General features: G+C 67.3%; 54 protein-coding genes and 2 tRNA genes (1 of these 56 running past the window's edge). 12 read left to right on the forward strand and 44 right to left on the reverse strand.

All coding sequences use genetic code 11. The annotated features are described in order from the left end of the window. Positions 1 to 178: 178 nt before the first annotated feature. The 22 genes from murA to rpmE form a co-directional block, all read right to left on the reverse strand. Entirely contained in the window at positions 179 to 1,441 is a 1,263-nt protein-coding gene (gene murA, locus K7711_RS45030; RefSeq protein ID WP_040819763.1) for a UDP-N-acetylglucosamine 1-carboxyvinyltransferase, read from the reverse strand. 74 nt (positions 1,442 to 1,515) lie between these two features. Beyond that, positions 1,516 to 2,133 (reverse strand): cob(I)yrinic acid a,c-diamide adenosyltransferase, encoded by a 618-nt coding sequence (locus K7711_RS45035; RefSeq protein WP_222978974.1) that lies wholly within the window; start codon positions 2,131 to 2,133, stop codon positions 1,516 to 1,518. Between the two features lie 81 nt (positions 2,134 to 2,214). Then, positions 2,215 to 2,634, reverse strand: a complete 420-nt coding sequence (locus K7711_RS45040; protein ID WP_222978976.1) for a DUF2550 domain-containing protein — start codon at positions 2,632 to 2,634, stop codon at positions 2,215 to 2,217. Between the two features lie 303 nt (positions 2,635 to 2,937). Continuing rightward, positions 2,938 to 3,594 carry an MspA family porin gene (locus K7711_RS45045; RefSeq protein ID WP_308015227.1) on the reverse strand — a complete coding sequence of 219 codons (657 nt, stop codon included), beginning with the start codon at positions 3,592 to 3,594 and terminating at the stop codon, positions 2,938 to 2,940. A gap of 62 nt (positions 3,595 to 3,656) precedes the next feature. Further along, positions 3,657 to 4,202: an MspA family porin gene (locus K7711_RS45050; protein ID WP_308015228.1), complete on the reverse strand. Its 546-nt coding sequence runs from the start codon at positions 4,200 to 4,202 to the stop codon at positions 3,657 to 3,659. Positions 4,203 to 4,587: 385 nt separating this feature from the next. Further along, complete coding sequence (locus tag K7711_RS45055) at positions 4,588 to 4,965, reverse strand: F0F1 ATP synthase subunit epsilon (protein ID WP_040819758.1); 378 nt, start codon at positions 4,963 to 4,965, stop codon at positions 4,588 to 4,590. 6 nt (positions 4,966 to 4,971) lie between these two features. Continuing rightward, entirely contained in the window at positions 4,972 to 6,420 is a 1,449-nt protein-coding gene (gene atpD / locus K7711_RS45060; protein WP_040819757.1) for a F0F1 ATP synthase subunit beta, read from the reverse strand. Between the two features lie 28 nt (positions 6,421 to 6,448). Then, positions 6,449 to 7,420, reverse strand: coding sequence for a F0F1 ATP synthase subunit gamma (locus tag K7711_RS45065; RefSeq protein WP_222978980.1), 972 nt, complete (start codon positions 7,418 to 7,420; stop codon positions 6,449 to 6,451). A 108-nt stretch (positions 7,421 to 7,528) separates the two neighbouring features. After that, positions 7,529 to 9,166 (reverse strand): F0F1 ATP synthase subunit alpha, encoded by a 1,638-nt coding sequence (gene atpA / locus K7711_RS45070; RefSeq protein WP_222978981.1) that lies wholly within the window; start codon positions 9,164 to 9,166, stop codon positions 7,529 to 7,531. 66 nt (positions 9,167 to 9,232) lie between these two features. Beyond that, positions 9,233 to 10,042 carry a F0F1 ATP synthase subunit delta gene (locus K7711_RS45075; RefSeq protein WP_222978984.1) on the reverse strand — a complete coding sequence of 270 codons (810 nt, stop codon included), beginning with the start codon at positions 10,040 to 10,042 and terminating at the stop codon, positions 9,233 to 9,235. A 177-nt stretch (positions 10,043 to 10,219) separates the two neighbouring features. Then, positions 10,220 to 10,777 carry a F0F1 ATP synthase subunit B gene (locus K7711_RS45080; RefSeq protein ID WP_222978987.1) on the reverse strand — a complete coding sequence of 186 codons (558 nt, stop codon included), beginning with the start codon at positions 10,775 to 10,777 and terminating at the stop codon, positions 10,220 to 10,222. A gap of 5 nt (positions 10,778 to 10,782) precedes the next feature. Then, the gene (locus K7711_RS45085) at positions 10,783 to 11,031 is read right to left on the reverse strand and encodes an ATP synthase F0 subunit C (RefSeq protein ID WP_067679075.1); all 249 of its coding nucleotides are present in this window, start codon (positions 11,029 to 11,031) and stop codon (positions 10,783 to 10,785) included. A gap of 85 nt (positions 11,032 to 11,116) precedes the next feature. Then, positions 11,117 to 11,893, reverse strand: a complete 777-nt coding sequence (gene atpB / locus K7711_RS45090) for a F0F1 ATP synthase subunit A (protein WP_222979063.1) — start codon at positions 11,891 to 11,893, stop codon at positions 11,117 to 11,119. Positions 11,894 to 12,210: 317 nt separating this feature from the next. After that, entirely contained in the window at positions 12,211 to 12,663 is a 453-nt protein-coding gene (locus tag K7711_RS45095) for a Cg1360 family ATP-synthase-associated protein (RefSeq protein WP_222978989.1), read from the reverse strand. An 11-nt stretch (positions 12,664 to 12,674) separates the two neighbouring features. Next, positions 12,675 to 13,886, reverse strand: coding sequence for an MraY family glycosyltransferase (locus K7711_RS45100; RefSeq protein ID WP_222978991.1), 1,212 nt, complete (start codon positions 13,884 to 13,886; stop codon positions 12,675 to 12,677). Between the two features lie 11 nt (positions 13,887 to 13,897). After that, positions 13,898 to 14,563 (reverse strand): L-threonylcarbamoyladenylate synthase, encoded by a 666-nt coding sequence (locus K7711_RS45105; RefSeq protein ID WP_222978996.1) that lies wholly within the window; start codon positions 14,561 to 14,563, stop codon positions 13,898 to 13,900. Positions 14,564 to 14,656: 93 nt separating this feature from the next. After that, entirely contained in the window at positions 14,657 to 15,448 is a 792-nt protein-coding gene (locus tag K7711_RS45110; protein WP_235748807.1) for an ABC transporter permease, read from the reverse strand. A gap of 10 nt (positions 15,449 to 15,458) precedes the next feature. Further along, on the reverse strand, positions 15,459 to 16,298 hold the full coding sequence (locus K7711_RS45115) for an ATP-binding cassette domain-containing protein (RefSeq protein ID WP_222978998.1): 840 nt from the start codon (positions 16,296 to 16,298) through the stop codon (positions 15,459 to 15,461). A 73-nt stretch (positions 16,299 to 16,371) separates the two neighbouring features. Beyond that, positions 16,372 to 16,863: a MarR family winged helix-turn-helix transcriptional regulator gene (locus tag K7711_RS45120; RefSeq protein ID WP_308015230.1), complete on the reverse strand. Its 492-nt coding sequence runs from the start codon at positions 16,861 to 16,863 to the stop codon at positions 16,372 to 16,374. 88 nt (positions 16,864 to 16,951) lie between these two features. Next, positions 16,952 to 17,830 (reverse strand): peptide chain release factor N(5)-glutamine methyltransferase, encoded by an 879-nt coding sequence (gene prmC / locus K7711_RS45125; RefSeq protein WP_222978999.1) that lies wholly within the window; start codon positions 17,828 to 17,830, stop codon positions 16,952 to 16,954. 205 nt (positions 17,831 to 18,035) lie between these two features. After that, on the reverse strand, positions 18,036 to 19,115 hold the full coding sequence (gene prfA / locus K7711_RS45130) for a peptide chain release factor 1 (protein WP_222979001.1): 1,080 nt from the start codon (positions 19,113 to 19,115) through the stop codon (positions 18,036 to 18,038). A gap of 117 nt (positions 19,116 to 19,232) precedes the next feature. Further along, a complete protein-coding gene (gene rpmE / locus K7711_RS45135; RefSeq protein WP_222979003.1) occupies positions 19,233 to 19,463 on the reverse strand; it encodes a 50S ribosomal protein L31 in 231 nt (76 codons plus the stop codon). Positions 19,464 to 19,916: 453 nt separating this feature from the next. On the opposite strand from rpmE, the gene K7711_RS45140 reads away from it, so the two are divergent. Next, positions 19,917 to 20,147, forward strand: a complete 231-nt coding sequence (locus K7711_RS45140; RefSeq protein ID WP_222979004.1) for a hypothetical protein — start codon at positions 19,917 to 19,919, stop codon at positions 20,145 to 20,147. 122 nt (positions 20,148 to 20,269) lie between these two features. Here K7711_RS45140 and rho read toward each other — a convergent pair whose 3' ends face one another. The 6 genes from rho to argS all read right to left on the reverse strand — a co-directional run bounded on the left by rho (position 20,270) and on the right by argS (position 29,340). Further along, positions 20,270 to 22,387 carry a transcription termination factor Rho gene (rho, locus tag K7711_RS45145; RefSeq protein WP_308015231.1) on the reverse strand — a complete coding sequence of 706 codons (2,118 nt, stop codon included), beginning with the start codon at positions 22,385 to 22,387 and terminating at the stop codon, positions 20,270 to 20,272. A 320-nt stretch (positions 22,388 to 22,707) separates the two neighbouring features. Beyond that, positions 22,708 to 23,649, reverse strand: coding sequence for a homoserine kinase (gene thrB, locus K7711_RS45150; RefSeq protein ID WP_222979067.1), 942 nt, complete (start codon positions 23,647 to 23,649; stop codon positions 22,708 to 22,710). 85 nt (positions 23,650 to 23,734) lie between these two features. Further along, positions 23,735 to 24,829 (reverse strand): threonine synthase, encoded by a 1,095-nt coding sequence (gene thrC / locus K7711_RS45155; RefSeq protein WP_222979008.1) that lies wholly within the window; start codon positions 24,827 to 24,829, stop codon positions 23,735 to 23,737. Further along, complete coding sequence (locus K7711_RS45160) at positions 24,826 to 26,202, reverse strand: homoserine dehydrogenase (RefSeq protein WP_222979069.1); 1,377 nt, start codon at positions 26,200 to 26,202, stop codon at positions 24,826 to 24,828. The genes thrC and K7711_RS45160 overlap by 4 nt, the downstream gene beginning before the upstream one ends. A 23-nt stretch (positions 26,203 to 26,225) precedes the next feature. Beyond that, positions 26,226 to 27,644 carry a diaminopimelate decarboxylase gene (gene lysA / locus K7711_RS45165; protein WP_222979010.1) on the reverse strand — a complete coding sequence of 473 codons (1,419 nt, stop codon included), beginning with the start codon at positions 27,642 to 27,644 and terminating at the stop codon, positions 26,226 to 26,228. A 37-nt stretch (positions 27,645 to 27,681) separates the two neighbouring features. Then, positions 27,682 to 29,340, reverse strand: a complete 1,659-nt coding sequence (argS, locus tag K7711_RS45170) for an arginine--tRNA ligase (protein ID WP_222979012.1) — start codon at positions 29,338 to 29,340, stop codon at positions 27,682 to 27,684. Positions 29,341 to 29,431: 91 nt separating this feature from the next. Between argS and K7711_RS45175 the strand changes: the two genes are divergently transcribed. The 3 genes from K7711_RS45175 to K7711_RS45185 all read left to right on the forward strand — a co-directional run bounded on the left by K7711_RS45175 (position 29,432) and on the right by K7711_RS45185 (position 31,382). Continuing rightward, complete coding sequence (locus K7711_RS45175) at positions 29,432 to 30,298, forward strand: thioredoxin-like domain-containing protein (RefSeq protein WP_222979014.1); 867 nt, start codon at positions 29,432 to 29,434, stop codon at positions 30,296 to 30,298. Between the two features lie 195 nt (positions 30,299 to 30,493). Continuing rightward, positions 30,494 to 31,219: a DUF305 domain-containing protein gene (locus tag K7711_RS45180; RefSeq protein ID WP_372460268.1), complete on the forward strand. Its 726-nt coding sequence runs from the start codon at positions 30,494 to 30,496 to the stop codon at positions 31,217 to 31,219. Between the two features lie 90 nt (positions 31,220 to 31,309). Continuing rightward, positions 31,310 to 31,382: transfer RNA gene (locus tag K7711_RS45185), tRNA-Arg, on the forward strand. A gap of 36 nt (positions 31,383 to 31,418) precedes the next feature. Here K7711_RS45185 and K7711_RS45190 read toward each other — a convergent pair. Beyond that, positions 31,419 to 32,825 carry an FAD-binding oxidoreductase gene (locus K7711_RS45190; protein WP_222979071.1) on the reverse strand — a complete coding sequence of 469 codons (1,407 nt, stop codon included), beginning with the start codon at positions 32,823 to 32,825 and terminating at the stop codon, positions 31,419 to 31,421. A gap of 70 nt (positions 32,826 to 32,895) precedes the next feature. Continuing rightward, positions 32,896 to 33,477 carry a TetR/AcrR family transcriptional regulator gene (locus K7711_RS45195; RefSeq protein ID WP_222979017.1) on the reverse strand — a complete coding sequence of 194 codons (582 nt, stop codon included), beginning with the start codon at positions 33,475 to 33,477 and terminating at the stop codon, positions 32,896 to 32,898. Positions 33,478 to 33,582: 105 nt separating this feature from the next. On the opposite strand from K7711_RS45195, the gene K7711_RS45200 reads away from it, so the two are divergent. From K7711_RS45200 to K7711_RS45210, 3 genes are all read left to right on the forward strand, one after another. Continuing rightward, complete coding sequence (locus tag K7711_RS45200; protein WP_222979019.1) at positions 33,583 to 34,749, forward strand: FAD-dependent oxidoreductase; 1,167 nt, start codon at positions 33,583 to 33,585, stop codon at positions 34,747 to 34,749. Positions 34,750 to 34,852: 103 nt separating this feature from the next. Beyond that, positions 34,853 to 35,521: an EthD domain-containing protein gene (locus K7711_RS45205; RefSeq protein ID WP_222979021.1), complete on the forward strand. Its 669-nt coding sequence runs from the start codon at positions 34,853 to 34,855 to the stop codon at positions 35,519 to 35,521. 90 nt (positions 35,522 to 35,611) lie between these two features. After that, complete coding sequence (locus K7711_RS45210) at positions 35,612 to 37,015, forward strand: metallophosphoesterase (RefSeq protein WP_222979025.1); 1,404 nt, start codon at positions 35,612 to 35,614, stop codon at positions 37,013 to 37,015. A gap of 276 nt (positions 37,016 to 37,291) precedes the next feature. On the opposite strand, the gene K7711_RS45215 is transcribed toward K7711_RS45210, so the two are convergent. Continuing rightward, positions 37,292 to 37,363 (reverse strand) — tRNA-Cys (locus tag K7711_RS45215). Positions 37,364 to 37,637: 274 nt separating this feature from the next. Here K7711_RS45215 and K7711_RS45220 point away from each other — a divergent pair. Together K7711_RS45220 and K7711_RS45225 are read left to right on the forward strand one after the other, a co-directional pair. Further along, positions 37,638 to 38,174, forward strand: a complete 537-nt coding sequence (locus K7711_RS45220) for a MarR family winged helix-turn-helix transcriptional regulator (RefSeq protein ID WP_222979027.1) — start codon at positions 37,638 to 37,640, stop codon at positions 38,172 to 38,174. Positions 38,175 to 38,275: 101 nt separating this feature from the next. Then, entirely contained in the window at positions 38,276 to 39,385 is a 1,110-nt protein-coding gene (locus tag K7711_RS45225) for an Hsp70 family protein (RefSeq protein ID WP_235748800.1), read from the forward strand. A gap of 8 nt (positions 39,386 to 39,393) precedes the next feature. On the opposite strand, the gene K7711_RS45230 is transcribed toward K7711_RS45225, so the two are convergent. From K7711_RS45230 to K7711_RS45245, 4 genes are all read right to left on the reverse strand, one after another. Next, positions 39,394 to 39,903, reverse strand: coding sequence for a DUF3558 family protein (locus K7711_RS45230; RefSeq protein WP_222979029.1), 510 nt, complete (start codon positions 39,901 to 39,903; stop codon positions 39,394 to 39,396). Between the two features lie 2 nt (positions 39,904 to 39,905). Continuing rightward, positions 39,906 to 40,424: a DUF3558 domain-containing protein gene (locus K7711_RS45235; RefSeq protein ID WP_222979031.1), complete on the reverse strand. Its 519-nt coding sequence runs from the start codon at positions 40,422 to 40,424 to the stop codon at positions 39,906 to 39,908. Between the two features lie 55 nt (positions 40,425 to 40,479). Continuing rightward, positions 40,480 to 41,289 carry an enoyl-CoA hydratase gene (locus K7711_RS45240; RefSeq protein ID WP_222979033.1) on the reverse strand — a complete coding sequence of 270 codons (810 nt, stop codon included), beginning with the start codon at positions 41,287 to 41,289 and terminating at the stop codon, positions 40,480 to 40,482. Positions 41,290 to 41,378: 89 nt separating this feature from the next. Further along, entirely contained in the window at positions 41,379 to 42,461 is a 1,083-nt protein-coding gene (locus tag K7711_RS45245; RefSeq protein ID WP_222979035.1) for an enoyl-CoA hydratase/isomerase family protein, read from the reverse strand. A 222-nt stretch (positions 42,462 to 42,683) separates the two neighbouring features. Between K7711_RS45245 and icmF the strand changes: the two genes are divergently transcribed. Beyond that, complete coding sequence (icmF, locus tag K7711_RS45250; RefSeq protein WP_222979037.1) at positions 42,684 to 45,923, forward strand: fused isobutyryl-CoA mutase/GTPase IcmF; 3,240 nt, start codon at positions 42,684 to 42,686, stop codon at positions 45,921 to 45,923. Between the two features lie 38 nt (positions 45,924 to 45,961). Here the strand turns inward: icmF and K7711_RS45255 are convergent, their stop codons facing one another. From K7711_RS45255 to K7711_RS45275, 5 genes are all read right to left on the reverse strand, one after another. Beyond that, entirely contained in the window at positions 45,962 to 46,729 is a 768-nt protein-coding gene (locus tag K7711_RS45255) for a helical backbone metal receptor (RefSeq protein ID WP_222979039.1), read from the reverse strand. 65 nt (positions 46,730 to 46,794) lie between these two features. Then, positions 46,795 to 47,562, reverse strand: a complete 768-nt coding sequence (locus tag K7711_RS45260) for an SWIM zinc finger family protein (RefSeq protein WP_222979041.1) — start codon at positions 47,560 to 47,562, stop codon at positions 46,795 to 46,797. A 28-nt stretch (positions 47,563 to 47,590) separates the two neighbouring features. Further along, the gene (locus K7711_RS45265) at positions 47,591 to 50,437 is read right to left on the reverse strand and encodes a DEAD/DEAH box helicase (protein ID WP_222979043.1); all 2,847 of its coding nucleotides are present in this window, start codon (positions 50,435 to 50,437) and stop codon (positions 47,591 to 47,593) included. Between the two features lie 75 nt (positions 50,438 to 50,512). Beyond that, positions 50,513 to 50,875 (reverse strand): antibiotic biosynthesis monooxygenase family protein, encoded by a 363-nt coding sequence (locus K7711_RS45270; protein ID WP_222979045.1) that lies wholly within the window; start codon positions 50,873 to 50,875, stop codon positions 50,513 to 50,515. Between the two features lie 136 nt (positions 50,876 to 51,011). Next, a complete protein-coding gene (locus K7711_RS45275; protein ID WP_308015234.1) occupies positions 51,012 to 51,968 on the reverse strand; it encodes a hypothetical protein in 957 nt (318 codons plus the stop codon). A 531-nt stretch (positions 51,969 to 52,499) separates the two neighbouring features. Here K7711_RS45275 and K7711_RS45280 point away from each other — a divergent pair. Next, positions 52,500 to 53,204, forward strand: a complete 705-nt coding sequence (locus K7711_RS45280; protein ID WP_308015235.1) for an HNH endonuclease family protein — start codon at positions 52,500 to 52,502, stop codon at positions 53,202 to 53,204. A gap of 41 nt (positions 53,205 to 53,245) precedes the next feature. Here the strand turns inward: K7711_RS45280 and K7711_RS45285 are convergent, their stop codons facing one another. The 4 genes from K7711_RS45285 to K7711_RS45300 form a co-directional block, all read right to left on the reverse strand. Next, positions 53,246 to 54,052: a sulfurtransferase gene (locus K7711_RS45285; RefSeq protein ID WP_308015237.1), complete on the reverse strand. Its 807-nt coding sequence runs from the start codon at positions 54,050 to 54,052 to the stop codon at positions 53,246 to 53,248. Between the two features lie 60 nt (positions 54,053 to 54,112). Then, positions 54,113 to 55,630, reverse strand: coding sequence for a benzoate/H(+) symporter BenE family transporter (locus tag K7711_RS45290; RefSeq protein ID WP_235748801.1), 1,518 nt, complete (start codon positions 55,628 to 55,630; stop codon positions 54,113 to 54,115). 84 nt (positions 55,631 to 55,714) lie between these two features. Beyond that, a complete protein-coding gene (locus tag K7711_RS45295; protein WP_222979051.1) occupies positions 55,715 to 56,518 on the reverse strand; it encodes an SDR family oxidoreductase in 804 nt (267 codons plus the stop codon). Positions 56,519 to 56,581: 63 nt separating this feature from the next. Then, positions 56,582 to 57,124, reverse strand: a complete 543-nt coding sequence (locus K7711_RS45300) for an Lrp/AsnC family transcriptional regulator (protein WP_222979053.1) — start codon at positions 57,122 to 57,124, stop codon at positions 56,582 to 56,584. A gap of 222 nt (positions 57,125 to 57,346) precedes the next feature. On the opposite strand from K7711_RS45300, the gene pdhA reads away from it, so the two are divergent. Beyond that, on the forward strand, positions 57,347 to 57,671 hold the 5' end (the start) of the coding sequence (pdhA, locus tag K7711_RS45305) for a pyruvate dehydrogenase (acetyl-transferring) E1 component subunit alpha (protein ID WP_222979088.1). 803 nt of this gene lie beyond the right edge of the window; 325 of the gene's 1,128 nt are visible here — the first part of the coding sequence; it begins with the start codon at positions 57,347 to 57,349; the stop codon falls past the right edge of the window.

A 57,671-nucleotide genomic window follows, 5' to 3' on the forward strand; every position in this document is an offset into this window, starting at 1 on the left:
ACAGCTTAGCTCAATCCGAGCGGCGAAACCAAATCCGCACTCTCGGTTGATCCAGTGTGATCGCCAGGCGCTCTGCGTCCAACCTCGTGTCCCGGGCCCTTCGGCTCCGGGTCGGTGTCCGTGTCGCTCTGACCTGGAATAAGTTACGTGCTGCCGTTCACCATGTCAAATCGCCTGGTCAGGAACGGTTTCCGACGCGCTCCACATCGGCGCCGAGCGAACGCAGGTTCTCCACGAACTTCGGATAGCCCCGATCGATGTGGAAGACGTCGTGCACCTCGGTGACGCCGTCGGCGACCAGACCCGCGAGCACCAGACCCGCGCCGGCCCGGATGTCCGAGGACCACACCGGTGCACTCGACAACCGCGGAATCCCGCGGACGACAGCATGGTGACCATCGGTTCGGGCGTCGGCGCCGAGCCGGATCATCTCCTCGACGAAACGGAACCTCGCCTCGAAGACGTTCTCGGTGATCATCGAGGTGCCATCGGCGATCGCGGCCAGGCCGATGGCCATCGGCTGCAGGTCGGTCGGGAAACCCGGAAAGGGCAGGGTCGCGAAGTTCACCGCTCGCGGCCGCTCGGGCTGTACCACGCGAAAACCGTCAGGTTCGAACGAGATTCGCGCACCCGCCGAGCGCAGCTTGTCCAGCACCAGGGACAGGTGCTTGGGATTGATCCCCTGGACACGCACATCACCCAGCGTCATCGCCGCGGCGATTCCCCAGGTCGCGGCCACGATTCGGTCACCGATCACCTGATGGGTCGTCGGCGAGAGCTTGCGCACTCCCTCGATGGTGAGCACCGAGGTGCCCGCACCCCCGATCCGCGCACCCATCCTGGTCAGCATCGTGCACAGGTCGACGATGTCCGGCTCGCGGGCGGCGTTGTCGATGACGGTCTCGCCCTCGGCGAGCACCGCGGCCATCAGGATGTTCTCGGTCGCACCGACCGAGGGGAAGTCCAGCCGGATCCGGGCGCCCTGCAACTCGTCGGCGCGGGCGACCACGCAGCCGTGCTCGATCTCGCTGGTCGCGCCGAGCAGACGCAGACCCGTCTGATGCATGTCCAGCGGTCGCGAACCGATCGCATCACCGCCGGGCAGTGCGACGACGGCCCGGCGGCATCGCGCCATCAGCGGTCCCAACACGCAAACCGAGGCGCGGAACTGGGTGACCGCGGGGAAATCGGCGTGGTACTTCGGCTCGGCAGGAGTGTCGATGGTGACGACGGATCCGTCGACGGTCACATCGCAGCCCAGGCCACGCAACACCTCGGCCATCAACGGCACATCGAGGATGTCGGGGCAGTTCGTGATCGTCGTCGTGCCCTCGGCGAGCAGCGCGGCGGCCATCAGCTTCAGGACGCTGTTCTTGGCGCCGCCGACCTCGACCTCACCGACGAGCCGACTGCCTCCCGTCACCAGAAACCGTTCACTCACAGCGCCCCCTCGACGGGGCCGGCCTGCGCATGCGTGCCGCACGCTGTGTCGGTGGTTGACTCACGGGGGCCAGCCTAACGGGCAGGACCATCGATCGTGGCCTCTCCGTCGGTCTCCGATTGCCCGGCGGCGCCAGGACGCCACAGGATGTCGCCCTCCGGGTTGGCCACCCTGCCGAGGATGAACAACAGATCCGACAACCGATTCAGGTATTTCGCCGGCAGCACACTGATGTCGTCGGGGTGCGCCTGCACCGCCGACCATGCCGCGCGCTCGGCTCGGCGCACCACCGTCCGAGCGGTGTGCAGCAGCGCCGCCAACGGCGTGCCACCAGGCAGGATGAACGAATTCAACGGCGCCAGTTCGGAATTGAACTCGTCGCAGTAGCGCTCGAGTCGATCGATGTAGGACTGGGTGATGCGCAGCGGCGGATATTTCGGATCTGGCACCACGGGGGTGGACAGGTCCGCGCCCGCGTCGAACAGGTCGTTCTGCACCTGACGCAGCACCTCGGTAATCACCGGTTCGGGCTGTCCCAGCGCAATTGCGACACCGATCGCGGCATTGGCCTCATCACAGTCGGCGTAGGCGACCAGCCGGGGATCGGTCTTGTCGACCCGCGAGAAATCGCTCAATCCGGTGGTGCCGTCGTCGCCGGTACGCGTATAGATTCGCGTCAAGTGCACACTCATGCTCCCCCGCCTCTCCGGGTGTTCTGGCCGACCATTGGTTGTCCGGGCTCGGTACCGACCGGGCAGCCGGTACATCTTCCACTATCCCGGACGACGTCGAATTCGTTCGGACGGACGGGACTCCACCCAGGACAGGAACGCCGCGAGCGCGCCGCGATCCAGCGCGAGCTCGTAGCTGCCGTCACCGTCGGAGACCGCGATCACGATGATGTCGTCGGTCATGATGTCGTACTCGTCGCCGAGCGGACCACGTCGATCGACCACCTCGATACCGAGGCGCCGGATCGTGGAGTCCGCACCGAATCTCAGGCTGGTCAGCTTGTAGAAGACCAGCTGATCCTCGCCGTACCGGATCAGGCCGTGTCGCCAACCCTGACCGCCTTTGGCCGGGAGCACTCGCAGGATCGCCGCAGTTCCGCCGCGACGCAGCATCAGCAGCCGATAGAGCGAGGCCAGCCCCAGACCGACAAGCACCAACACCAGAATGATCAGTAACGCCATTCCGGTCCGCAATCCAGGTCCGTCCCTTCGCTCTGCCCCTGATGCCGGTGCGAGTGGCGTGCCATCCCGTACAACGTCACTGTGTGGGCGAGTCTACAAACAACCTCGCACCGGAAATCGGCCGGTACACCCCAGTTGTGGGCCCCCTCCCGCAGGTCCCGGAACGAATCCGCCACACTCGCGAAAGACTCACGCGCGCAAGGTGATCCGATACCCATCCGAGGAAGACGGCGACCGGGTCGCCGGCGCACACGCACCGGAACCCGGTCGCCCGCCGATATCCACGGGACCCGCCCGAACGACTCAGCCCATGCTGAACGGCGCTCCCCACACCGAGATGATGCTCTCCCCCGCCTTGGTCGAGACGTCGGCGAAGGTGAACGCGCGAGCCTGCGCATAGCCACCACAACCGTCGACCGCGAAGGTCTCGTCGGTCCAGCTGACGCTGGCGTGCGGGCCGTTCACCGTGGGGTGCGCCTTGTGGATCTCGTTGCCGTAATCGTCCGGCTGCTCGATGTCGAGCAGATATTTCGTCACGGCCTGACCGGGTGCGACGGTCAACGTCTCGGTGGTGCCAACGGACGGCAACGCGGGAGCGATCCCGGTGTTGCTGACCGTCGGGCTCTCGGAATCGGACTCGTCGGTGCCCAGCGATCCGATGTTCACCTGACATCCGACGACATATCCCGGGTTGAGCTGAATGGACGCCGAGGACGCACCGGGTCCGGACACGTCGACGACCACCCGCGCGGAGGCCCACACGTTGCGATGCAACGGCGTCGCCCCCATCGAACCGTTGATCTTGGCCGACTGGTTCAACAGGGACATGCGCACGACGGTGCCGTCACCGAGGGTGCGGGTGATCACGGTGTTCGGCTGTTTCATGAACGCGTCGGCATTCGCCGCACCCGACGAGGACAGCCCCAGACCGACGGTCACCGCCGCCAGCAGACCGATCACGCGGCCACGTCGCACAGATTTACCGCACATCATGTGTTTCCCTTCCGATCGTGACGGTGTGATCAGCCGATGCTGAACGGCTGGCCGTAGAGGGTGACCTTGTGATAGTCGGGACCGATGACCTCGACGACCGCGAACTGGCGGGCCTGCGCGTATCCGGCGCACCCCTGCACATCCATCGGAACATCCTGGTAATTCAGGAAATACCGACCGGATCTGGTCATGTCCTTGTTATCGATCTGCACCCACTTCACCTCGCCGGGACTGATCGGGAAGGACAGACCGGCGGCGATCGTCGGCGACGTGGACAGCGTCGCTCCCAGGGACGGACCGAACGATCCCAGTGCCACCTGACATCCGACGAGGTAGCCGACTGTGAGTCCGGATGCGCCGTGCGTCGAGGAGTCGTTGGTGCCCGCGTTGTTCTGTGCACCGTTGTTCGGGCCGACCACGCCGTCGGGAGTCTGGATGTCGACCGTCACATCACCGCTGACCCACGTGGTGCGCCCGGCGCCGTTGGCTGCCAGGGACGGTGAAACCACCGCGTGCTCACCGGTACTGGTGATTTTCACTCCGGGGCCTTCGATATGGCCCTTGGGCAACGGCACGAACGTGTCCGCTCGCGCGGCGCCCGGAGACCAGAGACCGATTGCCGTAATAACCGCTCCCATTCCCACCGCGATACGCGTTAGCCAGGAACGATTACTTGCCGAATACTTGCTCATTCACTCCTCGCATCCTCATCGCGAGGCCGCAATAGTCCAGAACCTCGCGGCCACGCTGCGCCAATCAGTTGGGTGATCAGGTGAAGCTGAAGTATTGCTGGGAGTTAAATTACACGAGTGTCAGTAGGGCTACAATTCGGGTACCGGCACACTGGCAAGCGCCGGAACAAACCTGGAAAAGGTTGTCCCGAATAAAAACCGAGCGGCGGTCCGGAAATGTCCGGACCGCCGCTCGGTTTGTCGAATTCTATTGTCGCTGAGGAACTTTTCAGGGGCGAGCGCTGAGCTCCGCCGCTCGCAGACGACCTTCCGCAGCGTTCTTGTCCCGTTCGGAGGCATTCGGGTCGGCGATGACCGCACGCGCGGCCTCGACGTCCACATCGTCCGCGAAATCCGCCGTCTCGGCCAGGATTCGCACGGTCGCCCCCGTCACGGAGAAGAACCCGCCGTTCACCGCGGCGACGATGCGCTCACCCTCGGTACCGACGATGGTCACGATGCCGCCCTCGACCAACTGGCCCAGAACCGGCTCGTGGCCGTGCAGAATACCGATCTGCCCTTCGGTGGTCTGGGCGCTGACGAAACTCGCCTGTCCCGACCACAGCCGTCGCTCGATGGATACCAGATCCACTGACATATCCGCCATGATGGGCTACTTCCCGGCGATCTTCTTCGCAGCCGCCTCGACGTCGTCCAGGCCACCGCAGGAGTTGAACGCCTGCTCGGGGAAGTGGTCGAACTCGCCCTTGCAGACGCGTTCGAAGTCGTCGATGGTCTGCTCCAGCGGCACGACCGAACCCACCTGACCGGTGAACTTCTCGGCCACGATGAAGTTCTGACCCAGGAACTTCTCCAGGCGACGGGCGCGGCCGACGAGGACCTTGTCCTCCTCGGACAGCTCGTCCATACCCAGGATGGCGATGATGTCCTGAAGTTCCTTGTACTTCTGCAGGATCCGCTTGACCTCGTTGGCCACCGCGAAGTGCCGGTCACCCAGGATCGAGGCCTCCAGAATGCGGGAGGTCGAGGTCAGCGGGTCGACGGCCGGGTAGATACCCTTCTGCGAAATCGGGCGGGAAAGCTCGGTGGTCGCATCCAGGTGGGCGAAGGTGGTCGCCGGCGCCGGGTCGGTGTAGTCGTCGGCGGGAACGTAGATCGCCTGCATCGAGGTGATCGAACGACCACGCGTCGAGGTGATGCGCTCCTGCAGCTGACCCATCTCGTCGGCCAGGGTCGGCTGGTAACCGACGGCCGAAGGCATGCGGCCCAGCAGGGTCGAGACCTCGGAACCGGCCTGGGTGAAGCGGAAGATGTTGTCGATGAACAGCAGCACGTCCTGGTTCTGCACATCGCGGAAGTACTCCGCCATGGTCAGCGCCGAGAGGGCCACGCGCATACGGGTGCCGGGCGGCTCGTCCATCTGACCGAACACCAGGGCGGTGTCGGGCAGCACGCCCATCTCTTCCATTTCCAGGTGCAGGTCGGTGCCCTCACGGGTGCGCTCGCCGACGCCGGCGAACACGGAGGTACCGGAGAACTCCCGCGCGATACGGGTGATCATCTCCTGGATCAGAACGGTCTTGCCGACACCGGCACCACCGAACAGGCCGATCTTGCCGCCCTTCACGTACGGGGTCAGCAGGTCGATGACCTTGATGCCGGTCTCCAGGATCTCGGTCTTACCCTCGAGCTGGTCGAACGGCGGCGGCTCGCGGTGGATGCCCCACTGCTCGCCGTCGCGGCCCAGGCCGGGGGTGTCCAGGCAGTCGCCGAGGGCGTTGAAGACGTGGCCCTTGACCACGTCGCCGACCGGCACCGAGATCGGCTTGCCGGTGTCCTCGACGGGCACGCCGCGGACCAGGCCGTCGGTGGGCTGCATCGAAATGGTGCGAACGATGTTGTCGCCCAAGTGCTGCGCGACCTCGAGGGTCAGCGTCTTGGCCACCGAAGGCAGGGTGACCTGCGCGTGCAGGGCGTTGTAGAGCTCGGGGATCGAACCCCGCGGGAACTCGACGTCGACGACGGGGCCGATGACGCGGGCGACGCGGCCTGTACCAGCGCCTGCCCGGCTCGTGTTCTCTTGAGTGACAGCTGCGGTCATTGTTCTCTTTCTGGGGTGGGCAGGTGGGCTAGTCGCGATCCGACGCCGCCGCCAGCGCGTTCGCGCCACCGACGATTTCGCTGATTTCCTGCGTGATGTTGGCCTGCCGGATCGAGTTCGCCTGCCGGGTCAGGTTGTTGACCAGGTCGTTGGCGTTATCGGTGGCAGCCTTCATCGCGGTGCGGCGCGCGGCCGACTCCGAGGCCGCGGCTTCGAGCAACGACGAGTAGATGCGGGTGTTGATGTACTTCGGCAGCAGTGCGCCGAGCAACTTGTCCGCATCGGGCTCGAACTCGTACAGCGAGGAAATCTGCGCGGTCGGCGAATCGGACATCATGTCCTCGCCGAGGTCGTAGCTCTCCTCGATGATGTCCACGTGGATCGGCGCGAGCCGACGCACTTCGGGCGTCTGCGACAGCATCGACACGAACCGGGTGTACACGATGTGCAACTCGTCCACACCGGCGATGGTGCCCTGGCCGTTCGGCGCGGGCACCTCCCCCTCGCCGCCCGCCATGAACGCGTCCACCAGGTGGTTGCACGCGGAGGAGGCGTCGGTGTAGTGCGGCTGCTGGGAGAACCCGGTCCACGAACCGATCGGGCGGCGGTTGCGGAAGGTGTAGTAGGACAAACCCTTCGCACCCATCACGTAGATCACCGGCTCCTTGCCCTCGGAGCGCAGCGTCGTCATGAGTTCCTCGGCGCGCTTGAGCACGTTCGAGTTGTACCCACCGCACATACCGCGGTCACTGGTGATCACCAGGATGGCGGCCCGAGTGGGCTCGGCCCGCTCGGTCAGCAGCGGATGCGAGAGATTCTGCGAGGCGCCGGCGAGTTCGCCGAGCACCTTGGTGATCTCCTCCGCGTACGGCTTGGCCGCGGCGACCCGGGCCTGCGCCCGGCTGATCCGCGAGGTGGCGATCAGCTCCTGGGCCTTGGTGATCTTCTTGATCGAACTCACACTACGAATGCGGGAGCGCAATTCGCGAATATTGGCCATCAGCTATTCACTCCCTTCATTCGGTGTCCGGAGGCGGTACGAGCGGCTGCGGGAGTACGCAGGTCGCTCGCACCGCGGTTGTCCGACAATCGCATGGGCTGCTCGCGTTTACTTCTCGACGTGCTTGCGGTGGACGGCCACGGACTCGACCTCTTCGTGGTCCAGCTGACCGGCCTCGGCCTCGTTCACCACGCGGCTGCCGTCGGCGGCGATGAAGCCCTGCTTGAACTTGTCGGTCTCGGCCTTGAACAGATCGGCGGCCTCGCCCTCGATCTTCTTGCCGCCCTCGATCGCCTTGAATCCTGCGGCCGCGCTGCGGTGCAGGCTCTCGAGCAGCTCGGAGTTGAACCGACGGACGTCGCCGACCGGAACCGTGTCGTAGTAGCCGGCGTCGACCAGGAAGATCGAGACGATCTGGTCCTCGACCTTGACCGGGGTGTACTGGTCCTGCTTGAGCAGCTCGACCCAGCGCGCACCGCGCTCGAGCTGCGCCAGCGAGGCGGCGTCCAGATCGGAGGCGAAGGCGGAGAACGCCTCCAGCTCGCGGTACTGGGCCAGCTCCAGACGCAGCGAACCGGCGACCTGCTTCATACCCTTGGTCTGCGCGGCGCCACCGACACGGGAGACGGAGGTACCGACGTTGATCGCCGGGCGAACACCCTTGTTGAACAGGTCCGACTCCAGGAAGACCTGGCCGTCGGTGATGGAGATGACGTTGGTCGGGATGAACGCCGAGACGTCACCGGCCTTGGTCTCGATGATCGGCAGACCCGTCATCGAGCCCGAGCCCATCTCGTCCGACAGCTTCGCGCAACGCTCCAGCAGACGCGAGTGCAGGTAGAACACGTCACCCGGGTACGCCTCGCGGCCCGGCGGGCGACGCAGCAGCAGCGAGATCGCGCGGTACGCCTCGGCCTGCTTGGACAGGTCGTCGAACACGATCAGCACGTGCTTGCCCTGATACATCCAGTGCTGGCCGATGGCCGAACCGGTGTACGGCGCAAGCCATTTGAAGCCGGCGGAGTCCGATGCGGGCGCCGCGACGATGGTGGTGTACTCCATCGCGCCGTGCGCCTCCAGCGCGGCCTTCACGCCCGCGATGGTGGAACCCTTCTGACCGATGGCGACGTAGATGCAACGCATCTGCTTGGCCGGGTCGCCCGACTCCCAGTTCGCCTTCTGGTTCAGGATGGCGTCGATGCAGACCGCGGTCTTGCCGGTCTTGCGGTCGCCGATGACCAGCTGACGCTGGCCGCGGCCGATGGCGGTCAGCGCGTCGATGGCGGTGATGCCGGTCGCCATCGGCTCGCCGACGGGCTGACGCTCGAGCACCGAGGCGGCCTGCAGTTCGAGCACGCGACGGTCGTCGGCCTCGATGTCGCCCAGGCCGTCGATCGGCGCGCCGAGCGGGTCGACCACGCGGCCGAGGAATTTGTCGCCGACCGGCACCGACAGCACGTCGCCGGTGCGCCGGACGGTCTGGCCTTCCTCGATGGAGTCGAACTCACCCAGGATGACCGCACCGATCTCGGTGTCCTCCAGGTTCAGCGCGACGCCCTGCACACCACCCGGGAATTCGAGCAGCTCGTTGGCCATCGCCGAAGGCAGGCCACTGACGTGGGCGATACCGTCGCTCGTGTCGGTGACCGTGCCGACCTCCTCGATGGAGGTCTCGGGGGTGTATGCCTGGGTGTAGCTCTGGATCGCGCTACGGATCTCATCGGGGGAGATCGTCAGCTCCGCCATGTTCTTCCTGCTCTCGCTGTCTGGTCTCGAATGTCGGGGTGGGGTGGCCGCCGGTCGGCCGTTCGCCTAGGTGAGCGACTGGCGCAGCCGCTGGAGCCGGCCCACGGCACTGCCGTCGATCACATCGTCGCCGACGTGCACGACGACACCGGCCAGAAGGCTCGGATCGACCTGCACATGCACCGTGATCGGCTTGTCGTAGATGCGCTGCAGCGAGGCCGCCAATTGCTCGCGCTGCTGCGGCGTCAGTTCCGTCGCCGCACGCACATGGGCCACGATCTGCTTGCGCAGCGACGCGGCCAGATCGGACAACTCGTCGAAGACCACACCCACGTCACCGTGCGTGCGGCTGACCGCCTGCTCGGCCAGCTGCAGGGTGATGTCCTCGACCTTGCCGGTGAGCAGGCGCGCGACCAGCTCACGCTTGGCCTGCGCCGACTTACCGCGGTCGGCCAGTGCCTGCTCGAGATCCGGATTGTCCTCGACGACCCGGCCGAGCCGGAACAGCTCGTCCTCGACCGCGTCGATGCGCCCGCGATCGGCGGCCGCACGCAGCAGCGCCTCCCGGCCGAGCAGCACCAGCGTGTCGACCAGGTCCCGGCTACGGGACCAGTCCTGGGCAACGGCAGTGGTCAGCACGGCCTGCGTGGCCACGCTGATCTTGCCGCCGAACAGACGTTCGGCCAGTTCGGCGCGCGCCGAACTCGACACCGACTTGTCCGCGAGCGCAACACGCAGCGAGCGCTGGCCGTCGAGTACGTCGACCACGGCGAACAGTTCGGATCCCGTCGTGGCGGCGACGGTGTCACTCCCGGTGAGAGCGGCCGAAAGAGCTTCCCGTGCACGGGAATTCGCCTCGCGGCTCGCTGCGTACATGCTTCCCACTTTCACTGTGTTGGCTCCTGCCTGTGCGTGGCGACCCATGTGGTCGCACATCGCTGCCGCTTGTGGCTACCGACACGTTCAGGCTGTGTTGGATTATGCCTGTACGCGACAGCGAGCGAAATCACACCTCGCCATTGCCGCCGACCGCCGACCCACCCGGGCATTTCGCTACCGTCCAACCCCGATACCGGCCTGCAGATCCAATTCTGCAAGAAACCGGTCGATGGAGGCGGCCTGTTTGGCCTCATCGGCGACAGACTGTCCGATGATCTTCTCGGCGAGATCGACCGCGGTGTGGCCGAGTTCGGCACGAAGTTCGGTCACGATCTGCTGACGCTGGGCCTCGAGCTGCGTGTGGCCGGTGGCCACGATGCGGTCCGCCTCGGCCTGGGCCTCCGCACGCAACTGCGCGAGAATCTGCTGGCCCTGGGTGCGCGCCTCTTCACGAATGCGCGCGGCCTCGAGCCGGGCGTCGGCCAGTTGCTGCTGGTACTGCGCCAGCGTTTCCTGTGCCTGCGCCTGTGCGGTCTCGGCTTTCTCGAGCCCGCCCTCGATCTTCTCCGAACGCTCGTCCAGCACCTTGCTCAAGCGCGGGACGACGTACTTGTAGAAGACGACCGCGACGACGATGAAGACCACCGCCGACCAGAAGATGTCGTACGGCTCCGGCAGCAGCGGGTTCGGATCCGAACCGCTCTCGGCCGCGAGCAAAACCATCCCGTTCATGGCAATCAGAAGATGAAGCCGGCGACGAGACCGATGAGCGCCAGGGCCTCGGTGAACGCGATACCCAGGAACATGTTGGTCCGGATGGTGCCCTGCAGCTCGGGCTGGCGGGCGATGCCCTCGATCGCCTTACCGACGACGATGCCGACGCCGATACCCGGGCCGATGGCGGCCAGGCCGTAACCCACGGCGCCGTAGCCCTTCACCGTCTGGGTGTTCTCGGCGAGGGTGGTGGCCACGTTGGAGAGGCTCATGAGATTTCTTTCCCTTTCTGTTGCCCACACCGCAGGGTGTGTGGGTCAGTCGGTGTGCGGTTGTCTGTGGGCGCGTATGCGCGGGTCAGTGCGAATCGGCGTGCTGCGCCAGGCCGATGTACACGGCTGTCAGCAGCGCGAAAACGTAGGCCTGCAGGAAAATCACCAGCATCTCGAACAGCGTGAACGCGAATCCGCCGGCCAGCGAGAACGGGGACAGGCCCTTCATCCAGGCGGCGCCGTCGAACAGGAAGAACTGCGTGGCGCTGAAGAACAACACCAGCATGATGTGTCCGGCCAGCATGTTCGCCATGAGTCGCACGGTGAGCGTGAACGGGCGCAGGACGAAGGTCGAGATGAACTCGATCGGAATCAGCAGCACGTGCATCGCGGGCGGCACATTGGGCACCACGATGGACGAGCGCATGTACTTCCAGAAGCCGTACTTCTTGATGCCGATGTAGTTGAACGCGACGTACGCGACAATCGCCAGCACCAGCGGCATACCGATCCGCGCGTTCGAGGAGATGTTCAGGAACGGAATGATGCTGGAGAAGTTCAGGAACAGGATGGCGAAGAAGATCGACGCGATCAGCGGGAAGAACTTCTTGCCGGTTTCCTTGCCCAGTACCTCGAAGCAGATCTGCTCGCGCACGAATACGAGACCGTATTCGGCGACGTTCTGCAGGCCGCGCGGTACGAGTTTGGGGCTGCGGAACGCCAGCGCCATGAAGGCGATCAGCACCGCGGCCATGACGATGCGGATCAGCATCAAACGGTTGAGCTCGAAAGGGGTCCCGCCGAACAGCACCGCCGAAGGGAAAAAGTCGGACAGCGAGGGCGCATGGAACTCGCCCGCCAGAATGGTGACGCTCAGCGTTCTCTCCCGTGTTCGGGCCGCAGGATGTAAGGGTCTCCCGCGGTTCGATCGGACATTGACGATCAGGTGGGTCGACAAGGGTCGGCTCGAAGTTCGTCAGCAGCTGAGGCGGGAAGGAACCCGCTCGAGGCGTCTGTACGTCGGCGACATCGTCGACGGTGCAGAGCCGAACCCCCTCAGGTCCGGCACGGCTGCAAGCATACCGTCAGTGACCGGATCGCAATGATCGCCCCCACTGATCGGATGCTTACGGTAAAGAGTTTACCAAGCCATCTACGACAACGTGTAGGGGGTCTCGCTCACAGTTTTGAATGATCTTGGTCGGATCCGTCGCCCGGCGGGGTGATGACCGGAACCCGTTGGCGCAGTACACCGTACGTCTCCGAGCCCAGCACGATGAGCAGCGCGCCCACGACGGTCAGGAACAACGCCATCCGACTGTAGAAGTCGAAATGCTTCAGCACCGCGACGACGACCAGGACAACCAGAAGTTTGCCGACCCAGCTGCCCAGCATCACCATGCCCTGGATGCCGGACTCCAATTTCGCACTGAACAGCACCAGAGCGGCGGTGGTCAGGATGAAGAACCCGCCGATTGCCGAGCCGATCACCGCACCCCACAGTCCGGGCAGACCTGCGATGATCGTGGCCAGCACGCACGAAATCACCACCAGCGCGATCAATCCGGCGATGCCGTAGCGCAGCGCCGCCCGCAGCGGGGCGTCGGGATGGGAATGCGAAGCCGTGGTCACGGTGCGTGAGTTTACTCGCCGCTTACTTCCGGCCCGTTCGGCGTCGGATTGCCCGACTCCGAGCTCGAACCGGACCGACCGCGCTTGCGTATCCCCACCGCCTCGCGCAGCGACGGCACCGCGGTGAGCACCAGCGCGCACACCAGACCGGCCGCGAACAGCAACACCACCAGCCGTCGATCGATCAGCGAGGAGCCGACCGCGCCGAAGGCCAGCACGCCGACCCACAGGTAGATCGTCAGCACGACGCGACGCTGGGAATGCCCGATCTGCAGCAGCCGGTGATGCAGGTGCATCTTGTCCGGTGTGGAGAAGCTCACTCCCGCGCGCACCCGGCGCACGATCGCCATCACCAGATCCAGCACCGGAATGAACATCACCGCACCCACCAGCAGCAGCGGTGACAGCAGACCGACGATGTCGCGGGCGCCGTATCCGGTCAGCGGAATCCGGCCCGAGGCGCCGGTGGAGACCGCCGCCAACATGAGCCCGATCAGCATCGATCCCGAATCGCCCATGAATATCCGGGCGGGCTGGAAATTGTGCGGCAGGAATCCCAGGCAGCCACCCGCGATCGCGGCGGCCAGCATCGCCGGCGGATACCCGTCCGTGGCGCCGCCCTGCTGATACAGCAGCCCGGCCGCGAAGACGAAGACCGCGAGCGCGGCGATCACGCCCAGACCACCGGCCAGACCGTCGAGGCCGTCGACGAAGTTCCACGCGTTGATCATGGTGACGGTGATGATCACCGTCACCGCGCCGCCGTACAGCTGATCCAGCACCACCGTGGTGTTGGTGAACGGGTTGTAGATCGCCACCCAGCTCAGACCCATCACCGCCATCACACAGGCGGCGGTGATCTGGCCGACGAATTTGGTCAGCGCATCCAGACCCCAGCGGTCATCGATGATGCCGACCAGCACGATGAGGGTGCCCGCGACCATCACCGCGGGGACGTCGTGCGGATAGTCGAAGCCCCGCCGCAGCGCGGGCAGCTGATGGGCGAACAGCACCGCGGCCACCACGCCCAGATAGATCCCGACCCCGCCCATCCGCGGGATCGGCTTGACGTGCACGTCACGTTCGCGCGGAATCGCCACCGCGCCGAACTTGATCGCCAGCACCCGAATACCACCGGTGGACAGCAGGGTCACCACCGTTGACACGAGCAGGACCAGCAGAAGCTCGCGCAGCGGAACGACCGCGCCCTGGCTGAATATCATCTACCAGGCCGTCACCGTGGCGCTCGGACCGTCAGGTCCCCCGGCGCTATGCCGAGCACCTCGCCCACCTGGTCGGCGCTCACCGCACCCTCGCGCAGAATGCGCGGACTGTCCGAGGTGAGGTCCACGATCGTCGAGGGAACGCCGTGATCGGCCGGTCCGCCATCCAGGTACACGCCTACCAGCTCGCCGAGCTGATCGCGCGCCTCCTGCACGGTCGAGGCCGCGGCCTGCCCGGAGACGTTGGCGCTGGACACCGCCAGCGGACCGACCTCCCGGAGCAGTTCCAGCGCCACCGGATGCAGCGGCATCCGCAGCATCACCGTGCCGCGGGCGTCGCCCAGGTCCCATGCCAGCGAAGGGGCTTGCTGCACAACCAGACTCAGCCCGCCCGGCCAGAACGCCCGGATCAGATCGCGGGCGTGCTGCGACACCGAGAACACCAGTCCGTCGATGGTGTTCCACGACCCCACCAGCACCGGCACCGGCATATCCCGGCCGCGGCGCTTGGCGGCCAGCAGGTCGGCGACGGCCCCGGAATCGAAGGCGTCTGCCGCCAGGCCGTACACGGTGTCGGTGGGGATGACCGCGAGCCGTCCGGATTTCAGCGTCGTCCGCGCGGCGGTCAGCCCGGCGGCACGTGAGTCGGGATCGGAGCAGTCGTAGACGATACTCACTCGGGAGAGTGTATTTGCTGGCGTGAAAGAAGGCGCGCCCGGCGCTGTCTTTTTGGCCTCCGCTCCGCTCCGGCGTGTTTCGGGTACCGCGAATCACCGCACCAGACGACCGAGAAGCGCAGAGGCGCAGACAATTCCGACGATTGCGGCGACGACGAGAACGCCCATGTCGAGCCATAGATGATCGGCTGCGCCGATGAGCAGGCCGCGCAGTGCGTCCACCTCGTAACTGAGCGGATTGACGTGACTGATCACACGCAACCAGCCCGGCATGAGATCGATCGGATACAGCGCGTTGGAGGCGAAGAACAGCGGCATGGTGATCGCCTGGCCGATACCCATCAGCCGGTCGCGTTTGGTCACCAGACCCGCGATGGACATCGACAGGCAGGCGAAGAAGGACGCACCCAGCACGACCGCGAGCACCGCGCCGAGCAGCTTCAGCGGATTCATCGTCAGGTGCACGCCCATCAGCAGCGACAGCACCACGATGATCAGCACCTGTGCCACCGAACGCACGCCGACCGCGAAGCATTTGCCGGTGATCAGCGCCGCACGCGGGGTCGGGGTGACCAGGAGTTTGTTCAGGATTCCGGCGTCGCGGTCCCAGATCAGCTGAATTCCGTACAGGATCGCGATGAACAGCGCCGACTGCGCGATGACGCCCGGGGCGAGGAAGTCCAGGTAGGGCAGCGAGCCGGTGGGGATGCTGTGCAGCCGGGAGAACGTGGTGCCGAAGATCAGCATCCACAGCGCGGGCTGCACCGCGCGCGTGAACAGTTCGGTGCGATCGTGGCGCAGTTTCTGCAACTCCACCAGCGCGAACGTCCCGATTCGCGAACTCAGTGCGACCGCGCGGCCGAAGCCGCGCGGAGCGTGGCGCAGCGGCGGGAATTCAGCCGGCACGTTGAGCGGTTCGGCGTGTGTTTCGGACACCGCGCAGCCCTCCCTCGGTATTCGAATCTTCATCCAGTCCGGCGCCGGCGTGATGCCGGAAGACGTCCTCGAGCGTGGCCTGCGGGCCGAGTGCGGCCTTCAGATCCGCCGGTGAACCGACCGCGCGCAGAATCCCCTTGTGCAGCAGGGCGATTCGATCGCACAGCACATCGGCCTCGGACATGTAGTGGGTGGTGAGCAGCACGGTCGTGCCGAAGTTGTGCCGCAGTTCGCGCACTCGCTCCCAGACGCTGTCCCGGGCGATCGGATCCAGGCCGACGGTCGGCTCGTCCAGGATCAGCAGGGCGGGCCGGTTGACCAGCGCCTGCGCCAGCTCCAGGCGACGCACCATACCGCCGGAGTAGCCCGCCGCCAGCCGATCGGCGACGTCGAGCAGATCCATCGCGGCCAGCACCTGTTCGACGCGTTCGGCGCGTTCGCGGCGCGGAACGTCGAACAGCCGCGCGAACCACGCGACGTTCTGCCGCCCGGTCAGCGCGGCCTCGATGGACAGCTGCTGCGGGACGTAGCCGAGGTTGTAGCGGATCGTGGTGTTGTCCCGGCCGACCTGCCGGCCGAACATGGCGACCCGGCCGTGCTGGATCGGCATGAGGGTGGTCAGCAATCGGATCGTGGTGGTCTTTCCCGCACCGTTGGGGCCGAGTAGACCGAAGACCTCGCCGCGTTCGATACGCAGATCCAGATCGTTCACAACGGTGTGTTCGCCGTAGCGATGCGTCAGGCCGACGCATTCCACGGCGGGGATATCACCGGGTGGCTCAACGGATTTCGCCGTCATCGCACTCCCCCGTTCTCGCTCGTGCCGAATACCCGTCCGCTGCACGCGGATTCGGACATTGCGGCGTGGTGTTTCAGCTGCGGTGTTCACGCTCGTGCAGCAGGTCGGTCAGCTTGTCGACCACGGCCAGGCCGCGAACCAGGTCCTCGCGTTCGCGTGCGGTGAGCTCGTCGAGTGCGGTACCGACGAGTTCGTGTCTGCGCCTCCGGGTTTCGTCCACCGAGCGCTGCACCTCCGGCGTCAGGCTCAACCGCAGCGCCCGGCGATCGTCCGGATCCTGTTCGCGCACCAGCAGATTCGCCTTGGCCAGTGCGCTGACGAAGGTCGAGACGCTGTTGGGCGCCAGGCCCAACTCCGCGGCGGCGGCCTTCACCGAGATCCCCGGATGCCGCGAGACGAGCCGGAGGAACTCCGCCTGCGCATCGCTGATCCCCGGCTGATCGAACGCCCGCCCGGCAAGCCTGCGCACCTGCCGCCGGAACCGCCCGAACACCCGCAACATGCCACCGACCAGCTCCGGAGAGTTCTCCGAAACCGTGGGGATACCTTCCCGAACCGTCTGCACCGGCTCAGATTACCTCTAAAGCAGAGCTATTTGCATCTGATTCAGAGCTATTTACCGGAAGTTCGGCTTTCGGTCGATCCCCTCGCGGTCAGTCCGCGGTGCGGCGGGCGGCGACGAAGCGGGGTCTGCCCACGAGATCGGGGTGTTCGACGATGGCGGTGAATCGGCCGGTGTCCGCGAACAGGGCGGCGACCTGGGAGCCGTTGGTGTCGTCGTGCTCGACCGCGGCCACGCCGTCCGCGCGCAGCAGTCGGGTGATGGTGCCGATCATGGGCGCGATGACGGACAGGCCGTCCGGGCCGCCGAACAGGGCCCGGTGGGGATCGTGGTCGGCGACCTCGGGGTCCAGGGTCGCGTCCTCGGGAATGTAGGGCGGATTGGCGACCAGGACGTCGACGCGATCGTTCAAGGGGGACAACACATTCGGATCGGTGACGTCACCGGCGTGCAGATGGATCGGAGTATCGCCGTCGGCGGCCTGCCGGTCGGCGTTGCGGCGCGCCCATTCGCGGGCCGCCGGATCGATCTCGACCGCGTACACCTGCGCGTCGGGGCGCGCATGCGCGATCGCCAGCGCCAGCGCGCCCGATCCCGTGCACAGATCCACCACGATCGGCGGATGCTCGTGTCCGGCCGCCTCGAGTTGAGCCAGCGCCCACGCGAACAGCAACTCGGTCTCCGGACGAGGGACGAACACTCCCGGGCCCACCGCCAGATCGATCTCGCCCATCGCGGCGACGCCCGTGAGATGTTGCAGCGGAACACGTTCCGCGCGCCGATCCACCAGCTTGCGGAATTCGACGAGCTGTTCGGCAGTCAGCATCGGCACCAGCGCCAGGCGCGAACGCTGCACGCCCAGCACATGCGCGGCGAGAAATTCGGCATCGGTGTGCGGACTGTGCACACCCGCCGCCTCCAACTGTCCGACCGCCTCGAGGACAGCCGGACGCAAACTGACCCGACTCACTGTGTCTTTGGCCTCCGCTTCGCTCCGGCGGGTTTTCGGCGACATAAGGCTCGTCGTTGCACGCTCGAGACTCGGGCTTCGCCCATGCGCTTCGAGCGTGCAACGACGAGCCGCGCCGAAAACCTTTGGGGTTGGCGTTTCCGGCCTGACAGTTCCGGCGTACAGAGACGCTTCGCCACGGGTACGTTCACCGGACGCTTCGGGCCTACTCTGCGGCCAGGCGGGCGGCGCGATCGGCCTCGCCTAGCGCGTCGAGCACTGCGTCGAGATCTCCGTCCAGCACCGCGTCCAGATTGTGTGCCTTGAAACCGATGCGGTGATCGGTGATCCGGTTCTCCGGGAAGTTGTAGGTGCGGATCCGCTCGGAGCGGTCCACGGTGCGAATCTGGCTGGCGCGGCCCGCGGCGGCCTCGGCGTCGGCCTGTTCCTCGGCCAGCAGTTGCAGCCGGGCCGCGAGCACCTGCATCGCGCGGATCTTGTTCTGCAGCTGGGAACGCTCGTTCTGGCAGGTCACCACGATGCCGGTGGGCAGGTGGGTGATGCGCACGGCCGAGTCGGTGGTGTTGACGCCCTGGCCGCCCTTACCGGAGGAACGGTAGACGTCGATGCGCAGGTCGCCCTCGTCGATCTGTACCTGTTCGACCTCGTCGGGTTCGGGATAGATCAGAATTCCGGCGGCCGAGGTGTGAATGCGGCCCTGTGATTCGGTCACCGGCACCCGCTGCACGCGGTGCACGCCGCCCTCGAACTTGAGCCGGGACCACACACCGTCGCGACTGGGCTCGCGACTCTTGATGGTGATCGTCGCTTCCTTGTAGCCGCCCAGATCGGACAGCGTGGCGTCGAGCACCTCGACCTTCCAGCCCCGGCGTTCCGCGTAGCGGATGTACATCCGGGCCAGATCCGAGGCGAACAGCGCCGATTCCTCGCCGCCCTCGCCGGATTTCACCTCGAGCACCACGTCGTCGGCGTCGTGCGGATCGCGCGGGGCGAGCAGGTCGGTGAGCGTCTTCTCCAGCTCCTGCACCTGATCTTCCAGATCCGGCACCTCGGCCGCGAAGGACGCGTCATCGGCCGCCAGCTCCCGCGCGGCGGTGAGATCCTCGCGCGCGGTCTGCAGTTTGGTGTGGGCGGACATGATCGGAGCCAGCTCGGCGAACCGCTTGCCCACGCGCCGGGCCTCGCCCGGGTTGTTGTGCAGCGCCGGATCGGACAGCTGCATCTCCAGCCCGGCATGTTCGGCCAGGATGTCGTCGATCGCGGACGGGGCCGTCACATCGGCCATCGCGGGAGCTCCTCTGTGCGATTCTCGTTCGGGCCGCGAACCCGCCGTAGCGGAGCGGAGGCCAAAAGCACCGACGCCCGACCTACGGGTTACGTAGGACGGGCGTCGGCTGGACAGCTACTCGGCGTCGGACTTCTTCGCAGCGCGCTTGCCGTAGCGGGCCTCGAAGCGAGCGACGCGGCCGCCGGTGTCGAGGATCTTCTGCTTGCCCGTGTAGAACGGGTGGCACTGCGAGCAGACCTCGACGTTGATCCGGCCCGAGTCCTTGGTGCTGCGGGTCTGGAAAGTGTTCCCACAACCGCAGACGACGGTCGTCTCCACGTACGTGGGGTGGATTCCTGCCTTCATGGATGTCCTTTCGATGGTCGCCGGGTCGCCCACAGAGATGAGGACGTGAACCGGAACCGACTAGGCATTGTTGCCAACGAATCAGTCTAAACGCCGATCCGCCCCGGTTTTGTTCCGGGCCGGGTCTGCCGGGCCGACTTCCCAAAACAGGGGGCAGGTATGTTTGTTCCCCTAGCGCTCCCCATGGTAAGCCCCAAGAAAGTACGGGCGCGCATATTCGCTGCTCTCGAGCCACGCTGAAGTCGGGTAGTCGGCTACTCGCGAATGCGAACAGCATTGTTCATAGAGTATCGCCAGGGGGCCGAGAACCGGCTAGGGACAGGAGGGAACGTAGTGAATCAGCACACCGCCCGGGGGGCTCGGGGGTCGCGGTCCCCCGGATCGGCGATCGGCCGTAGGGTTCGCGTCCTGCCGGGGGGTTGGCGCGCGGAACTCGTCGCCGGAGCCGTGTTGATGGTTTTGTTCGTGATGATCGCCGTCGGCTGGTGGGCCGCGCCCACGGATCGGGCCACCGCACTCCCCGCGCCCGGCACAACCGGAGATACCGAGCCCTACCAGTTCACTGCGACCGCGCTGCCGACCGGCGGCCTGGCCGCCGCCACCGCACTGATCATCGCCGGACTGATCATCGGTGCCGTGGTGGTCGGGCGAATCTTCTACTCCCCCAGCCGAAAACGCCGCTGAGGCCCTGCCACAGCAGGACCTCAGCGGGGTTGGCCTCCGGCGAGACACGGCTTCTCGCCGGAAACACTCGTACTCCGCGCGGGCCCGTCGCGACACCGGCGAGCCCGCATGAACGCGGAGTACTACTCGTCCAGAGCGCCCGGCGCGGTCTTGGAGACCTGCACCAGGAATTCCATATTGTTCTTGGACTTGCGCAACCGGTCGATCAGCAGATCGATCGCCTGATGCGAATCCAGGCCGGACAGCACGCGCCGCAGCTTGTGGATGACCGCGGCCTCGTCCGGCGACATGATCAGCTCGTCGCGGCGGGTACCGGACGGGTTGACGTCCACCGCCGGGAACACCCGACGCTCGGCGATCTTGCGATCGAGCTTGAGCTCGGCGTTGCCGGTGCCCTTGAACTCCTCGAAGATGACCGTGTCACCGGTGGATCCGGTCTCCACCATCGCGGTCGCGATGATGGTGAGCGAGCCGCCGTTCTCGATGTTGCGCGCCGCGCCCAGGAACCGCTTGGGCGGGTACAGCGCGGTCGAGTCGACACCACCGGACAGGATGCGCCCCGAGGCCGGCGAGGAGTTGTTGTACGCGCGGCCCAGACGGGTGATCGAGTCCAGCAGCACACAGACGTCCTGGCCCATCTCCACCAGACGCTTGGCCCGCTCGATGGCGAGCTCGGCGACCGAGGTGTGATCGCTCGGCGGCCGGTCGAACGTCGAGGCGATCACCTCGCCACGCACCGAGCGCTGCATGTCGGTGACCTCTTCAGGACGCTCGTCGACCAGCACCACCATCAGGTAGCACTCGGGGTTGTTGGTCGCGATCGCGTTCGCGATGTCCTGCATGATCGTGGTCTTACCGGCCTTGGGCGGGGACACGATCAGGGCGCGCTGGCCCTTGCCGATCGGCATGATCAGGTCGATCACGCGAGTGGTCAGCTTGTTCTGCGCGGTCTCGAGCCGCAGCCGCTGGTTCGGGTACAGCGGGGTCAGCTTGTTGAACTCCGGACGACGACGGGCCGAATCGATATCGGTGCCGTTGACGGTGTCCAGCCGGACCAGCGGATCGAACTTCTGGCGCTGGTTGCCCTGCTCGCCCTCGCGGGGCGCGCGCACCGCACCGGTGATCGCGTCACCGCGGCGCAGGCCGTTCTTGCGGACCAGGTTCATCGAGACGTACACGTCGTTCGGGCCGGCCAGATAGCCGGAGGTGCGCACGAACGCGTAGTTGTCCAGCACGTCCAGGATGCCGGCGACCGGCTGCAGGACGTCGTCCTCGCGGATCTCGACCTCGCGGGTCTCACCACCACCGGCACCGCCCTCGCGGTCCCGGCCCCGACGACGCTCCCGGAACCGACGGCCGCGACGACCCCGGCCGTCACCGTCGTCGTCACCGCCGCGATCGCGATCGCGGTCGGCGCCGTTGCGGTTCTGGTTGCCCTGACCGTTCTGCTGATTGCGGTCGCCCTGCTGGTTCCGGTCGCTCCGGTCGCCCTGCTGATTGCGATCGGTCCGGTCGCCCTGCTGATTGCGATCGCTCCGGTCGCTCTGCTGATTGCGATCGCTCTGCTGATTGCGATCGCGGCGACGCTCGCCGGAGTCCTGCTCGGACTTGGCCTCGGCGCCGTTGGTCTCGGCCTTGGCCTCGCCACCGTCCGCCGCGCGCTGCTCACGGCCGCGGCGCTGTCGACCACGACCGCGCTGGCCACTCTCGCGACCGGTCTCCTCACCCGAATCGGCCGGGCGCGCAGGCGAATCAGCCTTGGCCTGGGCGGGTTCGGCGACCTTCTCCGAAGACTTCTCGGCGGACTTGCCCGCCTTCTCCGCGGACTTCTCGGCCTTCTCGGCGGGCTTGTCGGCGGGCTTGTCGGCGACGCCGTCCAGCGTCTGCTGCTCACCGCGCGCCGAACCGGACTTGGCCCGCGGCGATTCCGCGGCAGGGGCGGGCTCAGCGGTCTTCGCCGACTTCGCGGGCGCGGATTCTTCGCGGTCACGCGTGGGCTTACCGGCCTGATTTTCCTTGATGGCGGCGATCAGATCGCCCTTGCGCATTCCGGAAGTGCCTCGTATACCGAGCTCTCCGGCGAGTGCGCGCAACTGCGGCAACAACATTCCAGTCAGCCCCGATCGTGCGACGTCGGTTTGTTCGCTCATCTTCGAAATCTGTCCGGAGTCACTATCGCGGTCCGAGGAGCGTCCATCGGTTTCCACCCCGGGTGTCGCGAGCAGGTCCGTATCTGTCACGGAGATCCTTTCCTTCCCTCGATTGCCGTGTGCTTGTTCGAGGGTTTCGTTCCGAAGCCCGGTCACTGTGCCGAGCCCGGATGCCGTATCGCCTGCCCCGCCGGACCTGCGGCTCATCACCACCAGGTCTGCGCCACCGGTTCACAAAGGTGGGAGTTCATTCCAGTGCCGACCCCGAGATCTCGAGACTCGTCTCGCGAGTCTGAGCAAGAAGCCTGCTGGAGCGATTGCCCAAATGAAGCACCGGCGTCTGATGCGCACGATGTACGGACTCGCTCAGGATAGCTCCCCGCAGGAATGCCTGCAAGGCAGGCACGCCGTCAATCGGTTCGCACACCATCGGAAATGGCGGGTTCGAGTACGCGCAGCCCTTCGGCAATCGCGAGTTCACGCAGTTCGGCAGGAAATTCACCGGTGCTCAACGCGAGCACGGTCGGGCCCGCACCCGATACCGTCGCGGCGATTCCGGCCTCGCGCAGCCGGGCGATCCAGGCGGTCGTGACCGGCAGTGCCGAGGCGCGGTAGCCCTGATGCAGCCGATCCTCGGTGGCGGGGATCAGCAGGTCAGGGCGTTGCGTCAAGGCCACTACCGCGAGTGCGGCACGGCTGGCGTTGAATGCGGCGTCACCGTGCGGCACCGTTTCGGGAAGCAGCCCGCGGGTGTGCGCGGTGGCCGAACGTTCCTCGGGCACCAGCACGTACGCCCGCAGCCGATCGTGCGGATCCAACCGAACGGCGCGATATCTGCGGCCGAGCAGTTCACCGTCGGCAACCTCGACGTTCTCGGTCCAGGAAACGACGATTCCGCCCAGCACACTGGCGGCGGCATTATCCGGGTGACCCTCGAATTCCGCTGCCAGCTGGACCAATTCGGCATCGTCGTAAATGAGTTCCGAATCGAATTTCGCGGCCAGGGCCCGGCCCGCGGCCAGTCCGCCGACCACCGCCGAGGCCGAGGAGCCCAGCCCACGCGAATGCGGAATCACGTTGTGGCACACCACATCCAGGCCGTCAGCCCAGACGCCCGCGGCCTGCAGGCCGCGTTCGATCGCCCGGACCACGAGATGTGAAGGGCCCCAAGGCACGTCGTCCGCACCTTCACCCTCGACCCGGATCGTGAGCCCGGAGTCGGTGGTGCGCACGACGATCTCGTCGTGCAGACCCAGTGCGATTCCCAGCGAATCGAATCCGGGTCCGAGATTGGCACTGGACGCGGGCACCCGCGCCGTGACGCACAACCCGGCGGGCAGGGTCCGGGTCACACCGGGACCGTGCCGCTCGGCGTCGGCGACTGCGGGAGTTGTGACATGGTTCACTCGCTCACGTTGCCCTTCCCGCGCGGTCAACTCAAGCCAGTTCCAGCTCGTGGGCGACCGCGACCGGGTCCACCGCGATCGCCTGGACCTGCGGCATACCCGACAGCGCGGTGTCGGGATCCTTGAGGCCGTTACCGGTCACCGTGCAGACCACGGTCAGGCCCGCATCCAGCCAACCCTCCTTGCGCGCGGCCAGCAACCCGGCCACGCTGGCGGCCGAAGCCGGCTCGACGAATACGCCCTCGGTGCCCGCGACCAGGCGATACGCCTCGAGAATCGCCTCGTCGGTGGCCGCGCGGAACGCGCCGCCGGATTCCTCCTTGGCGGCCACCGCACTGTTCCACGACGCGGGCGCGCCGATCCGGATGGCGGTGGCGATCGTCTCGGGATCCTTCACCGGCGCGCCGTTGACCAGCGGTGCGGCACCCGCGGCCTGCACGCCGAGCATGCGCGGACGCGCGGTGGTCAGGCCGTCGGCGTGATATTCGCCATAGCCCTTCCAGTAGGCGGTGATGTTCCCCGCGTTGCCGACCGGCAGCGCGTGCACGTCGGGGGCGCGGCCGAGCGCGTCGCAGATCTCGAAGGCCGCGGTCTTCTGCCCCTCGATACGCGCCGGGTTCACCGAATTCACCAGGCCGACCTGCGGGAACTCCGAGGTGACCTTGCGCGCGAGCTCGAGGCAGTCGTCGAAATTGCCGTCCACCTGGATGATCTTCGCGCCCAGCATGACCGCCTGGGCCAGCTTGCCCATCGCGATCTTGCCCTGCGGGATCAGCACCGCGCAGTGCATGCCCGCCCGGGTGGCATACGCCGCGGCCGAAGCCGAGGTGTTGCCGGTGGAGGCGCACAGGACCGCCTTCTGACCGCGCGCCTTGGCATCGGTCATCGCCACGGTCATCCCGCGATCCTTGAAGGATCCGGTCGGGTTCAGGCCCTCGACCTTGAGATACACCTCACATCCGGTGAGTTCGGAGATGTGGTGCGCGGGCACCAGGGGCGTGCCGCCCTCGTACAGCGTGACCGTCTCCCAGTCCGCGCCGACCGCGAGGCGATCCCGATATGCCTCGATCAGCCCCGGCCAGGGTTTGTGTACCGCGGTGGGGATCGGCACTCCTGTCTTGTTCATTCCTCGGTGCCTTCCAATCTCACAACGCTGGTCACGGACGTGACGGATTCCAGCTCGGCCAACGCGGCCACCGTATCTGCCAGCGCCGACTCGGTCGCGTGGTGGGTGACCACGACCAGTCGCGCGCCCTCGTCCTGTCCCTCCTGACGGACGGTCGAGATGCTGACACCGTGCTGGGCGAATTCCCCGGCGACCGCCCGCAGAACTCCGGTGCGATCGGCGACCTTCAAGTTCACGTGGTAGCGGGTCGGTGTATCGCCGATCGGCGCGATCGGCAGCTCAGCATAAACCGATTCGCCCGGTGCGCGACCACCGAAGAACTTGTTACGCGCGGCCATCACCAGATCACCCATCACCGCCGATGCGGTCGGCGCGCCACCGGCGCCCTGACCGTAGAACATCAACCGGCCCGCATTCTCGGCCTCCACGACGACGGCGTTGAATGCGCCGCTCACCGAGGAGAGCGGATGTTTGCGCGGGATCAGCGCGGGATACACCCGGACCGAGATGCGGTCCTTGCCGCCCTGCGCGGACCCGGGTTCGCCGGGGCCCGCTGGCACTCGCTCGCAGATTGCCAGCAGCTTGACAGTGCAACCGACGGCGGCGGCGGTCTCCAGATCCTCCGAGGTGATCCGCGAGATGCCCTCGCGGTAGACGTCCGCGGCGGTGACCCGGGTGTGGAAGGCCAGCGACGCCAGGATCGCGGCCTTCGCGGCAGCGTCGAAACCCTCGACGTCCGCGGTGGGATCGGCCTCGGCGTAGCCGAGGCGGGTGGCCTCCGCGAGCGTCGCGCTGTAGTCCGCACCGGTCTCGTCCATCGCCGACAGGATGAAATTCGTTGTGCCGTTGACGATTCCGACCACGCGATTGACCCGGTCGCCGGACAGCGACTGGATCAGCGGGCGCACCACCGGGATCGCCCCGGCCACGGCGGCCTCGAAGTACAGATCCGCGCGGCTGTGCTCGGCGGCCGCGGCGAGCTCGCCGGTGTAGTCGGCCAGCAACGCCTTGTTCGCCGTCACCACCGACTTGCCCGCGGTGAGCGCGGCGCCGATCAGTTCCCGGGCCGGATCGATGCCGCCCATCACCTCGACGACCAGATCCACGTCCTCGCGGTTGACCAGCGCGCGTGCGTCGGTGGTCAGCAGCTCGGGATCGATGCCCCGGTCCACGTCGAGCCGACGTACCGCGACCCCGCGCAGCACCAGCGGCGCGCCGACGCGTTGCCGCAGGTCCTGGGACTGTTCCTGGATGATCCGCACGACCTCGGTGCCGACATTTCCCATGCCCAGGACCGCGACGCCGATCGGATGATCGGATCCGAAGGGATATCCCTGGTCCGGCCCACCCGTCGCCCGGCCACCGCCCCCCATCGAATCGCTACGCGATGCCGCCATTACTGCACCTCCAAGCTCAAGAGATCTTCCACCGTTTCCCGACGCAGGATCAGGCGCGCCTGCCCATCGCGCACGGCGACCACCGCCGGTCGGGTCAACAGGTTGTACCGGCTCGACATCGAATAGCAGTACGCACCCGTCGCCGCCACGGCGATCAGATCGCCCGGACCGACGTCCTCGGGCATCCAGGTGTCGCGAATGACGATATCGCCACTCTCACAATGCTTTCCGACTACGCGAGCGACGACCGCGGCGGCCTCGCTGGACCGCGAGACCAGACGACAGTCGTATTCGGCCTGATACAGCGCCGGGCGGATGTTGTCGCTCATGCCGCCGTCCACGCTGACGTAGCGGCGCTGTGCGCCCGCGTCCAGGACGACGTCCTTGATCGTCCCGACCTCGTACAGCGTGACGGTGCTCGGTCCGGCGATGGCGCGGCCCGGTTCGATCGCGATGGTCGGGGTGGGCAGTCCGATCTGCGCGGACTCGGACTGCACCAGGTGCCGGACCTTCTTCGCGAACTCGTCCAGCGGCGGCGCGTCGTCCCCGGGCAGATACGAAATACCCAGTCCGCCACCGAGATCCAGTGTGTGGATCTGCTGGGTCCGCTCGACGCCGAACTTCTCGATCGCCTCGCGCAGCAGACGCAGCATGCGGCGCGCGGAGATCTCGAAGCCGTCGATGTCGAAGATCTGCGAACCGATGTGACTGTGCAGGCCGACCAGACGCAGATTCTGCGCCTCGAACACCCGCGCCAGCGCCTCCATCGCGTCGCCGCCCGCGATCGAGAAGCCGAACTTCTGATCCTCGTGCGCGGTCGAAATGTATTCGTGCGTATGGGCTTCCACGCCGACGGTGACGCGGACGAGGACATCCTGCACCACACCCGCGCGGCCGGCCGCGGCCTCCAGCCGGTCGATCTCGATCAGCGAGTCGACCACGATGTGGCCCACTCCGGCCGACACCGCCGCATCCAGTTCGGCGACCGATTTGTTGTTGCCGTGCAAGGCGATTCGCTCGGCCGGGAATCCGGCGTGCAGCGCCACCGCGAGTTCGCCGCCGGAGCACACGTCCAGGGACAGCCCCTCGTCGCGAACCCAGCGCGCCACCTCACCGCACAGGAATGCCTTGGAGGCGTAGTGCACTCGGGCGTCGGGCCCGTACGCGCGCACCATATCCCGGCAGCGGGAACGGAAGTCGTCCTCGTCCACCACGAACAGCGGGGTGCCGAACCGCTCGGCGAGGTCGGATACCGGCACACCGGCCAGGCGCACCACGCCGTCGGCATCGCGAGAAGCGTTGCGGGGCCAGACGTTCTCGGGCAGATCGATCAGCTGCGCCGGATCCTTCGGCCGCTCCGGAAGATTCGGGGCGTGCGGGATCTCGGCGTGTCGCGGCCCGGCCGGATGCGCACTCATGCCGGATGTTCCTTCCTCATCGAGGTGTGACGCGAATTCACATGCGCTCCGGAGCGCTGACGCCCAAGAGCGACAGACCGTTGCGCAACACCTGACGCGTCGCCTTCACCAATTCCAGACGCGCGGCGTTCCGCGGGGTGAGCGGCTCGTCGCCCTGCGGCAGGACGCGCATCTCGTTGTCGGACTGGAAGGGGTGGTACACACCGGCCAGCTCCTCCAGATACCGCACCATCCGATGCGGCTCGCGCATCTCCGCGGCCGTGGCCACGATCCGGGGGAACTCGCCCAGGGTGCGGATCAGCTCGCCCTCGCGATCCGCGGTCATCGCGGCGAAATCCGGTGTCACCGAGGCGAAGTCGAAGGACTCCGAGTTCTCGATGATCCGGCACGTGCGGGCGTGCGCGTACTGCACGTAGTAGATCGGGTTGACGCTCTCCTGCTTGGTCCACAGGTCCAGATCGATATCGATACTGCTGTTGGCCGAGGAGCGCATCAGCGAATAGCGAGCGGCGTCGACGCCGATCGCGTCTACCAGGTCGTCGAGCGTGACGATGGTGCCCGCGCGCTTGGACATCCGCACGGCCACACCGTCTTTCACCAGATTAACCATCTGGCCGATGAGCACCTCGACGGTGGCGGGATCGTCGCCGAAGGCGGCCGCGGCGGCCTTGAGACGGCCGATGTAGCCGTGGTGGTCCGCGCCGAGCATGTAGATGCACAGGTTGAAACCACGCGAGCGCTTGTTGTGGAAATACGCGATGTCACCGGCGATGTAGGCGGAATTGCCGTCGCTCTTGATGACCACGCGGTCCTTGTCGTCACCGTATTCGGTGGAGGCTATCCACCACGCGCCGTCCTTCTCGTACAACTTCCCCGAGGACTTCAGCGTCGCCACCGCGCGCTCGACCTCACCGGATTCGAACAGCGCGCTCTCGTTGAAATAGACGTCGAAGTCGGTGCCGAAATCGTGCAGGGACGCCTTGATCTGCCCGAACATCAGCTCGACGCCCTCGCGCCGGAACAGCTCGTGCCGCTCGGTCTCGGGCAGCTCCGCCGCGCCCGGATTCGCCGCGACGATCGTGTCGGCGATCTCGGTGATGTACGCGCCCGCATACCCGTCGTCCGGGGTGGGCGCGCCGGTGGCCTTGGCGACCAGGGAGTTGGCGAAACGGTCGATCTGCGCGCCGTGATCGTTGAAGTAGTACTCCCGGGTCACCTCCGCGCCCTGGGCGATCAGGATGCGGCCGAGGGCATCGCCCACCGCCGCCCAGCGGGTGCCGCCGAGATGAACCGGACCGGTCGGATTGGCGGAGACGAATTCCAGGTTGATCTTCGCGCCCGCGAGGGTGTCGGCGGTGCCGTAGCGCTCACCGGCGGCGAGGATCTTCTCGATGATCGCGCCCTGCGCGCCGGCGGCGAGGCGGATGTTGAGGAATCCGGGGCCGGCGACCTCGGCGGTGTCGATACCGTCCGAGGCCGAGAGCGCCTCGGCGAGCAGAGTGGCGAGTTCGCGCGGATTCATTCCGGCCTTCTTCGCCACCTGCATGGCCACATTCGTGGCATAGTCACCGTGCTCGGGATTGCGCGGGCGCTCCACCGTGACCTCGTCGGGCAGGACCCCCGGGTCCGATCCACGTTCCACGAGCACCTTCGCGGCGGTAGCACGAAGGAGATCTGCAAGGTCAACTGGAGTCACGGGTAACTATCCTATGGTTCGAGCAGGGGGGCGCCGCCAGCGGGTTTCCCGGACTCGGATCAGCCGACCGATCGAAGAGAGCCCATCAGCGATGCCGAACACCAGCGCAAAATCGGCCAAGGCCATTCGTGCCGCCGCCCGGTCCGCTCCCGCGAGTAAATCGGGAGGGGGTCCGAAACTGCCCGGGGGACGGCGGATCCAGTGGCCCATCGTCGGCGGCGGCGTCGTGATCGTGGTGCTGGTCGCCGCGCTGGCAATCTACCTGGTGCCGAAATACCAGCAGAAGGCCGATACGCAGAAGTTCACCCCGACCGCCGAGCACAAGGATCCCTCGACCGACATCGCGGGTGTGGTGCGCAAGGACTATCCGGCCGGTCTGCACGTCTCGGCGAGCCAGCGGGTGGCCTACGACATGACCCCGCCGATGGGCGGCCCGCACGACGCGTCCTGGGCCACCTGCACCGGCGTGGTCTACGGCAAGGCGATCCGCACCGAGAACGCGGTGCACTCGATCGAGCACGGCGCGATCTGGATCGCCTACAACCCCGACAAGGTCACCGGCGCGGCCCTGGATTCGCTGAAGCAGCGCGTCGCGGGGAAGCCGGCCATGCTGATGTCGCCGTATCCCGGTCTGGATCACGCCGTCTCGCTGCAGTCCTGGGGCCACCAGCTGAAGCTGGACAGCGCCGACGACAAGCGCGTCGGCGAATTCATCAGCGCCCTGCGCCTGAACCAGTACACCTACCCCGAGGTCGGCGCGGACTGCGCGAACCCGACCTTCGACACCGACAACCCACCCGCATTCGACCCCACTCCCCCCGGCAAGGACGCGATCCCGATGGACGGCAAGGGATTGCAGGCGGACCTGAGCGAAATGGGCGGCGCGTTGCCGGGTGGAATCCCGGGCATCCCCGTTCCGTCCGGCGGCGGCCAGTTCGTCCCGGGGGCAGGCGGGTAGATGGCGGCCGAGGACAACGGTCCGACCAGCCGATCGACGGATACCGGCCTCGGTGAGCACCGGACGTCGACCGAATCCGTCGGCGAGGCCGCGGCATCCGGATCCGGCCAGGAAACGGATCCGACCGGCTCCGGCGGATCTGCCGCCGGACGGGTCGGCAACCGACGGTACGAACCGGCAGGCGCCGAGGCCGAGTTGCCCGGGAATGTCGATTCGACTGACGACGAAGAGCCCTTGGACGGGTCCGGGCAGTCTCCCCGAGGCCGCACCACACTCCTGGCGCTGATCGGGGCGTGCCTGTTGCTGACCGGATTCGCGATCGGCGTGATAGCGCGAATCCCGTTGCAGCACAGCGTGGATGCCGCGCCAAACGCAGTGGATGTGGGCTTCTGTCAGGACATGTCGGTGCATCATGCGCAGGCCGTGCAGATGGCCGCGCTCGAATTGTCCGGGGGCGGTGATCCGGAGGTGAAGCGGCTGGCCTACGACATCCTGACCACCCAGCAGAATCAGGCCGGGCGCATGCAGGGCTGGTTGCAGCTGTGGGAGCGGCCGACCCTGAATCCGGACGGCTACATGGGCTGGATGACCGACCACGCGACCATGCACGGATCGATGGGTTCGATGCCGATAACCGCGACGCCCACCGGCCCGGTGCAATCCATGCCCGGCATGGCCACAGACGCCGAGTTGGCACAACTACGCCAACTCACCGGCCCCGCCCAGGACACCCTGTTCCTGCAACTGATGCTCCGCCACCACCGCGGCGGCATCGCCATGGTCGCCTACGCGAGCACCCACGCCGACACCGACGCCGTGCGCACCCTCGCCGACAGCATGAACGCCACCCAGCAGGGCGAAATCCAACTCATGACCCAACTCCTGGCCGCCCGCGACGCAACCCCGCTCCCCATGACCTGACACCCGCCGAATCCCGCTTTTTGGCGCACGGCCCATGATGCGATACGCTTTCCCAGCCCGATCGGACAATGGACGAACGGGTCCATCCCCGCCCTCGTAGCTCAGGGGATAGAGCGTCTGCCTCCGGAGCAGAAGGCCGCAGGTTCGATTCCTGCCGAGGGCACTCAGAGCACATGAGCCCTGACCGTCACATTGCCGGTCAGGGCTTTTCTGCGTCGCGCACGTCGATCACCTTGCCCGGGTTGAGGATTCCCAGCGGGTCGAGGGCTTGTTTGATGCTGTGGTGCATGGCCATGGCCACGGGGTCGAGTTCGCGGGACAGGCCGGGCATCTTGAGCAGGCCGACGCCGTGTTCGCCGGTCACGGTGCCGCCGAAATCCAGTGCGGCGTCGATGATGTCGGAGAAGGCGGCCTGGGCTCGGGTACGGGCGGCCTCGTCGTCGTGCGAGGTGATGAGCAGGGGGTGCAGGTTGCCGTCACCGGCGTGGGCGATATTGGCGATCACGGTGTCGTGCCGCAGCGCGATCTCCTCGATGCGGGCGAGCATGTCGGGCACCGCGCGCACCGGGACGCAGATGTCCTCGGTGAGAACGGGTCCCAGGCGTTCGACCGCCGGATAGGCCAGGCGGCGGGCCTGGAACAGCGCCTCGGATTCGATCTCGTCGGTGGATACCGCACTCCAGGTGGCGCCGGCCTTCTCGAAGCAGTCGCGCATGGTCTCCGCGTCGGCCTCACCGACCGATCCGGCGACGTCGACCCGGCCGAGCAGGACCACCTCGGCGTCCACCGACAGTCCGAGTTTCTTCCAATCGTCCACCGCGCGTAGGCAATGCCGATCGATGAGTTCCAGCGCCGAGGGGATCACCCCGGAACCGACCACGGCCTCGACGGCGCGTCCGGCGCTGACGATGGAGTCGAAGTATCCGGCCACGGTGCGCTCGGCCGGACGCTTCGGGCGCAGCCGCACGGTGATCTCGGTGATGACGCCGAGCGTGCCTTCCGAGCCGACCATCAGCCCGGCCAGGTCGTAGCCCGCCACGCCCTTCGCGGTGCGACGGCCCAGCCGCACCAATTCCCCTGTGCCGGTGACGATCTGCATGCCCAGGACGTAGTCGCGGGTCACCCCGTACTTCACGCAGCACAGTCCGCCCGCGTTCGTGGCGACGTTGCCGCCGATGGTGGACCACGGGGCGCTCGCCGGATCCGGCGGATACCAGAGCCCGTGCTCGGCGCAGGCGGTACGCAGATCCTCGTTGACCACGCCCGGTTGGACGACCGCGACGCGTTCGAGCGGATCGATGTCCAGTACGGCGTTCATCCGCTCGAAGGAGAGCACCACACTGCCGCGGGTCGCGTTCGCCCCGCCGGACAGTCCCGTTCCCGCGCCGCGCGCGATCACCGGCGTGCGATGCTCCGCACACCACCGCACGATGGTGCGGACCTCCTCGGCCGAATGCGGCCGCAGCACCGCCAGCGGCGGCTCGTGGGGCGCCCATTCGGCCTCGTCGTGCCCGTACCGTTCGATGACGTCCGGGTCCGTGACGACGCGGCCCGCGGGCAGCCGCGCGGCCAGGTCCTGCACCGAGTTCTCCACCGCACCTCGCATTCCTCGTGCGCGTCGTGTCGCCACGACGGCAGCTCAACCCTACGGCCCGGCAGGTCCGGGGTCGCGGAGGTCAGGATTCGCCCGGACGTAGCGTCAGGTAGCGCTGCAGAACGGGTGCGAGATCGGCGGTCAGTTCGGCGTGCGTCATCGCGACCACGGGTTCGAGCCGCAGCACGTAGCGGCACAGCGCCATGCCGAGGATCTGGCTGACGATCAGGCCCGCGCGGCGCGGGGCGTCGGCCGGATCGCCGACGCGTAACACCATCGGCATGATCTGTCCGGCGAAGATCTGCTGGGCGCGCTTGCCCACCGAATCGTCGGTCACCGCCGAGCGCAGCAGGGTGAGCAGGATCTCGTCACCGGGCGGGGTCTCCCAAAGTTCGAGGAATCGGTGCACGATCGTCTCCCCCAGCGCATCCTGGTGCACCACACCGAGATCCGGCAGTTCCAGATCGATCTCCAGGGCCGCGTCGAACAGCCCCTCCTTGCTGCCGTAGTACCGCATCACCATCGACGGATCGATCTCGGCGTCGGCGGCGATGGCCCGGATGGTCGCCTTGCGGAATCCGTCCTGCGCGAAGCGGCGCCGGGCGGCGGCCAGGATGGCGGCGCGGGTGACATCGGAGCGGCGTGCGGTGGGCTCGGCAGTCATGCCAACAAATGTAGGCCAACAACTGTTGACGTGCCACTGCCGGAGTCCTATCGTTGACGTCAACAGCCGTTGGCCAACAGATGTTGGCAGATCTGAGGAGCCGTTATGAACACCGTTCCCGCCACCGCCGCGGTCGTCGTCATCGGTGCCGGTCCCGCCGGAATGACCGCCGGAATCGCCCTCGCCGACGCGGGCGTGGACGTGGTCCTGCTGGATCGGCTGCCCGAGGGGGCGAACACCTCGCGCGCCGCGGTCGTGCACGCCCGCACCCTCGAGGTGCTGGACGAGTTCGACGTCGCCGCGGAGTTGAACGAACGCGGACTCGTCATCGATCAGTTCGACCTCAACGACGGTTCACAGCGCCTGGCCACCGTCCGCTTCGACGACCTGCCGACCCCATTCCCCTACACGCTGCTGATCAGCCAGGCCACCACCGAAGAGGTGCTGCTGGCCCGGCTCCGCGAGGCCGGTGGCACGGTTCTGCGGCCGTACACGGTGACCGCGGTCGCGGGCGACGATACCGGCGTCACCGTCGAATTCACCGATGCCGCAGGCGATTCCGGATCGATCCGGGCGGACTACGTGATCGGCGCGGACGGCATGCACAGTGTGGTCCGCGAACAGGCGGGGATCGGATTCACCGGGGCGAGCTATCCGGAATCGTTCGCGCTGGCCGACGTCCGGATGGACTGGCCCGACCCGCGCACCGAGGTCGCACTGCACCTGGCGCCGCAGGGATTCACCCTCGTCGCACCGCTGCCGGACGAGCAGGACGACCGGTACCGCATCGTCGCCACCATCGACGACGCGCCCGAACATCCGGACCTGGCCTTCATGCAGGCCATCATCGACGACCGGCGTCCGGGCGGAAAGGTGCGAGAGGTGCTGTGGAGCTCGCGTTTCCGCGTGCACCACCGGCTCGCGGACCACTACCGCGCGGGCCGCATCCTGCTGGCCGGTGACGCCGCCCATGTGCACAGCCCGGCCGGCGGGCAGGGGATGAACACCGGTATCCAGGACGGCGCACTGCTGGGCCAACTGCTCGCGCGGGTGCTGCACGGCGAGCCGGACACGCTGCTCGACCGGTACGAGGAAATCCGCCGCCCGGTCGCCCAGGGCGTGGTCACCCTCACCGATCGGATGACCCGCATGGCCACCCTGCGTCCGCGACCGGCACGTGCACTGCGCAACATCGTGATTCGCACCGCGACCTCGTTCCCGAGCGTCCGGCGGGCCGTCGCCTTCCGGCTCGCCGAACTCACCGCTCGCTGATCGGGCGAATTCCGCTCAGCGAGATCGTCCGCGGGAATTCCCGCGGACGATCGCCGCGCACCGATAGCCTCGTCGACCACACCGATGCCGAAAGGGCGCCGAGATGAAACTGATGTACGCCCTGTGGGGTTCGGCGCTGGCCGAAACGCTGCGCTCCCCCGACGCACACACCCGGCTGGCCCGCGCGGGCGCGACCGGACTGCAGGTCAACGTGGTCGACGACGATGTCGCGGCGGCGAATCTGCGGCTGTCGACCTACGACGAACCGGTGGCCGCGGTGGTCAGCGTGTGGACCGAGACCGGCCAGGAACCGATCACCCGCGAACTGACCGAGCTCGCGGATCGGGTGGAGGGCTGGATCGTCGAGGAACGCGTCCCGATGCGACCTCCCGCCACCGCCGACGGCGTGCGCTTCGACGCGTTGTCCAACATCGCGTTCCTGCGGATCCCGTCGGAGATGACGCCCGAGGCGTGGCGGCGGTACTGGCACGAGGTGCACACCACGATCGCCATGGAAACCCAGGCGACCTTCGGTTATCTGCAGAACACCGTCGTCTCGGCGATAACTCCGGGACGTCGGGTCGACGGCCTGGTCGAGGAGCTGTTCCCGATGGCCGCCATGACCGATCCGCACGCGTTCTGGGGTAGCGGCGGCGACGATGCCGAGCTGCAACGCCGGGTCACCCGCATGATGACCAGCATCGATGCTTTCGGGGCCAACCGCGAGATCGACGTCGTCCCGACCAGCAGATACCACTACGACCTGCGCTGAGCCACGAGCCGGACGCCCGCGTGCCGTAACCTGCGCGGTGACGATGCCCGCGCTCGGACGGCGGGCAGGGTGCGAACGGGGAGGCCGCTGATGACGTGTTGTGGTCCGAATCGGCGACGGATGCTGGCGGCGCTGGCAGTCGCACCGATCATGGTCGCGGCGGGAACCGCTCGTGCACAACCTAATTCGACGATCGCCACCGATCTCGAGCTGGTGACGCTGACACCGGATTCGGTGATCCTGACCTGGACCACACTGGGGGCGGATGCGGCCGGGAATCGGATTCCGGTGGCTGCGGGCACGCAGGTCCGCCTGGCCCCGGCCGATTCGACCGGTCCGGCGCGGATCGTCCACGACGACACCGACCGGACGCCGTACCACTACGCCGAGATCACCGGTCTCGAACCCGGTCGCGGCTATCGCTTCGAGGCGTGGTCCGACGGCGTGCGGGCTACCCCCGCGGCGACCGTGGTGACGCATCTGCCCGGAAGTGCCGAATGCACAGGACTTTTCAGCACGCCGGTGCCGCCGCTGGGCCGCCTGGTGCGCACCGTGGCGCTGTCCAACGACGTGCATTTCGGCGAGGAGATCGCCGGTCTGCTCGCGAACGATTATCCGCCGAGCGTCCGGCAGGAACCGGGACTGCCGCCGTATCCCGAGGTGATGCTGACCGCGATGCTCGGCGATCTGCGCCGCCCCGACCGCGGCGCGGACCATCTGCTGCTGGCCGGTGACCTCACCGCCGAGGCCACACCGGACCAAAGCCGTTCCGTGCGAGCGCATCTGGACCGTTGGGGCTGGGCCGAGCGGGACTGGTTCGCTGTGCGCGGCAATCACGATCGGCCGCACGTCGGCGCGGAATACGCCGGATGTCCCACCGTGGCCGATACCGCCCACCACGACTGCTGGGGCGAATCATTCGGCGCGCGAGGACAACTCACCGAACATCGGGTGGGCGAGCTGCGGCTGCTCGGCCTGGACACCACCCGCCTCGACGCGGCGGGCGGCACCATCGATCCCGATCAGTTCGCCCATCTGCGCGAGGTGCTGCGAGCCGACCCGGACCGCCCGACACTGGTTTTCGGCCACCACCCCGTCACCTTGAATTCGGCCCTGTCCAATATCAACGGCCCGGATTTCACCCTGAACCGCGCCGATGCGACGACCCTGCAGAACCTCTATCGATCCGCGCCCGGGGTTTTCCTGCATCACGCGGGCCACACCCACCGCAACCGCCGCACCGCCCCGGACATCCCGCTGAACGTCGAATTCCTCGAGGTCGGCGCGGTCAAGGAATATCCCGGCGGCTACACCCTCGTACGCCTCTACGAGGGCGGCTACACCGTCAATTTCTACAAGACCCGAACCCCCGACGCCCGCCGCTGGAGCACCCGCAGCCGAGCCGAATACCTGGGCCTCATCCCCGAATACACCCTCGGCACCACCACCGACCGCAATCACGTTGTCCTACGCGACCTTTCGGGCCTGACCTAACTCGGCCAGCAGGCACACACATCGCAAATCGACATATCGTCGCCACATCCACACGGCTGCACAGCGTTCGACCACCGACCGCAACACCAGCCCCGCATACCCGGTTCCGCCAGCCCTGGACAACACCAGCCCCGTTCGCGGCCCGTCTCGCCGGTCGGACGCGTGGCGGGTGCGAGGAACGAGTGCCCGACACGGGGCCGACCGGTGAGACTCAGGGGGCCGCGAACCGCCGGAGCGGAGCGGAGGCCGAAGACACAGCGGAGGCCGAAGACACAGAGCGAGTGGCGGGAATCGAACCCGCGTACACGGTTTTGCAGACCGCCCCCTAAACCACTCAGGCACACCCGCATCGGAATTCATACTGCCGTCCCGGCTCTCGCGAGCCCAGGGTTCCGGTCACCATGATCGAAAACACCCTTCGCACCCGTTCCACCAACCCCGGACAACGCCCACCTGTTCGCGGCCCGTCTCGCCGCTGAGACGCGTGGCGGGTGCGAGGAACGAGTACCCGACACGGGGCTCAGCGGTGAGACCTCGGGGGCCGCGAACCGCCGGAGCGGAGCGGAGGCCGAGGACACAGCGAAGCGGAGGCCGAAGATGGAGCCCATCTAGACTCGGATTCATGGCTACACCCCGCCCGCTGCCCCTGGACCCGATCGCAGAGGCCCATCGCCAGTGGACCTCACACGGTTGGGGTGAGGTCGCGGACGGGATGGCGGCGGTGACCTCGCTGGTGCGGGCGCAGCAGATCGTGATGGCGCGGGTGGACGAGGCATTGCGACCGTCGGGGCTGACCTTCTCGCGCTACGAATTGCTGGCGCTGCTGAGTTTCAGCCGGACCGGAGCGTTGCCGATGGCCGTGGCCAGTGCCCGGTTGCAGGTGCATCCGACGAGTGTCACCAATACCGTCGACCGGCTCGAGGCCGCCGAACTGGTCAAGCGAGTACCGCATCCGAGCGATCGCCGGGCGACGCTGATCGAGATCACCGATGCCGGTCGCCGGTTGGTCGCGCAGGCGACCGAGGAGTTGAACGAATCGGTCTTCGCACGGCCCGGCCTACCGCCGCAGCGCCTGCGCCAGCTACTGCAGCTACTGTCGGAATTCCGGCGGGCCGCAGGCGATTTCGACATCGGCGACACACCGACGCACTGGTCCTGACGAGGATTGATATCAGACCGGCAGGCATGAAAGTCCGATTCGGAGACTGACATCGTCAGGCGCAGATAACCATTCAGCATCCAGCCAGCGACATGGTTGCCATGACCTTCCCATCCACGCGCGAAAGGTTCACCATGGAGGCCATGGTGCTGGTCCTGGGGGTGTCGGCGGGCGCTGGCGGAGCTCGCGCGATGTTGACGCACTCCGACCAGCCGCATCTGCCGCCGATCGATCGCTGTACCGTGCCACGACGGGCCGGGGGCGGCGTCGAGGAATCGGTGTTCACGGCCATACGCCTGATGCGCGATGCCGCGGAACAGCGCGAGGAGTTCATCACCGGCATCTCGGTCACCTGCCGCTGTTCCCTGCACGAGGAAGCGGTGCGGGCCATGGCCGGTCGCAGCCGACTCACCGTCGTCGATGAACCGCTCGCCCAGCTGCGCTATCTGCGCTTCAGCGATCAGCTTCCGGACGAGGGCGCGGTACTGCTCTACGATCTGGGCGCGTCCGGACTCACCGTCACCGAGGCCGATTGCCGCACCGACGTCATCCTGGCGGTCAAGCGCAGCACCGTGCTGGGCGGCGACGGACATGACGCGCTGTTGCGCTGGCATCTGGCGCACGGCGGGCTGAACATCGATAAGCCGACCAGTCGCGCCTACAAGGAGGGGTTGACCACCGCACCGGTGCTGACCGCCACCGATCTGCGCAGCGGGCAGCGAATGGTGGTGACACGCAGCGATTTCGAGGAGCTGGCCGAGGCCGGAATCCACCATTCGGTGTCTTATGTGCGGCAGATGATCGAGGAGACGGGCGTCCCTCCGAGGGCCATCGCCCTGCTGGGCGGCTGTTCCCGCAATCCGGGGATTCGCGAGGCGCTGGGACAACTGCTGGATCTGCCGGTCATCTACGATCCGGAACCGGAATTCGTCTCCGCGCGCGGTGCGGTGCTGATGGCCTCCCAATTGCCCTCGGCCCGCCGTGTCCGGGGCGTGCGGTTCGGTGCGCGGCCGAGCTTACGTCCCACCGATTCCACACCGGTATCCAAGCGCAAACTTGTTGCCGCGCTTGCTGTTACGGCGACACTGGGAGCGACGGTGGCGGGTCTGCTGAGTACGAACCGGGATTCGAGCGCACCCCCCACCCACAACGCCCCGCAGACCCCGGTCGAGGTCGCGGGCACTCCGGCGAAGCAGTTGCCGCCCAGGTAGTTTCGCGCTCAGATACCGTCGAAGGTCAGTGTGGTGTGCAACAGGCTCATCGCGGTGACACACGGGTCGGGCTGCGCGGCGTGGTCGCGGTTCTGCACCCACCAGGTGACCGTGCCGGAATCCGCACCGGTCACTCCGCAGCTGCCCGGATCCTGCGGGTCACGCCAGTACATCCCGCCGAATCGATCGACCACTACCTTCTCGGTCCGATATCCGTACTGCGCGGCGACCTGCGTCTCCCGCATCAGCACATCGCCGGAGAACCAGCTGTAACTGAGATCGACTGTGCCGCCGGCAGTTTGCGCGGTCCAGGTACAGGTCGTCGGCGCACTCTGCCGACGCACGGAGGACGCCTTCAGCTGACCGGCCAGGGCCTGTTCGCTCAGCGGCCCGCATCCGGCGAGGATATTCGGATCAGCGGCCGGGGTGGTCCGTGTCTGCGGAGTACCGCCGCCCGAACACCCGGCCACCGCGGCGGCCAGCAGCACCGCGATCGCCATCCGGCCCAGCACACGCATCGCTAACCCGCCTTCGCGAGAGTATCGGCGGCGAGTTGCTCGAGTTCCGAACACCCCTGCGGCCGTGCGGGTTCGGGCCCGCTGCCGGTGAGGATCCAGTCGATGAAATCCGACCCGCCCGAGGCTACCGCGATCTCACACGCCTTCGCGCCCGACCAGAGAATGCCCGGATGACCCGCGACCTGCACCGTCGCGGGCGTGCCGAGGGTGACCTGATCGCGCCGATCCCGCAGCGAGGTCCCGCGGAACCACTGGAAGACGACGGCGTAGTCGCCACCGGTGCCCGCATCCCAGCTGCAGCGCATCGGATTCGCCGCCACCTGCTGCAATCCGGTGAGCCCGGTGGCCCGGGAGATGTCGGCGTCGGAGACCGATCCGCACCGCCCGATCGCGACGGCCTGCGCCGGGACGACGGGCACGCTCGACCGCGGAACCGCGGACGGCCCGCCCGAGCTCCCGCACCCCGCCACGGACAGCACCGCGCAGGTCATGACCGCCGCCCCTGCCACCTGCTTCCACACGGGGCCCACGCTACTGGAACTTGCCCCCGACGCCGAGGCCGAGCGGTCGGTGAACTCAGCGGTTGGTGAAGTCCGGGGCCCGCTTCTCCACGAACGCGGTCATACCTTCGCTCTGATCCTCGGTCGCGAACAGCGAGTGGAACACCCGTCGCTCGAACCGCAGCCCCTCACCGAGCGTGCTCTCGAACGAGCGGTTCACCGCCTCCTTGGCGATCATCACCGAAGGCAGCGACATGGACGCGATGGTCTGCGCCGTCTCCAGGGCCACGGTCAGCAGGTCGGCGGCCGGGACGATGCGCGAGACCAGCCCCGCGCGCTCGGCCTCCTCGGCGTCCATGTTGCGGCCGGTGAGGATCAGATCCATCGCCTTGGCCTTGCCCACGGCCCGGGTGAGCCGCTGCGAGCCGCCCATACCGGGGATGATGCCCAGCTTGATCTCGGGCTGACCGAACTTCGCGGTGTCCGCGGCGATCAGCAGATCGCACATCATGGCCAGCTCGCAGCCGCCGCCCAGCGCATATCCGGCGACTGCGGCGATGATCGGCTTGCGGAACGCGACCAGGCGGTCCCACCCGGCGAAGTGATCGACCAGGAACATGTCCATGTAGGACTTGGTCTGCATCTCCTTGATATCCGCGCCCGCCGCGAAGGCCCGCTCGGATCCGGTCAGCACGACCGCGCCGATGCCCTCGTCGTTCTCGAGCAGGTCCAGTGCGGCCGAAACGTCAACCAGCACCTGGGAATTGAGCGCGTTGAGCGCCTTGGGCCGGTTCAGCGTGATCACCGCGACGCGGCCGGTGCGCTCGAGGAGAATGGTCTCGAAATCCGGTCCGCCGTTCTGCACGGATTCGTCCTGCGAAGTCATCTCGTGTTCCTCTCCCGATCGAGTCCGGACATCGGTGACCATAGCGGAGTGGTCCCCGATCGCCTCGGCATGGTTGACATTCGGTGCGTTCAGCGCTCGTCACGCGGTGCGGCCGAACCCAATTCGTGCGCACCGAGCTCACGGAAATATGCCTCGACCTCGGCATCGGTGACCTCGGCGAGCGTGGCCGGAGACCAGTGCGGATCGCGGTCCTTGTCGATGACCTGGGCCCGGATCCCCTCCACCAGGTCGTGCGTGCCCAGTGCGGCGATCGACACCCGGTACTCCCGATTCAACGACTGCTCGAGATTCGCGTCCGCGCGGGCCTCGCGCAGCGCACGCAACGTGACCTTCAGCGCCACAGGCGATTTCGCGAGGATATCGGCGGCGGCGCGGGCCGCCTCGGCGCGGCCGTCGTTCTGCAACCGGGACACGATCTCCTCGACGGTGTCCGCGCCGTAGCAGGAATCGATCCAGCCCCGACTCTCGACGAAGACCGAAACCGGCGCGGGCTGAGCGAATTTGGCGATGGCGATATCGGCCTCGGCGGTGCCCAGCGCGTCGAGCAGCGCCGGAATCTGTTCCGAGGGCACGAAATAGTCGGCGAATCCGGCGGCGATGGCATCCCCGGCGCTCATCCGCGCGGTGGTCAGCGCGACGTGTGTGCCGATCTCGCCGGGTGCGTGCGAGAGCAGATGCGTGCCGCCCACGTCCGGGACGAATCCGATACCGGTCTCGGGCATGCCGACCAGGGAACGTTCGGTCACCACACGGTGCCCGGCGTGCCCGGACAGGCCGACGCCGCCGCCCATCACGATGCCGTCCATGATCGCCACATACGGCTTGGGATACCGGCCGATCAGCGCGTTGAGGATGTATTCGTCCCGCCAGAACCGCCCGCTGGGCGAATCGGCTCCGGCCGTGTCGCCGTTCTCCACGGCGTTCTTCGCGTCGCGGTGGATGGCGACGATATCGCCGCCCGCACACAATCCGCGTTCGCCCGCACCGGTGAGCACTACGGTCCGCACCCGCTCGTCGTCCACCCATTCGCGCAGGGCGTCGAGGATGACCAGCGCCATCGGATGATTGAGCGCGTTGATGGCCCTGGGCCGGTTGAGCGTGATCAGGCCCAGCCCGTCACGCACCTCGATGAGAACCTCGGGCTCGCTCATGATGTGTCCTTTCCGGCCGTTTCCGCCGCCGGGCCAACTAGTAGGTCATCCTAGATTCGGTCGTCCATCCGAATCCATAACCAGGCCTGTGATCCACACCATCACGACGATCCGGTGGCGGTCGAACCCTGGCGTAGCGACCCCCGCCACAGTACAGTTACTTTGACGTCCTACTATCGGGACATCAAATTATTCGACGGGCCTCTTCTGATGGAGGATGTCATGGCCGACCTGCACAATCCGGTACATCCGGTTCGTTTCGTGACCTCCGCGGCCCTGTTCGACGGGCACGACGCTGCGATAAATATCATGCGGCGGATCCTGCAGTCGCAGGGCGCGGAAGTCATCCACCTGGGGCACAACCGTGCCGTGCGCGAGGTGGTCGACGCGGTGCTCACCGAGGACGCGCAGGGCGTCGCGATCAGCTCGTACCAGGGCGGACACGTCGAATACTTCGAATACCTGGCCACCGCGCTGCGCGAGGCGGGCGCCGGGCACGTGCGGATCTTCGGCGGTGGCGGCGGCGTCATCGTGGATCAGGAGATCAACCGCCTCGCCGAGGCCGGGGTGCGGATCTTCTCCCCCGAGGACGGACAGCGACTCGGCCTGCCGGGCATGATCAACGAACTCGTGCACGACTGCGATGTGGATCTGTCCCTCGACCCCGCCGACATCGAGGCCGTTCTGGCCGGTGAGCGCAAGGCGCTCGCCCGCACCATCACCTGCCTGCAGCAGGACGCGCTGCCCGAGGCCGATCTCGCGGCGCTGCAAGCCGCGGCGGCCGGCCGGAACGTTCCGGTGCTCGGCATCACCGGCACCGGTGGATCCGGAAAATCCTCGCTCACCGACGAACTCGTGCGGCGGCTGCGCTCGGATCAGCAGGACAAGCTCCGAGTGGCGATCCTGGCCGTCGACCCGACCCGACGGCGCGGCGGCGGCGCCCTGCTCGGCGACCGGATCCGGATGAACTCGCTGGACGGCGATCACATCTACTTCCGTTCGCTGGCCACCCGCGGCGCGCACGAACTGCCGGTCAACACCGACGCCATGATCCTGGCCTGCAAGGCGGCCGGATACGACCTGGTCATCCTGGAGACGCCGGGCATCGGCCAGGGTGATGCGGCCGTGATCGATCACGTCGACCTCTCGCTGTACGTGATGACGCCGGAATTCGGCGCGGCCTCACAGCTGGAGAAGATCGACATGCTCGATTTCGCGGATGTGGTGGCCATCAACAAGTTCGAGCGGCGCGGCGCCGCCGATGCGCTGCGGGACGTGTCGCGCCAGCTGATCCGCAACCGGGAGGCGTTCACCAGCACACCGGACGATATGCCGGTCTTCGGCACCAGTGCGGCGACCTTCAACGACGACGGCGTCACCGCGCTGTACCAGCATCTGGCCGCGCGTCTGGCCGAGTCGGGACTGCCGCTCGCCGAAGGCGTGCTGCCGCGCGTGGACACCCGCGCCTCGACTCGTTTCGCGCAGATCATCCCGCCCGCGCGGGTGCGCTATCTGGCCGAGATCGTCGACACGGTCCGCTCGTACCACGCCGAAACTGCGGCGCAGATCGTTGCCGCGCAACGTGTTCAGCGATTCGAGCAGGTGCTCGAGGAGATTTCGGGACTGGTCGGGAACGCCGGGACGAGCGACGGCGAGTCCGCTGTGCTCACCCTGCTGGAGTCCGCCCGCGCCGAGCTGCACTCCGATAGCGCTGCACTGCTGAAGAATTGGCCCGCGCTGGCCGAGTCGTACCGCGGCGAGGAACAGGTCGTGCACATCCGCGATCGTGAGCTGCGCACCACGCTGCGACGTAAGTCGTTGTCCGGCAGTTCGATTCCCCGTGTCGCGCTGCCGCGGTTCACCGATCACGGTGAGCTGCTGCGATTCCTGCGTTCGGAGAATCTGCCCGGCCGCTTCCCGTTCACCGCCGGGGTGTTCCCGTTCAAGCGGGACAACGAGGATCCCGCGCGCATGTTCGCCGGTGAAGGCGATCCGTTCCGGACCAACCGCCGATTCAAGGTGCTCTCGGAACATTCCGATGCCAAACGCCTGTCCACGGCCTTCGATTCGGTGACCCTCTACGGCCACGACCCGGCCGAACGACCCGACATCTACGGAAAGGTCGGCACCTCCGGGGTTTCCATCGCGACGCTGGACGATATGAAGGCGCTCTACGACGGCTTCGATCTCACCGCGCCGACGACCTCGGTGTCGATGACCATCAACGGGCCCGCGCCGACGATTCTCGCGTTCTTCCTGAACACCGCGATCGATCAAGCGCTGGAACGCTTCTCCGCAGCCGAGGGCCGCGCGCCCGACGCGCAGGAGGCCGCGGACATCCGGACCCGGACCCTGGCCACCGTGCGCGGCACCGTGCAGGCCGACATCCTCAAGGAGGATCAGGGCCAGAACACCTGCATCTTCTCCACCGAGTTCAGCCTGCGCATGATGGCCGACATCCAGGAATGGTTCGTGCGCAACGATGTTCGCAACTTCTACTCGGTCTCGATCTCCGGGTATCACATCGCCGAGGCCGGTGCGAATCCGATCAGTCAGCTGGCCTTCACGCTGTCCAACGGATTCACCTATGTCGAGGCGTATCTCGCGCGCGGCATGAACATCGACGACTTCGCGCCGAACCTGTCCTTCTTCTTCTCCAACGGCATGGATCCGGAGTATTCGGTGATCGGCCGGGTGGCGCGACGGATCTGGGCGGTCACCATGCGTGACAAGTACGGCGCGAACGAGCGCTCGCAGAAGCTCAAGTACCACGTGCAGACCTCCGGACGGTCGCTGCACGCACAGGAGATGAGCTTCAACGACATTCGCACCACGCTGCAGGCGCTGATCGCGCTCTACGACAACTGCAACAGCTTGCACACCAACGCCTACGACGAGGCGGTCACCACGCCGACCGAGGATTCGGTGCGCCGCGCCCTGGCCATCCAGTTGATCATCAACCGGGAGTGGGGCCTGTCGATGAACGAAAACCCTCTGCAGGGCAGTTTCATCATCGACGAGCTGACCGATCTGGTCGAGGAAGCGGTGCTGCAGGAGTTCGAGCGCATCTCCGAACGCGGCGGCGTCCTGGGCGCGATGGAGACCGGCTACCAGCGCGGTCGCATCCAGGACGAGTCCATGCTGTACGAGCAGCGCAAACACGACGGTTCGCTGCCCATCATCGGGGTGAACACGTTCCGCAACCCGCACGGCGAGGAGCATCGCGAACTCGAACTGGCGCGCGGCACAGAGGCGGAGAAGCAGTCCCAGCTGCACCGCACCCACGATTACCAGACCGACCACCGCGATGCCGCCCACGACGCCCTGGCCCGCCTCGACGCCGCCGCCCGCACCGACGAGAACGTCTTCGAGGTCCTCATGGACGCCGCCCGCGTCTGCACCCTCCAGCAGATCACCGACGCCTTCTTCACCGTCGGCGGGCAGTACCGCCGCAACGTCTGAGTCGTCCGGCATGCATGCACACCGTGCATGCATGCCGGTCAGGCTCGGGCCAGTCGATCGGACAGGCGCGCTCGCGCGGTGACCAGGGAGGGGCCGTACCAGGTGAGGTCGCGGCCGGAGACCAGGGCTACCGGAATGTCCGGAAAGGCTTCGGGGCCGTCGGTTTCGGTGAAGACGTAGGGTTCGTCGGGGAGTACGGCGAGGTCGACGCCGGACAGCAGTTCGGCGGCGGACACCTTCGGATAGCGGTCGGGACGGTCGGCGTGCACCAGCCGCAGGCCCAGGCGGTGCGCCAGATCTCCGGTGAAGGTGTCCCGGCCGACCACCATCCACGGGTCACGCCAGATCGGGATCACGGCGTTGCGCGCGGGCTCCGGCGGCGGTGCGGCCCAAGCGGATTCGGCCTCGGACAGCCAGTTCGGGCGTTCGACGCCGAGTGCTGTGGTGAAGAGGCGGCCCATCGACTCGAATGCCTCGTCGACCGTGCGAATCCTGGTGACCCACACCGTGATTCCCGCATCGCGCAGCCGGTCCACGTCGATGCGGCGATTCTCCTCCTGATTGCAGATCACCAGATCCGGTGCCAGCTCGGCGATCCGCCGCACGTGCGGATTCTTGGTCCCCCGCACCCGCTCCACCGCCAACTCCCGGGGATGGGTGCACCAGTCGGTGGCCGCCACGAGCATTCCCGGACAGCTCAGGGCGATCGCTTCGGTCAGCGACGGGACCAGCGACACGACCCGGCTCACCGGGCGTGCGATCGGCACCGGTGTCCCGAGATCGTCGAACGGCTCGGCGTCGGACATGTTTCCAGCCTAGTTCCCCGCCGGAGAACACGGATATTTCCGCGGCGAGACCGGGCGTGACCGGGTCAGCGGTCCAATGTGCCGTAGAGGGTGTCGAGGTCGCGCAGGCCCGATTCGGCGGTATGTTCGTCCTCGGCGGTCATGCGCAGCGCCTGGCGGAGCGGAATCGGGTCCAGATCGTCCACGACGGGGTGGAATTCGGGTTCGGGGAGGCTCGGGAGGGTGAGGGTCTCGCCGTAGAGGTCGTCGGAAACCGTTGGGCCGCTGTCGTTCTGCACGCCGCCGATCAGGGTGTCCAGATCCAGGCCGCGCAGCGTGAGCATGACCGAGGGTTCCTCGTCCAGGCGTTCGGCGATGATGTAGCAGACCGCGGCCACATGTTTGCAGGGCCAGCCGTCGTCCGGGCAGCTGCAGGCGAAGTCCAGTTCGGCTGCGGTGGTGGGCAGCAGCAGTGGACCGAGTTCCTTCGGCAGTGCGCCCGAGGCCAACTGGGCGAGCATGCCGGGAGTGGCGCGGACCAGATCGATCAACTCGTCGAGGCGTTCGTCGCGCAGCGTGCGCAGGGTCAGCGCGGCGGAGAACGGGCGCGGCTGACTGCCCTGCACCTCCGCGGCCACCGCACCGGGTTCGATGTGGTAGTTCACTACCTGACCAGCTCGCGCGTAGGTGCGCCCGCGAGTCAGCCGTCCGGCATCGGCGACCTGCTCGACCGCCTCGATGAACGACCTCCCCCACCAGGTGCGCGCGAACGACCCTCTGCGACTGCGCGATTCGACTCCGCCGCGAACAGGTCGGCGTTTGCCGTAACGGTCGTAGTCGATGAACGGACTCATCCCCGCACCTCCCCCGCGCCGTGGCAGCTCACTCGCCGACCGCCTCGGAACCCAGGGCGAACAATGCGCCGATCTCCTCGGTGCTCATTTCGGTGATCCAGTTCTCGCCCGCGCCGACGGTCAGATTCGCCAATTCCCGCTTGCCGCTGATCATGTCGTCGATGCGCTCTTCGATGGTGTCGACGCAGACCAGCTTGCGCACCTGCACATCACGCCGCTGACCGATCCGGAACGCCCGATCGGTGGCCTGGTTCTCCACCGCCGGATTCCACCAACGGTCCAGATGCACAACATGATTGGCGGCGGTGAGATTGAGGCCGGTGCCACCGGCCTTGAGCGACAACAGCATCAGCGGCGGACCGTCCGCGCCCTGGAACCGCTCCACCATCGTATCGCGCCGCTTCTTGGACACCCCGCCGTGCAGGAACGGGATCTGCGTGCCGAACCGCTCGTCCAGATACGGTCCGATCAGATCACCGAATTCGCGAAACTGGGTGAACAGCAACGCCTTCTCACCGTCGGCCAGCACCGATTCCAGAACGTCCTCGACCAGGCCCAGCTTGCCGGACCGGTGCCGGCCGCGGCGCAGCACGCCCGACCCGTCGCCCAGGAAATGGGCGGGGTGATTGCACACCTGCTTGAGCCTGGTCAGCGCGCCGAGTACCGCACCCCGGCGCGACATCCCCTGGGCGTCCTTCAGTTTCGCCACCATATCGTCCACCACGGCCTGATACAGCGCGGCCTGTTCCACGGTCAGATTGGCGCGCACCGTCATCTCGATCTTCTCGGGCAGATCGGAGATCACGGCCGGATCCGTCTTCACTCGCCGCAGTACGAAAGGCGCTGTCACCGTGCGCAATCGGGTGATCGCATTCTCGTCGCGCTCACGCTCGATGGGGATCGCGAATCTCGCGTGGAACTGGGATGCCTTGCCCAGCAGCGCCGGCGCCGCGAAATCGAGAATCGAGCGCAACTCCTCGAGCCGGTTCTCCACCGGAGTTCCGGTCAGCGCCAGGCGATGCGGGGCGGGCAGCGCTCGCGCGGCCCGCGCCTGCCGGGTGTTGGCGTTCTTGATGTGCTGCGCCTCGTCCAGGGTGATCCGCCGCCAGGGCTGCCGCTTCAACTCCTCGAAATCGCGGGCGAGCAGCGCGTAGGTGGTGATCACCAGATCCGAATCCGCCACGGCGGCATCGAGTTCGGCACCCGAACGGCGCGCCGTGCCGTGATGCACCAGAACCCGCAGGCCCGGGGCGAAACGCTCGGTCTCGCGCTGCCAGTTTCCGACCACCGACATCGGGCATACCAGCAGTGTCGGACCGGGCTCGGAATCCGCTGCCGCGCTTTCTCTTTCGTGCACCAGCAGGGCCAAGACCTGCACCGTCTTGCCCAGGCCCATATCGTCGGCGAGGATGGCGCCGCAGCCGAGCCGATTCATCGTCGCCAGCCAGGACAGGCCGCGCAGCTGATACGGCCGCAACTGCGCTTTGAGCCCCGAGGGCGGCTCGACCGGATCCGCCGAGCGAGTCGCCTCGAACAGTTCGGCCACCCAGCCGTTCGCCGTGACGTCCTCGATCGGCACGTTGCGGACCTCGGAGGCAGCGATCTCGGCCAGCAGCGCGGTGAGCGATCCGACCTGTTCGTCGGTGCGGCCGTCCAGGTACATCGACGCAGCGGCGAGCATCCGGTGGTCGGCCTGCACCCACTGACCGCGCAGCCGCACCAGATCGGATTTCGACTGCACCAGCCGGGACATCTCCCCCGGGGTGAGCACGATATCGCCGAGCGCCAGCTCCCAGCGATAGGCGACCAATCCGCTCAGGCCGACCTCGGTCTCGGTGGCCGCGGGACTCTGCACCCGCAGGCGCATACTCGGAGCCGCGATCCGCCAGGCGCGCGGCAGCAGCAGATGCACTCCCGCGGAACGCAATTCGTGCGCGCCGTGGGCGACGAGGTCCTGCACGACCGCGGTCGGCAGCAGGAAATCCATCCCGCGCGGATCGCGCGGCAGCTCCCGCAACATCGGATACGCCTGAACCGCCGCGGTCACCCGATCACCCGCGATCCGCACCAGCGCGGGATCGCCGAGGATCGGGACAGGCTGCGGCGCTTCGCCTTCCATGCGGAGGCAGACCTCCAGCCGCCACAGCGCGTCGACGGTGTCCGTGTCCTGCTCCGGATCATCGTCCGGTTCGAGCAGGCGCAGCACCAGCTCCGGTTCGCCGGTGGTCAGGCTGGTGCGCCACTGGTCGAGCGCATCGGCCACCCGGTGTGAGCCGGAATCGAGCGGGGTATCGGCGATCAGCGCGGTCAGCAGCGGATGCGCGGGGTGTCGATGCGAGCCGATGGCCGCGACGTCCAGGTACATCCGGGCGATCGGATCGGTCAGCTCGGCGACGAGATCCTCCAGCAACGCCGCCGGACGTCCGGCCACCCGCAGCGCGGGCGGCATCGCCGCGGCCAGCTCGGCCAGCCAGGCCCGCTGCCGCTGCCCGCCGACCAACCGCCACCGCACCCACCATTCACCGTCGTCGCGACGGACCTCCGGCACGATCCGCCCCGCTCGCACCCAACGTTCGACACCGAGCGCCACATGCGCGAGAAACCTCAGATCGCCCGCCACCACAGCGGGCGGCAACCGCTGCAACAACACCTGCGCAGCCGTCGGCGGTGCGAGCGCATGCCCGCGCACGACAGTCTCCTCCGGCCCTTCCGCCCCCGTGACCAGGACCTGAGCCCTATGCCGGAACCGCGCCGCCTGCACCACCCCACCCAGCGGATCGGGCAGAGTCAGCGAATCGATCGCGGACACCGCATCGGCCTCGGGATGGCGCCACAGCACCAGCCCCGACCCGGGTGTCCACAATCCGTGCAGCATTCGACCATCCAACCAGGTGGCACCGACACCTCGACACGGCATCGGATCGCCGCAGGTAGCGCAGGTGACGCGGGTCTACCCGCGTGCTCTGGTCCATTCGTATTCATGTTCGACGCGACAGATCCGTGCCCGGTACCCGAGGTAATACCGTTCGCGCCCCAGACGTTGGGCCGCTAGGTGGTCGACGTCCTCGCGCCAGCGCTGCAAAGCATCCAGATCGCGCCAATAGGACACCGTGATACCGCAATCCGCATCACGGGCGAACTCCATCCCGAGATAACCGTCGACTCGCTCGGCGAGTTCGGCCATGTGCGCAGCCACTTCCGCGTATCCGATCATGTCCGCACCATCCTGTGACAGGACCGTGGTCAAGATCGCGGCATAGTACGGCGGGACCGTACCGCGAACGAACGGGAGATCTGCACTCGACGCTGTCATGGCCCCATCTTCCCCGGACCGACAGCCTATTTCGTGCGGACAAACCTGGTGTAGCCGGCTACACCGACAAAAACTGCGCCGCAGGACCGAATAGTCCTGCGGCGCAGTAGTTTCGAGCTCGAGTATTCGAACCGGGTCAGACCGCGCTGCCGATCGCGGCACCGGCGACACCGCCGAGCGCACCGCCGACGACGGCGGCGGGCACACCGACGGCCGCAGCTCCGACCGCGGCACCAATCGCCGCCCCACCGGCGACCGCCGCGGGAAGAGCCAACGGGGCAGCCACACCCAGTGAGGCCGCAGTCGCAACAGCGCCCGCCGTGGTCCCGATGACCCCACCGACCACACCGCCGACCACGCCACCGGCCACCGCGGCGGGCACACCGGCCGCCGTGGCGCCCAGGGCAGCACCCGCCAGCGCGCCTGCGGCGACCTTGTCCGAGCGGCTGGGGTTGATGCCGACCGAGTTCAGGTTCGTGGAGAGGTTGGCCTCGGCCTGTGCGGCGGTGACGTTGACGTTGTTGAGCACGTCATTGGGCACCGAGTCCGGGACCGGGGAGGTGAAGTTGCCCAGGCGCAGCGTCCGCGGCGGCGGAGCGATCGGCTTGACCGGCTTGACCGCGGTGGGCGCGTGCAGCTGGGTCCAGTTGACGGCCGGGGCGGGCTCGCTCTCGTCCTGCGGAATGGGCCGGAAGTCCGGCGGGACGACGTACGGCGCGGGCACGGCCGGGGTCACACCGGGCTGCACGGTGACGTTGGGGCTGACACCCGGCTGCACGGTGTGCGGGGTGTAGAGGCTGTCGGACCAGGACGGCGTCACGCCGGGCTGCGGGGTGCTGGACGGCCCCGCCTGCGGCTGCGGGCCCTGCTCGTGGCTGGACGGCGGAGTGACCGCCGTACCGGGCGAAGTCGGCTGAGTCGGCTCCTGGGTCGGCGCGTTCTCGGTGGTGGAGGTCGATGCGGCAGTGGACGATTGCCCCGCCTGATGGGTCGTGCTGGAGCAGCCGACAACCAGGGCGAGCGGAATCGCTCCCACCGCAGGCAACATCACCCGCCGTGCTGCCGTGCCGAACTTACGATGCCGACCTGCCACGTGAACACTCACCTCATCAGTTTCCGGAAACATCAGCCCCCCGTGACCCCTAGTCACGTGTGCACGCAGGATCGTAACTACCGAATAACGTTGTCACGAAACCATTGTGATCAGGAGCACACTACCGGACGCCCTGGACGAATAGATCGATTCTCCCGAACAGCCCTGCCTACCAGTACAATTGCGCCCCATATATTCCGACGGCCGTCAGACACGCCGAATTCGCGCCGCGCCGAACTTCAGCCCCCAGCCTCGTCCGGTCATCACATCCGGACACGGCCGCAAGACTTCTCCGCATAAGCATGCTCAGTTCCACAGAGCCGCAGGTCATCTCGACGAACATATCGGTCCGCAGGTATCCGACGCCGCAGAGACCCGGTCGTAGCCGAGCGATCATCGCACCAGTCGCATTTCACACTTCCGCAGCCCGTATTCCCGTCTTCTGCATGGCATTCAAGGCGGCCCGGGGTTGCCCGACCACAACTCGCGCCTGGATCAAACCTGTCGGTGCCACCGTGTAGAAGTTGTGCCGTGCATTCGAACAGGGGCGGATGGGGGTGGGCACTGGCGGCGCCGGTCGTCGCGGTGCTGGCGGCTGCTGTGGTGCTGGCGGGGCCGGGTCTGTTCACCACGTCGTCGCCCGCGCCGGGCAGCCCCACGCGCACCCAGCTCGAACGGTTGCTGGCCGTGGTGCGGGTGCTGCCGCAGCGGCCGCATCCGGGCGGATACGAGCGCGGCTGCGCGGCCGGGCAGGGTTGTGTATTCGGTACGGCCTGGGCCGACGGGTCCGGCGGCTGCGATTCGCGCAATGCCGTGCTCGGCAAGCAGCTCAGCGCCGTACGGTTCCGCCCGAACACCGAGAAGTGCGTGGTTTCCGCGGGCACCCTGCACGATCCTTATACAGGCAGAGATATCGCCTTCGACAGATCCCATGCCCGCGCGGTGCAGATCGACCACATCTATCCGCTGGCCGCGGCCTGGGATATGGGCGCATCGGATTGGCCACTGCCACAACGCATCCGCTTCGCCAACGACATCCAATTCAACCTGCTCGCCGTCGACGGACGGACCAACCAGGACAAGGGCGACCGCACCCCCGCCGACTGGCTACCACCCGCCCTCGCCTACCGCTGCTACTACGCGGGTCGCTACCTCACCACCGCGGTCCGCTACACCCTCCCCATCACCGCACCGGACCGCGATGCCCTGTCCCGCCTGGCCGACGGCTGCCCATGACGCAACCGATGGCGAATAGATGCGGTGGCGAACCCGTGCGCTCAGTCCGTCGCGACAGGGCGTTGCGGATCGCTGGACCACTGGGACCACGACCCCGGGTAGAGCGTGGCCTCGATACCCGCCGCGGCGAGGGCGGCGATCTGATGTGCGGCGGTAACGCCCGAACCGCAGTAGACCGCTACCGGACCCGTGCCGAGCTCGGCGAACCGAGCGCGCAGCTGATCGGCGCTCTTGAAAGCGCCTTCGGGGGTGAGGTTCTCGGCGGTGGGGGCGCTCACCGCGCCCGGAATATGCCCGGCGCGCGGATCGACCGGTTCCACCTCGCCGCGGTACCGCTCGCCCGCTCGGGCATCGAGCAGCAGACCCTCCCAGGTCGCCGCGCCGTCCGCATCGATGACCGGCAGAGCGCCCGCGGTCAGCACCACATCACCGGGAGCGGGATCGGATTCGCTGCCGGTGGCGATTTCACCACCGGACTGCGCCCAGGCCGGGAGGCCGCCGTCGAGAATCCGCACGTCGTCCATGCCCGCCCAGCGCAGCAGCCACCAGGCGCGCGCGGCGGCCATACCGCCGGTTGCGTCGTAGACGACGACCGGTTCATCGGTGCGCAGACCCCAGCTCCGGGCGCATTTCTGCAGATGCGCGACATCGGGCAGCGGATGGCGGCCACGTGCCGGAGAGGGCGGCGCGGCCAGTTCGGTCTCCAGATCCACGAACACCGCGCCGGGGATGTGACCGTCCAGGTAGTGCTGCGGCCCGTCCGGGTCACCCAGCGCCCAGCGGACATCGAGCACATGCGTGCCGGTCGCGGTGTCGCCCAGCTGTTTCCGAAGGTCCTCCGCCGAGATCAATACCGAGGCCAAGCCGACTCCTCTGTCACATCTGTACCCCCGGGACGCGAACGGCTCTCAGCCTACGGCAGGACGTTCCCCGGTGGGTCGGCGTGGCGAATCGCCCGTGCGGCGTGCCGAGAGCACCCCGCGCACCAGCAGCCCGGCCACCAGCGCCCAGAAAGCCGCGCCGATGCCGAATACGGCGAACCCGGAGGCCGCCACCAGGAAGGTCACCGCACCCTCGATCCGATGCTCGGCCGAGCCGAGGGCCGCGGTCAGCGCGGTGGCGAGCGTTGCGATGAGCGCAAGTCCCGCAACGGTTTCCAACACACCCTTCGGCGCTGCGGCGACCAGGACGACCAGTGCACCCGAGAGCAGCGCCAACACCAGATAGGCGCAGCCGACGGTGAACACCGCGATCCAGCGCCGCCGCGGATTCGGATGCGCGGACGGCGCGGCCGACAGCGCCGCACTGATCGCGGCCAGGTTGATCGCGTGCGCCCCCGCCGGTGCGCCGATCATGGTGCCGATTCCGGTCACGGCCATCGCCGACCGCCACGGCACCCGGAAACCGAAGGACTCCATGATGGCCACGCCCGGGATGTTCTGCGCGGCCATCGTCACGATGTACAGCGGTATCGCGATACCGATCACGGCAGGCCAACTCCAGTGCGGCACAGTCAATTCCAGCCTCGGCGCCATGGCCGCGAGATCCAGGCGCCGATGTTCGACCGCGATATCGATACCGGCGCCGATCGCGGCGACCGCGAATGCCGCGAGCACGGCCCAGCGCGGGGCGAGCCGCTGCAACAGCAGCCAGACCACGATCACCGGGACCACGACCGCCGGACTGGCCGTCAGCGCGTGCATCGGGGCCAGGCACAGCGGCATCAGCACTCCGGCGAGCATGGCCTGCGCGATCTCGGCGGGAATGGCCGCGATCAACCGACCCAGCCGCTGCCAGAATCCGGTCAGCACGATCAACACACCCACCACCGCGAACGCACCCACCGCCGCGGGCCAGCCACCGGACACGGCACCGGTCCCCGCCAGCAGTGCCGCACCGGGCGTCGACCAGGCCAGCGCGATCGGCATCCGATACCGGCGACTCAGCACCAGCATCCCCACCGCCTGCGTCAGACAGATCGCCAGCAGACCCGACGCCGCCTGCGCCGGCGTTGCACCCACCTTGGTCAACCCCGCGAGCACCACGGCGAACGTGCTGGTGAAACCCACCAACGCGGCCACGATCCCGGCACTGACCGGCTGCCAGATCCCCGGATCAGCAGTGCCGCCGTCCTGCGGCAACGCACCCTCCGAGCCGCCGGAACCACCCTGGTCGACCAGCATCGGCGATTCGGCTTCCCGCTCCCGCTCGTCCACAGCGCTCAGCGTGGCGACGCCGTGCGGCGAATCCGCATCGCGCGCAACAACAACACCGTCCCGCGAACCGGAGGTGTCCCTCGTCCGCGGCCGGTCCGGGTCGGCGGTTCCGGGGTCGCCCGAGCCGGGCTCGACGGACGGATCGGACTGTGCGGTGGATCGACCGGACCGCGGCGCGGGATCACTGGTCTGCGGTTCGGTAGCGGCCATTGGGCCATCGTCCCCGGTCGCGATGGGTCCAGTCAGCGGCCAATCGTGCGAAAGTGGACCGAATTCGGTCAGGTGTTCATTTCGTCACTTCTGCAATGTGGCCTGGTAGCGCCGCATCCCGGACAACCAGCGGTCGTAGTCGGCGCTCTTGTGCCGGTACATCTCGAGCACCTGGGCGTGCGGCAGGATCAGGAAACGTTCGTCGGCGACACCGGCGAGCACGTCACTCGCCACCTGCTCGGGGGTGAGCACCTCACCCGCGGAGACGACCGCGCGGATCGCCTCCTCGTTGGCCGCGGCCTCGGTGAAATCCTCGTTGCCCGCGCGCAGCAGATCGGTGTCCACGCCCATCGGGCAGATACAACTGACGCGAATTCCCTTGTCCCCGTACGTAATATTGAGCCATTCCGCGAACCCGACCGCCGCATGCTTGGTGACCGCATACGGCGCGGACCCGATCTGGGTGAGCAGTCCGGCCGCCGAGGCGGTGGCGACGAAATATCCGCTCCCCCGCTCCACCCATCCCGGAATCAGGATCTGCGCGGCCCGCACGTGCGCCATCACGTTGACTTCCATTGCCGCGGACCACTGCTCGTCACTACCGTCCAGCCCCCGCGCACCGAAGATCCCCGCATTCGCGAAATACAGATCCACCGGACCGAATTCCGCTTCGGCCCGCGCCACCAGTCCTCGAATCACTGCCGAATCGGTGACATCCCCGACCACCGACACCGCCCGCTCCGCCAACTCCGCGGCAACCCCGGCCACCGCCTCGTCCAGATCGGCCAGCACCACACTCGCACCGGCCCCCACCAGCGCCCGAGCCAATGCCGCCCCGATCCCCGCCCCGGCCCCCGTAACGATCGCCACCTTGCCCGAAACATCCATATCCCGCACCCTAACTCCGTCCCTATCGCGTGAGGTCGGAACACTCACACGGGACGAGCACGGTCAGCGGGAGGGACGAGCGGCGCTGCGCGAGATGTCCTGGCGAGCCGAGCCGTTGCTACGGGCGAGGCGTTGCAACAGGGGTGCGGTGCGGGGGCCGACCAACTGCTGCATGACCAGGGCCATATTGGTGCGTTCGACGCCGGGGATCTTCAGGATGCGGCCCGCGATGCGATAGAGGTCGTCGGCGTCGCGGGCGACGACGCGGACGGTCAGGTCGGTCAGCCCGGTCATCCCGCAGACCTCGGTGACCTCGGGAACCTCGGCCAGTTCGGCGACCACCGCGTCGAGCTGATGCTGATCCACCACCACCGCGACGAATGCGGCGAGCTGATAGCCCAGGGCACGCGGATCGACGCGGCGGTCGAATCCCGCGAGGACACCGGCCGCCTCCCAGCGAGCCAGGCGGGCCTGCACGGTATTGCGCGACAGGCCCAGCCGGGTGGCGAGTTCGACACCGGTCGCCCGGGGGTTGGCAACCAGTTCGAGCAACAGCCTGGCATCGGTCGCGTCGACGACGGCTCCGGCGGGTTCTGCACTGGACATGTAACGCAGTATGACAGCAAATAGCGGCTCTGGACCACGCACTCTGCACAGTTGGCATGTCGCTGCTTGCGCAGGTCGCCCAATCGTGGATGCTGTGAGGTAGAGCACATCGCTTCCCTGCACGGCCCGGAGACCCCGGACCGGCGACATGCCAGGAAGGCAGACGTACCAGAGCGGCTACGTTTCAGGAAGGCGGCAGCCATGCCCACCACCCCCGCGGCAATGCCCAACGACGCGATTTCGACCGGCAGAATCACCACAACGACCAGCCCGCCGGAGAAAATCGCCTACCCGGTGCAACTGGTCCAGCCGGACGGCCGACGCGTCCTCGATCGCGAGCACGCCGCCCTGGTCGCCGACGTCGGCCCGGACCGACTGCGGCAGCTCTACCTCGACATGGTCGTCACCCGCCGCATCGACACCGAGGCGACCGCACTACAACGTCAGGGCCAGCTCGGACTGTGGCCGCCCCTGCTGGGTCAGGAGGCGGCGCAGATCGGTTCCGCACACGCCCTGCACCCCGACGACTACGTGTTCTGCAGTTATC

Source organism: Nocardia coffeae, assembly GCF_019890715.1.
GTDB classification, from domain to species: Bacteria; Actinomycetota; Actinomycetes; order Mycobacteriales; family Mycobacteriaceae; genus Nocardia; species Nocardia jiangxiensis.

Excerpts from the sequence above, each read along its gene's own strand:
- K7711_RS45035 (WP_222978974.1), bottom strand. The coding sequence starts at position 2,133 with ATGAGTGTGCACTTGACGCGAATCTATACGCGTACCGGCGACGACGGC.
- K7711_RS45040 (WP_222978976.1), bottom strand. The coding sequence starts at position 2,634 with ATGGCGTTACTGATCATTCTGGTGTTGGTGCTTGTCGGTCTGGGGCTG.
- K7711_RS45055 (WP_040819758.1), bottom strand. The coding sequence starts at position 4,965 with ATGGCGGATATGTCAGTGGATCTGGTATCCATCGAGCGACGGCTGTGG.
- atpD (WP_040819757.1), bottom strand. The coding sequence starts at position 6,420 with ATGACCGCAGCTGTCACTCAAGAGAACACGAGCCGGGCAGGCGCTGGT.
- K7711_RS45065 (WP_222978980.1), bottom strand. The coding sequence starts at position 7,420 with ATGGCCAATATTCGCGAATTGCGCTCCCGCATTCGTAGTGTGAGTTCG.
- atpA (WP_222978981.1), bottom strand. The coding sequence starts at position 9,166 with ATGGCGGAGCTGACGATCTCCCCCGATGAGATCCGTAGCGCGATCCAG.
- K7711_RS45075 (WP_222978984.1), bottom strand. The coding sequence starts at position 10,042 with ATGTACGCAGCGAGCCGCGAGGCGAATTCCCGTGCACGGGAAGCTCTT.
- K7711_RS45080 (WP_222978987.1), bottom strand. The coding sequence starts at position 10,777 with ATGAACGGGATGGTTTTGCTCGCGGCCGAGAGCGGTTCGGATCCGAAC.
- K7711_RS45085 (WP_067679075.1), bottom strand. The coding sequence starts at position 11,031 with ATGAGCCTCTCCAACGTGGCCACCACCCTCGCCGAGAACACCCAGACG.
- K7711_RS45100 (WP_222978991.1), bottom strand. The coding sequence starts at position 13,886 with ATGATATTCAGCCAGGGCGCGGTCGTTCCGCTGCGCGAGCTTCTGCTG.
- K7711_RS45115 (WP_222978998.1), bottom strand. The coding sequence starts at position 16,298 with ATGACGGCGAAATCCGTTGAGCCACCCGGTGATATCCCCGCCGTGGAA.
- prfA (WP_222979001.1), bottom strand. The coding sequence starts at position 19,115 with ATGGCCGATGTGACGGCCCCGTCCGCGATCGACGACATCCTGGCCGAA.
- rpmE (WP_222979003.1), bottom strand. The coding sequence starts at position 19,463 with ATGAAGGCAGGAATCCACCCCACGTACGTGGAGACGACCGTCGTCTGC.
- K7711_RS45140 (WP_222979004.1), top strand. The coding sequence starts at position 19,917 with ATGGTTTTGTTCGTGATGATCGCCGTCGGCTGGTGGGCCGCGCCCACG.
- thrC (WP_222979008.1), bottom strand. The coding sequence starts at position 24,829 with ATGAACAAGACAGGAGTGCCGATCCCCACCGCGGTACACAAACCCTGG.
- K7711_RS45160 (WP_222979069.1), bottom strand. The coding sequence starts at position 26,202 with ATGGGGGGCGGTGGCCGGGCGACGGGTGGGCCGGACCAGGGATATCCC.
- lysA (WP_222979010.1), bottom strand. The coding sequence starts at position 27,644 with ATGAGTGCGCATCCGGCCGGGCCGCGACACGCCGAGATCCCGCACGCC.
- K7711_RS45175 (WP_222979014.1), top strand. The coding sequence starts at position 29,432 with ATGCCGAACACCAGCGCAAAATCGGCCAAGGCCATTCGTGCCGCCGCC.
- K7711_RS45190 (WP_222979071.1), bottom strand. The coding sequence starts at position 32,825 with ATGCGAGGTGCGGTGGAGAACTCGGTGCAGGACCTGGCCGCGCGGCTG.
- K7711_RS45195 (WP_222979017.1), bottom strand. The coding sequence starts at position 33,477 with ATGACTGCCGAGCCCACCGCACGCCGCTCCGATGTCACCCGCGCCGCC.
- K7711_RS45200 (WP_222979019.1), top strand. The coding sequence starts at position 33,583 with ATGAACACCGTTCCCGCCACCGCCGCGGTCGTCGTCATCGGTGCCGGT.
- K7711_RS45205 (WP_222979021.1), top strand. The coding sequence starts at position 34,853 with ATGAAACTGATGTACGCCCTGTGGGGTTCGGCGCTGGCCGAAACGCTG.
- K7711_RS45210 (WP_222979025.1), top strand. The coding sequence starts at position 35,612 with ATGACGTGTTGTGGTCCGAATCGGCGACGGATGCTGGCGGCGCTGGCA.
- K7711_RS45220 (WP_222979027.1), top strand. The coding sequence starts at position 37,638 with ATGGCTACACCCCGCCCGCTGCCCCTGGACCCGATCGCAGAGGCCCAT.
- K7711_RS45225 (WP_235748800.1), top strand. The coding sequence starts at position 38,276 with ATGACCTTCCCATCCACGCGCGAAAGGTTCACCATGGAGGCCATGGTG.
- K7711_RS45230 (WP_222979029.1), bottom strand. The coding sequence starts at position 39,903 with ATGCGTGTGCTGGGCCGGATGGCGATCGCGGTGCTGCTGGCCGCCGCG.
- K7711_RS45240 (WP_222979033.1), bottom strand. The coding sequence starts at position 41,289 with ATGACTTCGCAGGACGAATCCGTGCAGAACGGCGGACCGGATTTCGAG.
- K7711_RS45245 (WP_222979035.1), bottom strand. The coding sequence starts at position 42,461 with ATGAGCGAGCCCGAGGTTCTCATCGAGGTGCGTGACGGGCTGGGCCTG.
- icmF (WP_222979037.1), top strand. The coding sequence starts at position 42,684 with ATGGCCGACCTGCACAATCCGGTACATCCGGTTCGTTTCGTGACCTCC.
- K7711_RS45255 (WP_222979039.1), bottom strand. The coding sequence starts at position 46,729 with ATGTCCGACGCCGAGCCGTTCGACGATCTCGGGACACCGGTGCCGATC.
- K7711_RS45260 (WP_222979041.1), bottom strand. The coding sequence starts at position 47,562 with ATGAGTCCGTTCATCGACTACGACCGTTACGGCAAACGCCGACCTGTT.
- K7711_RS45265 (WP_222979043.1), bottom strand. The coding sequence starts at position 50,437 with ATGCTGCACGGATTGTGGACACCCGGGTCGGGGCTGGTGCTGTGGCGC.
- K7711_RS45270 (WP_222979045.1), bottom strand. The coding sequence starts at position 50,875 with ATGACAGCGTCGAGTGCAGATCTCCCGTTCGTTCGCGGTACGGTCCCG.
- K7711_RS45290 (WP_235748801.1), bottom strand. The coding sequence starts at position 55,630 with ATGGCCGCTACCGAACCGCAGACCAGTGATCCCGCGCCGCGGTCCGGT.
- K7711_RS45295 (WP_222979051.1), bottom strand. The coding sequence starts at position 56,518 with ATGGATGTTTCGGGCAAGGTGGCGATCGTTACGGGGGCCGGGGCGGGG.
- K7711_RS45300 (WP_222979053.1), bottom strand. The coding sequence starts at position 57,124 with ATGTCCAGTGCAGAACCCGCCGGAGCCGTCGTCGACGCGACCGATGCC.